We start from the raw sequence: 55,967 nt of genomic DNA, 5'->3' as shown, positions 1-55,967 counted from the left end.
TCAAAGCATGTCTAGAAAAGGTAATTGTCTAGATAATTCTCCAATGGAGAATTTCTTTGGAATATTGAAACAAGAAATGTTTTATGGTGAATCATTTGATTCGTATGATGAGTTAGAAGAGGAAATTAATGATTATATGGAATATTATAATTTCGTCAGAAAGAAGAGAAAATTAAAAAGCAAGACTCCTGTAGAATACAGAAATCTTGCTTTAATGAAAGTAGCTTAATAAAAAGTTCAACTTTTTGGGTTCACTACATTATCTAGTCTCACGATTTTTTTATTATTATTTTTATTATTTTTGATTGAAGAATTCTTTTAATCTTGCTACAACTGCTTGTGCATCTTCTTCTGTGACATCACGTACACCAGATTTTGTTAAATCAATTACGTAACTTTGTGCATCATAATGCACATCGATAGAAGTTCCATTCACATCATAGCTGCGTGGTTGAATCTCCTGCACTTTATCTTCTTCGTGATTTTCACGGTAATCTGAACCAAATTGACCTAATTTAAGTTCAGCATATGATTCGAGTTTATCGATATTTGCCATTGTTAATGTCCCCCTTTATATTGTCTCAGACATTTTAATTCTAATAAATTCCACAATTTCAGGCAAGTCTTTACTTTTAATCATTCGTAAAGTTACTGATTTTTCACTTAATTTCTTTCGTTTATATTTGAAGAATAACTCTCCATATTCCCCTTCAGTATCAGGCTCAAAATCAATGTTAACTATATCCGCATATTTAATTACTTCATAGTAAATACGCTTTGATTTCATTTTACTATGGACCATAGAAATACGATCATCTAATAAAATAAACAAACCATGTTGGTTCAAATTAATATGACTATAAGTTGCAAAATGAATCAGTTCCTTGTTTTTAATATCTTTGCAAATCACTTTTAATAATTTAATAAAGAAACGGCGCTCAGATTTTTTAATTCTTTTAAAGATTTTCGAAAAGCGTTTATATCTTACTGGATAGTTAATTTCTGCTAACACTTTACGTGTCGATGCTTTATCTTTCATTTCATCACCTTATGATTTCTATTTTGTATTATAATTCACAATTAACTTTAGAAGTATAATATTTGAATAACTTTATTATACATGCTTTCTACATTAAAAAATAGATAGTAAAGCAACTTTTATTTGTAGGTATATACGTAAAATAAACGTAGGTATTAAACGAAATAAAACTACTGATGATTTCATTAAAGAATCAACAGTAGTTTTATTATTTAACGGATCGTGAGAGATTCGAACTCTCGAAACGCTTGTGACGTTTACACACTTTCCAGGCGTGCTCCTTCGGCCAACTCGGACAACGATCCATAATAATTAAAAAAAATCAGAAGCGATATTTCACTTCTGATTATATGACCCCTACGGGATTCGAACCCGTGTTACCGCCGTGAAAGGGCGGTGTCTTAACCGCTTGACCAAGGGGCCAAAATGGCTCCACAGGTAGGACTCGAACCTACGACCGATCGGTTAACAGCCGATAGCTCTACCACTGAGCTACTGTGGAATAATAATGAAGCGGGTGATCGGAATCGAACCGACAACATCAGCTTGGAAGGCTGAGGTTTTACCACTAAACTACACCCGCGTTACAAATGGGGCGACTGATGGGAATCGAACCCACGAGTGTCGGAACCACAATCCGATGCGTTAACCACTTCGCCACAATCGCCAAATTTATTATAAAAAGATGGCTCAGGACGGAATCGAACCGCCGACACATGGATTTTCAATCCATTGCTCTACCGACTGAGCTACTGAGCCAAAATGGCGGTCCCGACGGGAATCGAACCCGCGATCTCCTGCGTGACAGGCAGGCATGTTAACCGCTACACCACGGGACCACTAATAATTGCGGGAGGCGGATTTGAACCACCGACCTTCGGGTTATGAGCCCGACGAGCTACCAGACTGCTCCATCCCGCGATAATAATATGTTGTCTCTCGTAAAAAGAGTACTTTTAAAATATATCATTTTAAGTTTGTGAACGCAACATTAAAAAAGTGTAAATTTTATCTTTAGAGGCATATTTCATACGAATGTTGTATAAAAGTATGTTCTTGTTGGTAATCTAGTGATATATTTGGTTTATTCTAACCATCAAAAAACCAGACACGTTGTTACATGTCTGGTAAAAAACCAAGATCTATTCTATTACTTTTCAATTTGATGTACTAAATGCGTTAAAATATCACAATATGGTGTTTCTATCCCTGCTTCATCACCAAATCGACTAACAGCACCTGTTAAGAAATCAACTTCTGTCTTACGTCCATTATGAATATCTTGAGTCATAGATGGATAATGCAGACCAACGACATCAGGTGAGTACATTTTATGGAATTTCTCCATTGTTGCATCTAAATCAAGCTTTGCACCTTTAGTAGCCCCTACTGCAATGATTTCCTTAACTAATGGGATTAACATTGCATCTGCTTGTTCATATGCACCAAACTCCCCGATACGCTTATCCGTTACCGAACAGTATGTGTTGAAGCAGCAGTTCACTAAAGCTTTATTCCAGATTGATGTCACAATATCATTACTGATAACACCATTAAGTTTCGCTTCATCTAAAATTACTTTCAATTGTTCAATGAAAGCATCCACATGGCCATCAGGATATCCAAATTCAATATTACCAGTGCCTTCTAAAATTAATTCACCAGGTCCTTTTAAACCTGCTGACCACATTGTTACAGCCAGTATAACTTGCTCAACCGACAATTTCTTCAGCAGCATATCACCATGACCTAAACCATTCATCAGTGACATCACTTTCGTTTCTTTTATAATAACACCCTGTTTAATTAAATTATCGATTGTTTCTTCAGCAGTCAACGCTTTTCTTAATAAAATTACCAAATCTGCCGGTTCATTATAGTCATCCATAAATACTGCCTTCACTTTATGGTTTGTTGTTTCACCATAAGAATGAACAGTAACACCATTATCATTCATCGCATCAACATGGTCCTGCCATTTATCAAGCATCACCACATCTTGTCCACTTTCAGTTAAATAAAGACCTACACGTCCACCCATTGCACCTGCGCCTGCCATAACTATTTTCATACTTTCTTCCTCCTCATTTGATTATCTAATATTATTTTATCTCAGGAATAAGTAAGTTTGTTAAATATTTCACATACTTTGTTATGTATTAATTTGTAGTCATATAGATAAAATTAATACATCTATGAAGGAGCATAATATTAAAAATATAATGAGTTTATAATAATTCAAAAGTTCAGATTATTCAATAATTTGTTTTAAATATAAAAAAACACTTAGCATACACTAAGTGTTTTGTAACGGAGATGGAGAGATTCGAACTCTCGCGCCGGTTACCCGACCTACACCCTTAGCAGGGGCGCCTCTTCAGCCAACTTGAGTACATCTCCATGGCTCCACAGGTAGGACTCGAACCTACGACCGATCGGTTAACAGCCGATAGCTCTACCACTGAGCTACTGTGGAATAATTTCAATCAACAAATACTATTATATCAATTGAAATGAATTGGTCAATACTTTTGGTAAATATTTTTATGGAACATTTACACCTTTTTCTCTAATAATGCATACATTGCTAACATTTCGAATAGATTTGCCCTACATTTGTCAAAATGCACTGTTTCCTGTGTATACATTTCCTGTTTTAACGCTTTTGCTCTTACACAATATTCCAGTTTAATCCCATGCAAATACTGTGTATTAAAAGTATACGTTGTCACCGGAAAAGATACTTGTGACTGATCATCAAATTCTACAACAGTATCATAATGTTCACCTGCGTGAAATCGATTTACATAGTGAACATTGATCCAGGCCATATCGTTACTTCGATCACTGTGCGTCGGAAAGAAATATGTTTGTGTACCAGGCTGTACGATGATTGGTGGTTTTGTATAAATTTCTGCAATCATCTTCGTAGATATTTTTCTCGCTTTATATGAAGCATGATAAAAGAATAATGAGTCTTCAATGATATGTAATGGCTTCTTTTTAAATATAAATGTTTCTCTTCCGTATTCACCAATTTCAGAAAGTACACTTCTACCATCTCTATACGCCTTAATATACATCGTCTTTTCATTAACAATATATTTCTCCATATCAACTTTCTCCTTTGTCAATATATTGATAATATTATACACAATTCCAATTAACATTTGTTAACTTTCTCAAATTTTTTACATAGTTTACATTAGAAAAAGATATGTTTACAAAGTTAAAAATATGGTTATATATTATTAATCAAAGCGAACAAATGTTAATTAATATAATTTTCTGAATACTATTGCAATTTAGAATATTATATAATATACTCGTTTTAATACATTTGAGGAGGTAACACTTATGAACTATAATCAGCAAACACAATTAAATGGTCTTGAAACTTTCGTATCTAATCTCAATAATTTATATATCGAGCTTATCATTGACGAAGCTGTTAAAAGTCATCAAAAGAAATTATTAAAAGAAAAGATTGATTTGTCTTTATTAAATCATAACCAGGAAGCATTTCTAGAGTATACGAGTGAATTGAAAGCTCTGGAGGAAATTTAAATTGAATACGATAAAATAAAGCGCCAATACCTCAAAAATTAATTTTAAGGATTGGCGCTAAAAATTTGTCTTTTTTTATTTTGCAACTAAACTTAAAAATTCTTCTTCCGTTACTCTACCGAAGTAATGTCCAAAGTCTACTGTATCTAACACTGCCTTCACAGCCTTTTGATTATGTGGTAATCCTTTAAGTTTCTGTTCGATCTCAGTAACTTCACCTACACCAAAGAAATCACCGAATATTTTAATATCATCAATCATACCTTTAATGACATTAATCTTAAGTTCCAACATACCTCCAGGGAATTTCTGTTTAACTTCATAATTATATTTCGGATTTTTCCCATAATTCCAGTCATAGTTACGATATTTCTGGTCACTGATTTCTTTGATCTTCTTCCAGTCTTCTTCCTGAAGTTGATATTCTTCAATCTCACCATCGAATATTGAATGCAGTAATGTCTGTTTAAAATCTTCCATTGACATTGGTGCTTCAAGAAATTCCTGAATGTTTGCTACACGTGAACGAATAGATTTTATGCCTTTTGTTATGAGTTTCTTTTCACTTACGGTTAAGCTCTTCACGACTTCTTCAATATCACTGTTTAACATCAGTGTGCCGTGCGAGAACATGCGATCTCCCGATTGAAACATCGCATTACCTGAGATTTTACGTTCGCCAACCTGAAGATCATTACGTCCTGTCATCTCAGCTTTGACACCTAATTTATTAAGTGCCTCTACGATTGGCATCGTAAATCTCTTAAAGTTATGGAAACTGTCTTCATCAGCTTTTGTTACGAAGCTAAAATTTAAATTGCCTAAATCATGATAAACTGCTCCACCACCAGAAATACGACGAACAACATGAATATTTTGTTCATCAACATATGATTGATTAATTTCAGCAAATGTATTTTGATTCTTTCCGATAATGATTGATGGTTCATTAACATAGAATAAGAAATAGGAATCATCTTTCGGTAAATGTTTCAATACGTATTCTTCCATTGCTAAATTCAATGAAGGATCCGTTATATTATTATTGTGAATAAATTTCATAACATCCTCCTAAAGTGTGTCTGTATTTCATTATAATGCTGCTGATTTATTATAGACAATGTTTTGTTTATTCATGTGCTATTTGTAATGCAGCGCGTTGTCCTTGTGCGACGCAGTCTGGCAGTCCTACCGCTTCAAAAGATGCACCGGTAATCACTAAACCAGGATACTGTGTCTTAATATAATGCTGAATCGCGCGAATGCGATCAATATGACCTACTTCATATTGTGGCATACTGTTAAATAATTTTGTCACAATGGTAAATTCAGGTTCACCTTTAATTTCCATCATTTTATCTAAATCATTTCGCGCAAGTTTCACAATCGCTGCATCGTCATTATCTTTAACCACATTGCTGCCAGGACGACCAACATATGCACGTAACAGTGTCTTACCTGGTGGTGTTGTATGAGACCATTTCTTGTCTGTCCACGTACACGCAGTGATGACGGTATCAGAGTTTTTCGCAATGACAAAACCTGTACCATTTTCATTATTATTCACCTGACTGTCATCAAAAGCCATCACAACGGTAGCCACACTTGTCGTCTCCATATAGTCGAAATAGTTTAATGGTCCATCATTGAGCCAGTTGCGAAATACTGTATGAGGAACCGTAATAATGACTTTATTGTAGTATACTTTCTCCCCATTTACAGTAATATGATAGCCGTTATCTAATTTCTCGATGCCATCAACTTTATGATTATATTTTATAGAGATACCTTTTTGCTCTAAGTCTTTTACAAGCGCCTCTATAAAACTCATTAAGCCATTTTTAAATTGTCTAAACTGTCCCTGAACTGGTCCTTTACTTTTAGGCGCTTTCTTCTTATTAGCACGCATTCCTTTTATAAGACCACCGTGCTTTTCTTCAGTCGCTTTAAAGTCCGGGAATGTAGATTTTAAACTTAACTTATCAATATCAGCACCATATATACCTGATAACAATGGTTCTATCAAGTTTTCTAAAGTTTCATTGCCTAAACGTCGTCTGAAAAAAGCACCGACTGAAACATCCGGTTCCATCGGTTTTGGTTGAATCAAGTAATCCATTCCTGCACGCAATTTTCCGATTGGTGAGATCAGACGTGTTGATAAAAATGGTTTCATCTCAGTCGGAATACCTAATATTGAACCACCAGGTATTGGATAAAGTTTATTTTTGGCATAAATATATGATTTTCCGGTATTATTTACTACAATTTCATCTTTTAAACCGATTGCTTCAGCAAGTTCTGTCATAATCTTTTTACGTCCAAGATATGATTCTGGACCTAATTCTATCGTATACCCGTCTTTTTGGTAAGTTTTTATCTTACCACCTGGTACGTCACTCGCCTCTAATATATCAATTTCAATCGATGAATCTTCTTTTTGCAGATAGTACGCTGCTGATAATCCGGTAATACCTGCGCCGATCACTGCACATTTCTTTGCCATGTTAAACACTCATTTCTATTGATTTAATACACTTTGAATTTCATCCACCATCGCACCAATAAAACGTTCATCCGTATTCGGCATCGCAGGGCGATAATATTTCACATTTAAATCGTCACACACGACTTTACATTCATAATCATTATCATATAATACTTCTAAATGTTCACAGACAAATCCTACTGGTGTATAGATAAAATGTTCATACTGTTCTTCTTCGTGTAATTTACGTGTTAAATCCTGTACATCAGGTCCTAACCATGGATCTGGTGTATTACCTTCTGACTGCCATCCAGTTTCAACGTTTAAAATTTTAGAATTGTCCATGATCATTGTTGCAGTATCTTCTAATTGATCTGGATAAGGATCGCCTGCTGCTTTAATTTTCTCCGGCAGACTATGCGCGCTGACAATCAACACTGTCTTTTCCCAATCAGTCTGTGGAATTGTATCTAGTGTGCTGTTCACTTGATCTGTCCAGAATGCAATAAATTTATCCTGATTATAGAATGATTCAACATGTTTAAGTTGAATACCATATTTACTTGCTTCTTCCGCGGCACGTTTATTGTAACTTCCTACTGAGAAGTTAGAATAATGTGGTGCTAAGACAATTGTTACCGCTTCAGTAATACCATCATTATGCATCGCTTCTACTGCATCTTCTATAAAAGGTGCGATATGCTTTAGACCGATATATAATTGATAGTCGTCACCTGTAGCTTCATTTAATGCTTTCACTAAAGCTTCTGCCTGGCGTTCTGTTGTCCCTGCTAGCGGTGAGATACCACCGATTGCTTTATAGCGATCTTTTAAATCCTGCAAACTTTCTTCAGATGGTTTTCTACCATGTCTAATGTGTGTATAGTATGGTTCAATATCCTCTTCTTTATATGGCGTACCGTATGCCATAACGAGTAATCCCTTTTTAGTCATTCATTCTTCCCCCAAATTTTAAGCTTTATATTTCGCTGAATAATCATGTACAAAAGCACTTACACGACGTAAAGTGTCCGGTTGAACTTCCGGAAATACACCATGTCCTAAATTAAAGATATAACTGTCTGACTGTAATCCCTGATCTAGAATACGTTTAAGATGAGATTCAATCACTTCCCATGGCGCAAGTAAGATTGCAGGGTCCAGGTTGCCCATTAAGGTCTTTGTAATCCCTTTTGCACGTGCTTCTTCGATTTGCAGTCGCCAGTCTAATCCTAATACATCAACAGGTAAAGCATTCCACTCTTCGATCAAGTGACTTGCACCGACACCAAATGTAATGACTGGTACTTGTTTTTCTTTTATACCAGCGAAAATTCTTGTCATATGTGGTGCTATAAACTGATGATAGTCTGCTTTATTTAATGCCCCAACCCATGAATCAAATACTTGAATCATCTTACAACCAGCATCGATTTGAGCGTGCGTATATGTAATACACATATCAGCTAGTTTCTCCATAAGCATATGCCATGCTTCAGGTTGCTCATACATCATCGCTTTTGTTTTGTTGTAGTTTTTAGATGGCCCACCTTCAATCATATAACTCGCTAAAGTAAACGGAGCACCAGTAAAGCCGATCAATGGTACATTTAACTGTTCTTGCGTTAATAACTTGATCGTATCTAAAATGTAAGGTACATCTTGTTCAGGATGAATCTCACCTAAACGAGATACATCCTGTATCGTACGGATTGGATTATCGATTACCGGTCCAATACCAGATTTAATCTCAACGTCAACACCAATTGCTCCAAGCGGAGACATAATATCTTTATAAAGAATTGCTGCATCCGTATTGTATTGATCAACCGGTAACTTTGTGACATATGCACAAAGTTCTGGATCATGTGTAATCTCAAATAAACTGTGTGTTTCTTTAATTTTACGGTATTCAGGTTGACTACGTCCTGCCTGTCTCATAAACCAGACCGGTGTATGTTCTGCTTTTTCCCCTCTTGCTGCTTTTAAAATCGTATCGTTAAATGAATTCAAACAAACTTCCCCCAATTTTTTCGTATATAGTCTGATTTTATCATAACAATTATTATAAAGTATCATAAAAAACTAATGTCATTAAACTGACATAAATCTTGTATTTTGGGTATACATAAATAAAGAGAGGATGATAACGATGTATACTTATATAACTTATGGCTCCAGCTTCTTCCTGGATAAAATAAAAAAGAAATATTCAAAACGACAAATATTATCTTTCTATAATGAAGATAACGCCTATTTATATGAAGAAACAGATGATAAATCAGTGTTTAGTGCACCTCAGTCATTCACGAACGTTATCAACGATGGTAAACTACTTGAGAAACCGACTTTATTACTCTATTTTATTGTGAAAGAAGCGCGTCAGGAAGTCTTTGATACGAAATTATTACCATTAGAAAAACTAAACGATTACGAAGGATATCAGGCTTTCCGTCTATTACGTCCTAAACGTGGCGAAACATATGTTGCGACTTTCCAGTTTGATAGAAAGAGTCAGATAGATGACTTTAGAAAGAGCAGCTTCTTCAGAGAAAACTTCAGTAAAGAAGCGTTGTCAATGTATCAATCAGAAGATATTATGGCAAATATCTATTATTCAAAATATTTATATGTTGAAAAACCTGAAGAGTTAACAGAAGCAGAAGATTAAAAAAGGATTGAGACACATGTCTCAATCCTTTAATAACTTCATACGTTTTTCAATTTTTTCTGTTACATTACGCATCGTCCAGAGCATTAGCAGAAAAAAGACAGCGGCATAATAAAAATGCGCCGGATATAATATCAAATAGATAACCGCAATAATAATTGTTGTAAGCCATACGAGTTTACGCATAAACTGTTTGAAACCAGTTAACACTAAACTTTCCGGCACCGGCCAAACTTGTGGCCACAACTGAAATGCCTGTTGTTTATAAAATTGCGATGTCTGTAAGACGATCGCATACACTAAAAATGCGCCGATAATCATTGCAATGATTTCCTGATTCACAATCCACATCACTACAGCTGCGATTAAGATTAATCGAATGATAATCCATAATGCATCACTACTACGTAGAAAATTTCTGATAAATAAAAACTCAAACATATGTTGCTGATTGTACTTTGATTTATGCTTAGGTAATAAGACATCAAGTACACGACGTCGTTTAACGGTATCTTTCATTCCTTTTACATCTGTAAACATATTAATGGTCTTATTTTGTTGATGTGTCAATCGTTCTTCGTAATCAATCATTGCATGCCAGTTTACTGTACGATACTGTGTGTTCTTATTAAGCAGATAAACAAGACCAATCCCAAAAATGATAATCGGAATGATAGTAATCGGCAAACCTTCAAGCGAAGTATAAATACCCGACAACGCCATCAAAAAGATCAGCAGACTGATTAAATGTTGCTCAATATCTAACTTCATCATTAAAAAACGAATCCAGATTCCTACTATAATCATTACGATCCCTAAAATAACAGCACAAATATATCCTATCATCGAGGAATCTGCTGCATTAAAATAAAGCGGCATAAATAAAGCTGCTACAATGACAAAAATAACACTTCGAATCAAAGCACTTCTTATCATCGCTGATTTAAAATAAGCATTCATATGCTGTTCAAAATTCAGTAAAAAAATCTGATCTGCCGGTCTGACAAATGTTCTGATATTTGTAATGGTCAATACAGCAAGTGCTACTGCAATAATAAGATGATAATTGATGTGCGGTGATAAGTGTTTCACCATTTGTGAATACTGTAACATCAATGCACCAAAAGCAATTGATAAGAACACGACAAAATGACCGTTAAAGATAAACTTACTATAATAAGCTACCTCTTTTTGGTTCTTCACGCGCCTTTGATTAAAAAGTTGAACTGCCTTATTCATGCGCATCACCTGTTGCATAAATATAAATTTCATCCAGTGTGGCATTTGGCATATTAAACTGCATCCTTAAATCATTAAGCGTACCTTTACCGATTAGTTTACCATGGTGCATCAGTAAAAATGAGTCACAATAACGTTCTGCCGTCGTTAAAATATGTGTACTCATCAATACAGTACGGCCCGCTTCTCTCGCTTTCACCATAAGGTCAAGCATCGATTGTATCCCTAAAGGATCTAGTCCTAAAAAGGGCTCATCAATTATATGAAGTGATGGTTCCGGGATAAATGCACAAATAATCATTACTTTCTGTTTCATTCCTTTCGAGAAATGAGCAGGAAATTGTTTCAATTTATCTTCTAAACGAAAGATCTTTAATATCGGCATCGCACGTTCCATCGCTACCTCTGCATCAATATTATAAGCCATCGCCGTCATATCGATATGTTCTTCTAATGTTAATTCATCATATAATACAGGTGATTCCGGAATATACGATAGTTCTGAGCGATATTTAAATGGGTCGCTAGAGAGTTTATAGCCATTGATTTCAATATCACCTTCTAACGGACGTAGCAACCCTAACATATTCTTAATCGTCGTACTTTTACCGGCACCATTTAATCCGATAAGTCCGATAATCTGACCTTGCGCTAATTCAAAATTAATATTATGAACAACAGGCTGATTACCATATCCACCTGTTAAATTACTCACTTTAACTGTCACATGCATTCTCCGTTCGTCTTAATTTAAATTTATTGTATCAAATAATAATTATTTCTCATAACGAATTGTGATTGAATGAATAATTTCAATAATTACATTATAATAAACAAAATAGCAAATTATATAAGGAGGCGTTTTCAATGTGTGAAACAGTTTTCGGAAAAATATTAAAAGGTGACATTCCTTCATATAAAGTTTATGAAGATGCGTATACATATGCTTTTTTGGATATTTCACAAGTATCAAAAGGTCATACACTTGTTATCCCTAAAAATGCAGCTGAAGATATCTTATCTGTAGACCCTGAAGATTTAGCAAAAGTCATTCAATCTGTACAAAAAGTTGCGAAAGCAGTTGATGCTGCTTTTAGTCCAGCAGGAATCAACATTATTCAAAATAACCGTGCTTTCGCTGATCAATCTGTCTTTCATATCCATTTCCATATCATTCCACGTTATGAAGATGATATCGATGGGTTCGGTTACAAGTGGGAAACACATGCAGATGCATTCGATGAAAGTGCAATGCATGAATTAAAAGATGCAATCAGCAATGCGATAAAATAAGCATGTTATTTTAAATTATGGGTATAGACTAGTACAAGCAAATTGAGGAGGATCAATTTATGAAATTTTCACGTATATTATTAGGATTTGGTGTAGGAATCGCAGCAGGTGCAGCAACATCAATATTAAATGCACCGAAGTCTGGTAAAGAATTACAACAAAACTTTAAATCAACAGCATATGATACTAAAGCTCAGGTGAATCAGCTAAAGATTGAAGCAAATGAAGTAAAAGATGCTGTCTTCAAAACAAAAGATGCCTCACAAGAAGTGATGAAAACGATGACAGATGAGATTAAAGACATGATTGCACATTATAAATCTGATATTCAGCCAAATGTTGAGAATTTAAAAGGCAATATCGAAAATTTAAACAATCGTAAAGATGAAATTATGGATACTTTATCTAAGAAATAAAAATATAAACTGAAATTATAATATCTTCTGTTTATATTTTTAAAAATTCAGAAAAATACCTTGTTTCACAAATGTATTATGGTAAAATATTATTATTCTATAGTAAAGTATGATGTAATCATCATACTTTTTTTAATTTAACTATAGCAATAATATAATTTTAATATACAAGTGAAAGGATGGCAGCGTTATGAAGCGTGAAAAAGATGTAATTGAAAAAATGCTTTTTACACATAAAGTATCTCAGTTGAGTAAAGCTTTATGGAAAACCGTGGAAAAAGACTGGCAAAATTGGATTAAACCATATGATTTAAATATTAATGAACATCATATATTGATTATTATTAGAAATCTTGAGAAAGCAACAATCTCACAAGTAAGCCAGTATGGTGTGATGCATGTTTCAACTGTGTTTAACTTTGCGAAAAACCTTGAAAAACGCGGCTATTTAACGATGCCTAAAAGTGAATTTGATAAACGTAACACGTATCTTGAATTGACTGAAAAAGGTAAAGAACTGCTGTATGAAACATATCATGGCTATAAAGAAACCGATGATCGTATTTATGATGCAGCAAATAAATATAATGATATAATGCATGACCTTCCTTCTTTCACTGAATTAAAATATATCGTCGCGCAAATCTACGGCGACGACTTTATTAAGCACCTTGATAAAAGTCATAATGACCTATTAAAAGTTTTACTTGACGAGAACGAAACTGATAATGCATAATTGCTAGGTAAATTGACCGATAGGAGAATTGCCATGTACTTATGTAATAAAAACTTTAACTTTCGAGCAACATATGGCTTACAGCGCATATTGCTTATTTCAGCACTTATTTCAATCTTAGTATTTATCGTAAGTTTTGAATTATTCTCAAGTGTATTTGGTAAATATTTCTCTGATCAGTACTTTTTTCTTTTTATAGCAGCATGCTTATTGCTATACCCCATTCATAAATTTTGTCATATGATACCTTTTATGAATGATATGAAATCAATGATCTTACAAAAAACGAATAAATCTAAATTTTTTCCGTTATTTAATATAAGAATCAATCATCCGATTCACAAAATTAAATTTGGTATTTCACTGATGCTACCGTTTTTCATAATAACTTTCATCACGTTATTTTGCGTAGTTGTATTGCCACAATTTGCTCACTATTTTCTATTTATATTTTCTATTAATGTCGGGATGTCATTTATTGATTTTATATACTTAAAATATATTATCAACACACCGAAAGGCTCTTATATCGAAGAACGTAAATATGGTTTTGAGATACTGACTAAACATGAACTTTCAACGAATAATCATGAGTGCAATATTAGATAAATTGTAATCTAATATTGCTTTGTGATATATTAGAACAGAAATTTGTAAGTAAAAAGGAGAATATGTATGACGAAACTTAAAAAAGTAATGCTACCTGCAGCATTATCTATATCCGTTTTAGGATTATCTGCATGTGGCAATAATGGTGAAACTTTAATATCTTCTAAAGCTGGCGATGTTACTACATCAAACGTGATTAAAGAGATGGGCAAAACTGAAGTCGCTAACACAGCGTTCCAAATTTTAATCGGAGATATTTTAAAAGATAAATATGGTAAAAAAGTAGACGCAGATAAGATTAAAAAATCTGTAGACGAAGAAATCAAAAAATACGGTGGCGAGAAACAGTTCCTTCAAATTCTGCAACAGCAACAACCAGGAATGACTGTTGAACAATATAAAGATACACGTGTGAATGATGAATACCGTAAAAAATTATTAGAAGATACAGTAAAAGTAACGGATGCAGATGTAAAAGAAAATGCGAAGAAAGCATCTCACATCTTAATTCAAGTGAAATCTGATTCGAATAAAGATGGTTTAAGTGATAAAGCTGCGAAAGCAAAAGCTGAAAAGATCTTAGCACAAGTTAAGAAAAACAAAGCTGACTTCGCTAAGATCGCTAAAAAAGAATCTGGTGATACAGGTTCTAAAGCAAACGGCGGCTCATTAGGCTATGTTGTTAAAGGACAAACAGTTGAACCATTTGAAAAAGCATTATTTAAATTAAAAGAAGGCGAACTTTCTGGCTTAGTAAAAACTGACTTTGGTTACCACATTATCTTAGCGGACAAACAAGATGATTTCGATAGCCAAAAAAATAGTCTAAAAGAAAAAGTACGTCAAACTAAAATTCAAAAAGATCCTAAATTAATGGTTGATGCATACAAAAAGCTGCTTAAAGACTACGATGTCGATTACAAAGATAAAGACATTAAGAAAATCGTTGATGAGCAAATTTTAACAGCACAAGCACCAGAAGTAAGTCAGTAATCTAAACAGAGGCTGGGACAGAAGTGTTCTGCCACAAGCAAAAACCGGACTAAACTAATAAATCGCACTTTGATTTATAGTTTTTGTCCGGTTTTGTCGTAGGGGCAACTTCTGTGCCGCCGTTTAAGCTGTTAAACAGAAGAGGGTTAAGACTTATGTCTCACCCTCTTTTAAGTTATTTCGTCAATCATTAGTCCAGATTGATTGGTTTATAAAATTGTCTGTTCTCAAGTGCAAAAATGCGTTCTGAGAAATTACCCTTCTCTACTTTTTTCATATGCTTATCAAACATCTGCATACGTGCATCAATATTATCAATAAAGTTTAATATCTCCGCTTCTTTTACCATCGGCAATTTCGGTGAACCATATTCATATTTACCATGATGACTTAAGATTAAGTGACGAAGCAGCATAATTTCTTCTCCATCAATATTATGTTCACGCGCAATACTCGCTACTTCATCACTCATTATTGAAATGTGGCCTAATAGATTTCCTTCTACCGTATAACTTGTTGCGACTGGGCCGGACAATTCTTTAACTTTACCCAAATCGTGCAGGATAATACCTGAATATAATAAACTCTTATTGAGTGATGGATAAATATCACATAATGCTTTAGCCTGCTTTAACATCGTCAGCACGTGATATAACAATCCTGAAACGAAGTTATGATGATTGCTACTCGCAGCTGGGAATGTCATAAATTCATTTTGATATTTCTTTAATAATAAACGCGTCACACGTTGTAACTTCGCATTCTCAATTTCAAGCAGACAGTCCATCAGGTCATTCATCATATCATCTTCACTAAGTGGTGCTGATTCTAAAAAGTGCTCAAGCTTCACACCATCTTCAGGTGTCGCTACTTTAAACTGATTGACCTTCATCTGAATTCTGCCACGATAATCTATAACATCACCTTTAATTCTCACTAAAGTTTCAGGTGTGAGTGCTTTTATATCGTCTTCAGTGACAGTCCATACTTTCGCTTCTAAATCTCCACTTTTATCTTTAAGATATAACGTTAAATAAGGTTTCCCTTGTCCTGTTACGCCCTGAATTGCTTTATGAATTAAAAAGTAGTTATCAACAGCAGCACCAGGTTTTAATGTTTCAATGGTTCTCATTTTTTAACCTCCTTATTTATTCTCTCTAGTGTAATGGTATTTTTGTTTGTAACCACAGTTGATCTATTACAAGTGTAATAAATAATTTGGTTAGATTTTAACTTCATCATATATTCTAATATACGCTCACGTCTTGTTCTATCAAAATGCACAAATGCATCATCAATAATAATTGGGAACGGATAATATTTATTAAGCGACTGGATTAAACTTAGTCGCAATGCAATATACAGTATTTCTTTCGTTGATTGCGATAATTCCGTCGGATGATAAACTTGACCATCGCTCGCTTTGACAACAAGGTGTTGATCTTTATACAGGACTTGTATATATCTATCTTCAGTCAAATACTTAAATATCTCAGTTGCATCACTGATAACATATGGTAGTCTTTTTTCTTTAACAGCTTCAATATGTGCGTCAATCAATGTTTCAATATAATTGACCGCCGTAAAATCATATATCAATGTATTTAATTGATTTTTCTTAATCTGTAATTCATATTTTAGACGGGACAAACTATCATCACTCGCGATTGTTTCCATTTGCTCGTGTATTACTGTTAATCTTTCTTTCACTTGCGCTAAGTCTTGCCTTAACTGTTCAATATGTGCTTCAATAGCATTTTGTTGCGCTACTAAGTCAATCGTTGTAACATAACTTAACGCCGTATTATCGTCATATGAGAAGCCTTGTTCAGTAAGTGAACGACTTAATTGATCAAATTGAGTTAAATCACGATGATAATTGTTAAATATTTTTTCCTGAGCATAATATTCTGATTCATTGCTTACCTTAGCTTCATCGAAAAGTGTCTGTAATTCATTATTGAACTGTAATAATTGTTCCTGCATAATTGCAATCTCTTTATTTAACAGTGCGATCTGATCATTATTCTTATTAAACTGAAACTTATTCTTCTCATCTTTCGTCTGCATCGTCTTTAAATCATGGAATAAGCTGTCGATATTTAAATCAACCGGTACTGTTTGTTTGAATCGATTAAAAGCTTCGTTAAATTGTAATATATGTTGCTCGGTAGCTTTATGTTTACCATTCAATGTTTCTAATTCTATTGCCAATGCATTTATCTTATTAATTTGTTTGATGGCGAGTGTAAGTCGAGTCACCAGATAATCTTCTGGTAAATTTAGTTTTGTTCTTATATTTTGTAATGTTGAAGTCGATTGTTCAATACGCTTATTAATATCTTGTAAACTGTGATTTAACTGATGATATCGATTTTTTTCGCGAGTTATTTCACGCTTACCTTCACTCATACGCTGTCTGATTAAGCGTTGTTCTTCCAGATCAAAGGATAAATCGAAGTTATCCTGCAAATCTTTTACTTTTAGATTAAGATCAGATACTTCCTGCGCTAAAGATTGATTGAAATGTAAATCTGGTTTTTTGTTCATCATCAACATGACGATTGTAATTACAGTTAACACACAAAATACACCCAGCACGATATATTGCGGTATTATAAATGAATAGATTGCTCCACCGATAAACAATAACATCATTAACAAAAGACTACCTTGCTGAAGTTTATATTGTTTTAACTGTTTTGCTTCAAACGCTGCTGCTTCTTCTTTCATCGTATCGTAAAGCTTTGTTTTATCTATTAAATCAGTCTTGCTCTTTTCAAGTTGTAAAGATTTTTCGAAACGCTCATCATGTACCTTTACATGTTCCAGATCATGTAGTGCCTGTTCTTTTTTAGCAATCGTATCTTTAACAAAATTAATCTCTCGATCGATCTGTGACTTTTCAAGTGAATCTTTTTCGAGTTGATTGATTGTTAAACTTGCTTGTTCATTTACTGATGGACCTGCATCTACGAGATGATACTCCTCCCAGCCAATATCTTTCATCAAAGTTGCCTGTTCGTTTGTCAGCTGATCGATCATCTTTGAATGGTGAGAAAGATCTGACTGATAGTTCCGATATGACTGTTCTTGTTTCAACAAGTCATTCGATTGTTCTATTACTGGATTCTCCAGCAATTGTATCGTGCTGTTTTCTACTGTGAGCTGATTGAGTCTTTCCTGACGTAGTTGTAGGTCGCGATTAACTTGATGCTGCTGTTTCTTAAGCGCTTCAAATCGGTCAATCCCCTGCTCGGGGAAAGTTGGCGGTGTGATATTCAATTTGTGTTCGAGTGCTTTCCATTCTTTCGCTTGATCGTGAAATGCGATTTCACGTTGTTTACGTTGTAATACTTGATTAAGTTCTTTAAGATGTGTCTTATATTCATCAGACTCGCGACTTAATTTATCTTGTTCAGACAGTAATGTATCATACGTTTCAAACAGAAGATCTTTTTGACGAATTTGAGATTCTAGAACTTGTAATGCTTCCGTTGCTTTATTTATTTCACCCGAAACGTCATCATTTAATAATCGTGATTTTTCCTGTTTAATATGTTCTGTCATCTGCGTAAACTCAGTACTGCCAAAAGCTCCAGCTTGCAAAAGATACGCCTGTAATTTATCTTCAGTCAGTTTGCGATGCACTTCCTGTAATCCTAATACATCAAATGAAAAAATATTTTTAAACGTTTCTTTTGAAATGTGGTTTAATAACTGATTTAACCATTGCACATCTTTTTGTTTACCATCAAGCAATATTGTCGCTTCTTCTTTTTGATGTACGTAGTTGCGTTCAATCGTTACTATCTCGCCTGTTTGTAATTCAAGCGTCATCTTACCTCCGTATTGCGGTGAAAATCTCGGCTCAAGTCTCGGTTCATATTCCCCATCTTTAGGGAATCCAAATAATAAAGCATGGATAAACGCCTGCATCGTTGATTTTCCAGTTTCGTTCTCACCATAAATCTGAACAAAGTCTGAATGAATATCAAATTTTCGATGTTCTAATCTGCCGTATCCATATATTTCAAGTGATCTTATCTTCATGATTCATCCCTCATCATTAACTTTAATCTTGATTCGCCGTGATTAAGTAACGTTTGATGCACATCAAAACTTATATCATCTGCGTATCGTTCAACACTTGATTGCTGTATCGGTACACGTGCCTGATTAAATAACGCTTCGTTCTCTAAATGCTCTGTATTGAATTCACTGGCTAGCGTATGTACTTCAAATGTCTGCTCAAGCTCGATGTCATCGATCCAGACAAATTGTGATTCATTTGATTCATACATTTGTACTTGCTTGAGAATACTTTGTATTAAATGGCTGTCAATTAATGTTTCAAATGGATTAACGAGCTTTAACTGATACATACTTTTCCCTGAACTTCTTATACTATGCTTAAAATCAGTAATATCCTGATAGATGGCATGTTTGCCGGTTTCATTTAATGTTAACGTTACATGTTCAAAACGGATATGTTCTGTCGGAATAAATTTAACGTCAAGTGTTGTATGATCACCTTCAACGTAAAGATACCCTTTTCGACCAGTATCAGAGAAACATGTGCCTTGCATCTTGCCAGGATAATGGATTTCAGGCAGATCATTAAGACGTTTCTTATATGGTAAATGTCCTAATGCCCAGTAATGATATAATTTTTCGTTTAAATCCTCTATTCTAAACTCTGTAGCATTGAAGCCTTTAATCTTATGATGAATTCCATGCAGCATTCCGATATGAATGGATTGATCCACTTCATTCACTGGATAACTGTCTAATTTATTTTCATAAGTTGTATGTTCTTTATAGCTAAATCCATGAATAAACACTCTTTGTCCGTTATGCGTAATCAGCTCGTATGACTGTACATCTTCAGAGAATACAACGACATTTTCCGGATACTTTGTATAAGACTTTTGAGATAACCTATCTTCAGTACCAGCAATGTAATACACAAAAATATGTGCTTGATTTAATCGCTCAAATTGCTGTTCAATAAATTTATCGGCTCTAATATTTCTATTTTTACTCGAATATAAGTTCCCACTAATAAGTATAAAATCAATTTTCAACTCTATTGCATCATCAACTAAATTTTTAAAACTTTCAAAGCTTGCTCGATATACATCCTGCATAATATGTTCCGGCAAGTTACTTTTTAAATCAAATGGCTCGTCTAGTAATAAGTCTGAACAGTGGATAAATTTTACCATAAGCAGTACCTCACTTTTCTTGTTACATCATATTTTACATTAAATCATATAAAATTGTTAGACAAGTCGAAAAAAAGCATCTAAAGTGATATCACTTTAGATGCTTGTGTAACATTGCGTTAATTTTTCAATCTTTTTGTCTGTATAACTTTCATAACTATTGTTATATGATTTCGGGTCTTTTGGATTTAAAAAGTTTTCAATCTTACCAGTAACAGGATCGATAAGCTTGCTTGATGCACCACAACCCAGTCCAATAATAGTTTGGACTTCTTCCATGATCAAAATATTATATAACGAAGCTTCGTCCTGTTTAGAATAACCAATGTTCTCAAGATTTCCAAGTATGTTTTTCTGACGATATAAATAATACGGAATATAATCATTTTCTATAGCAAATTGCCTTGTCATGTTCATCATATGAATGATTTCATCTCTTGGCGCCACTGGATACTTTGCTTTATTACGTGTCATCTCACTCGCTGTTTTAAAGCTCAACGTATGTACCGTTAATGACTCTGGATTTAATTTTTTCGTCTCCTGTAAAGAGTTTTCCACTTCAACGCGTGTTTCATTTGGTAATCCGATAATTAAGTCCATATTAATATTATTCATATGGTGTGCGCGTGATAGTTGAAACTTATCAATCGTTTCCTGAACACTATGATGGCGTCCAATCGCTTTTAAAGTAGCGTCTGTAAAGCTTTGTGGATTAATACTGATGCGGTCGATATCATAATGATTAAGTACATTCAGCGTTTCCGTATCAATCGTATCGGGACGTCCTGCTTCCACTGTAACTTCACGTACATGCGTCATGTCAAATGATGTGTATACTGTTTCAAGCAGCAACGATAGATCGTTCGGTTCAATCGACGTCGGTGTACCACCACCAAAGTAGATAGAAGTCACTTTAATATCATTATCTTTTAACCATGCTGCAGTATGCTTTATTTCGTGAATTAATCCTACTAAAAATTCTGGTACCTGATCTTTAAATACACGTATTGCATATGCTGGGAATGTACAGTATGCACATTTAGTCGGACAGAAAGGAATTCCGATATAAATACTTACTTCACGTTCAAGCTGATAAAGATCAGGCATAGCAGTTAATTGTGTGTGTACGATATCTCTCATCAAGTCAATTTTCTCAATGGAAATTAAATAATCACGTACCAATATTTTCGTAATTTCTTCATGGGTTAGTCCTTGTCTATAATATTTATGGTATAGTTTCGTCGGTCTTATGCCAGTCAGTGTTCCCCAGCTTTGAACAATGCCTGTATGATCAGTTAATATCGTAATTAAAGTCTCACCAAGCGCCTGTTTCATATCGCGCTTTGTAACACCATTTCTTTTTGCAGATTGCGTATATGTTTTACCATTTATGGTCATTGTTGTCGTAACAGTTGTTTCATCTTTTTGCTCGATATTAAGATTGATCTGATTATCTCCAACACCTTCAAATAAGTAGCTTTCTTCAAAATACAGATTGATGATATTTTTAATATAGAGTTGAATTGAATCGAACTGTTCATGTTTTAAATAAAACTTCATTGTATCCCTCACAAAAAAATAAACAAAAAGCATATCACTTTTTGTTTATTTGATAATTTATTTAATTATTGTACTTGAAAGCTTAAATTTTAGCAATTAAGCTTCAGGCGTATCTTCAGTTTGTACGCCATATAATTCTTCTAAAGGTTTCATGATAACACGATTAATTTCCTGAATCATGAAGCTCATTTTTTGTTCTGCTTCCATTAATTTAGAAATGTTTTCATCTTTTTCGATTAATTCAGCAGTTGACTGTGCTGCATTTAAATCGTCTTCTGTAATTTCCTGACCAGACATTTGTTTTTCCTGTAAATTTAACTGAATCTTTCTGAAATCATCAAAGATTTTCTTTGATTCAGGGTTATTGTTTACTGCAGAGTAATGTTCTTTAATCGCATTGTATTCGTCGCTTTGACGTAATGCGCTTTCTAAACGGTTTGCTTCATCATAAATATTAACTGACATAATCATTCTCCTTTGAATTTACACATAATTTAATTGTTCGTAATAAATATACCATAAACGGCGCTCATTATACAAAGAGAGCGATTACACCTTGTACTAAACCGATAATGCCTCCGAGCAGGAAGCCTAAAAATGTAATCATCTTTAATTCCTTGTTTGATATTTCAATAACGAGTCGCTCTAAAAACGATAATTCGAAGTTATCAATCTGCTGTTTGACGATTTCCGCGATATGTACTTTCTCTAAAATTTCAGCAATATTATCTGATGTTTTAGAGATTGCATAATGCACAAATCTGTCGCTGCCTTCATCTTCCATATATTCAAAAGCTTTTGGTGCAAGTGTGACAAGTGGTGTAGACGTATAGCGTTTTAAGTCGACTTGCGTGATGATTTGCTCGATTAAATTTTCTTTAATCGTGTCTATTTCCTGGTTACTGATAAAGTTAGACGGTTGTTTAGTTAACAACAGATGATATTCACGATTTACTTCAGTAGCGATGATATTGTTTAACTTTTCTTCTCTACTTAATGCATTAAATTCTTTAATAACACGATCTGCAATCATCTCTTTCGTCATAAACATTTGAATCATGCTGACAACGCGACCTTTTTCCAAAAAGAAACGATCGATCATTTGCATCATATCATCATACCCTTTTGCTGAATTAACATAGTCACGTAATTTTTGCATGATCATTGGCGGCAAACTTTCAACTTGTGTATCAATCTTCCCACGTAAATCAGCGGGTAATAAATTTGCTATTGGTTCATTTTTGTGCGTTAAAATTGCGTGATCAATGACTTGCGAAAGTTGAAGACGTAGTTTCTCATTGCCGAGCGCACTTACATCTATATTAAAGCGTCGTGCAAAATCGTCGACTGAATATTGTCCTGTCTTTAACGTCTGAATCTGACGTACGATAAAGTCTTTAATAAACCTTTCTGTTTGCGGGGTCATCAACTTTTCTTTAAAGATTTCTGGCGTGAGTAAATGTTCTGTTACCATTTCTCCCATCTTAACTGACAATTCGTTACGACGTTTTGGAATGAGTCCTGGTGTAAACGGTAATTGTTTACCAAATAAAAATTTTGGTTCAAATGGTCTAAATAACATCTTTATTGCGATATAATTTGTAAATCCACCGATAAGTGCACCGATGAGTCCCATAAATAATACGATTAATACTGCGTTCAATATGCCACCTCTTTATTTTTTAATACTTATTAGTTTAATACCTCTATATAAAAAAAACAAACGCTGGATAAGCGTTTGTTTAGTATATTATAAGCTTACTAAATTTTCATTTTTCTTCTTATTAAAGAACATTTCCGCTTCACGTGCTTTATTTGATCCATATAATGGTTGCGTTGAACCATCTAATACACGGTAAAGGTTAGAAATTTTGTTTTGTTGTAAGACGATGTCACGATCTGATTCAATCGTAGTCCACCATAATTCATTTTTGTTATCCTGATCCGGATATGAACATGCCCCACGTGAAATCACTTGAATCACTTCAAGTGGATCTCCACCTAAAGTATTTTGTAATACTTCTGAATCTCTGAATAATGCACATAATGAAACGCATGTTGTCCAGTTCGGTAATACACGTTCTTTCTCAATTTGAACTAACGTTTTCTTTGATAAGCCGATTGTCTGAGCCATAGTATCTTGTGTATATCCCGCTTCGATACGCACCATTTTGAATTTTGTTTGAAGTAAATCTGTGAATTGCTGTTTATCCATTTTCTATACGACCTTTCTCTCTAAATATAAATTTATGTCAGTAAATGCTCTTAAAATATAAGTTGAAAAAATACACATTCATCTAAAGTGACTTTACCATCTTAATATAATTTACAAAAAATTAAAAGAGGAAACCCTTAAAAGTTTCCTCTTTTTTTAAAATTATTTTTTTAATGTCACAATTATGCAACTTTCATACCTTTTTTTGCTAAATAACGCTTTTCCTGTTCAGAAATTACAACTGCACAAGCAGCATCTCCAGAAATGTTAACAGCTGTGCGCGTCATATCGAGCAGTCTGTCTATTCCTAAAATAATTCCGATTGCGGCAGGATTTAAACCGACTGATGTCAGAACCATTGCAAGCATTACAAGTCCAGCACCTGGCACCCCTGCAGTACCGATAGATGCTACGACTGCTACGACAACAACTGTCACCATCTGTCCAAGCGTTAAATCTACACCTGAAATTTGAGCGATAAAGATTGTTGCAACACCTTGCATAATCGCTGTACCATCCATATTAATCGTCGCACCTAAAGGTTGTACAAAAGATGATATTTCTTTACGTACTTCTAAATTATCTTGTGCACATTCTAAAGAAATCGGTAATGTCGCATTTGAACTTGATGAACTGAATCCAACCGTCATTGCCGGTGCGAAACCTTTAAAGAACCAGATAGGATTTCTGCGTGCTAAGAAACTGACTGCACCACCATATACTAGAATCATATGTAAAAATAGACCTAATAACACAACGAAGAAATACATTGCCAGCTGTTTAATAGCACCAAACCCTGCATTCGTAAATGCTGTTGCAACTAAACCGAATGTTCCTAGTGGTGCGAAATACTGCATAATTGCTGTTACGATAAACATCAGTATTTCATTTGTCTGCTCAAACAGTAATTTTACTGCTGAAACTTTTTCGCGTAATGCAATCATTCCGATACCAATAAATATCGCAAACGTAATCACTTGCAGCATGTTTGTTTCACTCATCGCAAGTACAGGGTTTTTCGGAATTAAATTGATCAATGTCTGATCAAAAGTCTGGGTGGCAGGTGTGCCTTCTTCTTCTGCTGCAGCAGCTTTTTTCTTCTGTTCTTCAGCATACGTTTTTACTTCTTCACTATTTAACAGCTCACTTTTACCGTCACCTGGTTTAAATACTAAAGCAAGTGACATTGCAAGGGTGATAGCTAATGCAGTCGTTACTAAAAAGAATGAAATCGTCTTTAAACCGATAGAACCTAAATGTTTAGGATCACCTACACCAAGCACACCTAAAACAATAGACACAAATACTACTGGTACAACAAGCATAAAGATTAGATTTAAGAATATTTGACCGATTACATTAAAGACATATTGATTGATCCACTTAACCCAGCTTGCATCCTGATATATATTAAAGAATGAACCTATAGCAATACCAGCAATTAATGCAATAATAATCCTGACTGTCATGTTCCCTTTTATTTTCATAATATCCTCCTCAACAACCGAATTTTCTGACTATTACAAATAATTATAAATTATTTCTATTTCAATGTAAATTGTAATTTTTATAATTATGAATTTTTATGAATAAAAATCTTATTTGTATTTACTATTACAAGCATAATAATTTTTATATGATTCACTGCAATTCACTAGATATTTCTTCCCATTTGTTTGATAATAATAAGACATGATTTGAGAGGATGAAAAAAGTGCAGGTAAAAGATCAACTCGCAAAAGCTCAGCAAGGTGCAAAAGTCAGTATCATAATGTATGTATTGCTTACTACGATAAAATTGTTATTCGGTTATATGAATGGCTCACAAGCGCTTGTTGCCGATGGATTAAATAACGCGACTGACGTTGTATCATCAGTTGCTCTGCTTATCGGACTTGCAATTAGTATGAAGCCAGCAGATGATAATCACAACTATGGTCACTATCGCTCTGAATATATCGGTTCACTCATTGCTGCATTCATTATGTTTGCAGTCAGCGTTCAGGTAATCCTTCAGGGCATTCGACACTATATCAATCAGGACTTTTCAACGCCATCCATTGAAACAGCAGTAGTAGCGATATTATCAGCGTTAGCGATGCTACTCGTCTATTTCTACAATCGGAATTTAGCGAAGAAAGTAGATTCCAGTGCATTAAAAGCAGCAGCTGCTGATAACCTGTCCGATGCGCTTGTATCACTTGGAACATTTGTAGGTATTGTCGGCGTATTTATGGGACTGCCCTTCTTAGATACAGTCGCAGCAATCGTAGTTGGCTTGCTAATCATGAAAACAGCAATTGAAATATTCTTTGAAACAGCTATTACATTAACAGACGGCTTCGATGCAGAAACACTTGATGAGATGAAGAAAATCGTCTTAAATGTTGAGGATGTATTATCCGTTGTAGATATTAAAGGAAGAAATCACGGTGTCATGACATTTATCGATGTTACCGTAACAGTAGATGCAAATCTTACAGTGGCGGAAAGCCATGATATTACTGAAAATATAGAACACGATATTAAAGAAGCATATGGTGCAATTGAAACAATCGTTCACTTAGAACCACATGAATAGGAAATGAATACAATATGTATAAAAGACGAGCATTCCTATTTAGGTTGTCTCGTCTTTTCCAAACAAAAGCTCTCTTAAGTTAGTGCGCTTTTCAAATTTTTTCTCTAAATTGTAAAAGATTATGAATATTAAAATAAAAATTATAAAATAAACCCATAGATAGTGTTTAACAAAATACAATATAATCATAAGTGTAACCATAAAAATAAAAATCATTGTTCTTGAAAAATAAATAAATCGTCCATCTTTCTTCAAATCATATGGATAGTTTAAATGTGGATCTGATTGTAACCGATTCATATTGCGATTAAATTCTTTATGAAAATCTATGAAATGATAAATACTTACGATTATAATAACTGCTAATAATACGCCTCTATAAAATCTATCTTCAATAGTCACAAAAAGTATAATCCAAGTATATTTAAAAATATTATTAAAGTTCTTTTTAAACCAGGATAATATATTATTTACCACGGTTAAACACCTCTCTTACCTCACTATGTCGTTCGAAGTATTCATCAAATATAACAAGAACCAGAACAATGCCGCCGAAGACCATAATATAATTCCACAGATTACCCCATTCAATCATCATCACGACATAAACTAAGTAGTATGTAGCGAGTTTAAATAACACAGGTATTAACCAGACGATGAAATAATCAGTTTCTTTATTGATGAAATAATTAATATGCGTAATTTTTGTATGACGATACTCATTTATAATATAGACAGTAAGTTTAACAACGAAATAGAGCATAACGAAAGCAAGTACAATGAGAAGAATACGTTCTGCCCACATTTTTGGTAACCAGTCCTTCATAGCCATATAACTAATCATAAAAATCAATGTTAACCATTCATCCTTCGCCCACCATTTATCTATCATCAGGTAACCTCCTATTTTAAGTATTATTGTATACTTTTACCATTATCAATTCAATTACTATCTGCTTAATTGCTTTATTAAACCGGCTAATACATTTATACTTAATCTAAACAGAATTCACTACGAGGAGTGTTATTATTATGATGGCTGTAAATCATAAAGAAAATTTATTTTATATCGGTGATGTATCAAGCCCTAAAGCGCAAATGACTTATGTGCCGACTGGAGAAGATAAAATTATTATCGATCATACCGAAGTTAACGATGAATTACGTGGTCAAGGTGCAGGTAAGATGATGGTAGAAGCTGCGGTTAAATACGCACGTCAAAACAACAAAAAGATTATCCCATTATGTCCATTCGCTAAAAGTGTATTTGATAAAACACCTGAATTTCAGGACGTATTATAAAAGAAAACCAGCCCTATGAAGATTATCATAGGGCTGGATTTTTGATGATGTTAAACGTGTCCGATATATCACTTTTATCGGACAAGACGTCCTTGATTTACGCTATTTTGCTCTCAACATGTCCGATATATCACTTTTATCGGACAAGACGTCTTCGATTTACGCTATTCTGCTCCCAACATGTCCGATATATCAGTTTTATCGGACAAGACGTCCTTGATTTACGCTATTTTGCTCTTAACATGTCCGATATATCACTTTTATCGGACAAGACGCACTTGATTTCAGCTGTTTCTCTCATTACGTGTCCAATATTGCCTCGTTATTGGACACATTAACTTCGGTATTCTCCAAAGCATACCTATTTATACAAATTATACTTCGCACCATACATCGAAGCCTGCGTGCGATCTTTCACTTCAAGCTTTGCAAAGATATGACTAACGTGGGTCTTGACTGTCTTCTCTGATACAAATAACTGCTCTGCTATCTCTTTATTGGTTAAGCCTTTTGACATTTCAGCTAATACTTCCAGTTCTCGCTTTGATAATGGATTCTTTATATGCGGCAAATTCAGCCCGGATTCTTTATATGCTTCTACACTCGGATGGAACGCCTGGGCGCCAGATAGTACCTGTTTGATTGTGTGAATCAACACATCAGGTTCACTGTCCTTCATTTCATAGCCATCTGCTCCTGCATCTATCACACCCATTACATGTTCTTCATCAACAAAACTTGATAATACAAGCACTTTCACTTCGGGATAGCTGCTTTTAATGGCTTTAGTTGTTTCTATGCCGTCCATGTTAGGCATTACAAGATCCATAATAATTAACTCCGGCTTATCATGTTCTTTAAGATATGACACAACTTCACTGCCATCACTGAAATCAGCAACAACATCAAAGTCTGCTTCTGTTGATAGTAAAAATTGTAATCCTTGTCTCACAATATGATGATCATCTACGATTATTATTTTCATGTTGTTGTCCTTTCGGATAAAAAAGTTCTATTATTGTTCCGACATTTTCTTCGCTTTTCATATTAACTTCTGCGCCTATCTCATTGCTGCGTTGCAGTATATTCTTTAGACCATGCGTCGGTAAAGTTTTTGCTGAAGTTACTTTAAATCCTTTACCTTTGTCTTCTATCTTCATTATAAACTGTTCACTTTTCTGCGATAAATGAATGGATACTGCATCTGTTTGAGCATGTTTCTTAACATTATTCATTGCTTCCTGAATAATTCTGAAGATTGTATGTTCTACTTTACTTTCCAGATTGAGTAGACCAGTTACTTTGATCGTTACATTTAATCCTAACACTTCTGCGTAGTTCTTTACAGCTTCAACCAAGCCTTGTTCTAATCCTACCGGTTTCAACTGCCAGATTAATGCACGCATTTCGTTGACTGCATCCTGACTGGTAGATTCTATCATCTGAAACGCCTGAATAGATTGCTCGTCCTTACTCATCGTCCCTGCTGCATGCGCAGTGAGCTTTAATGAAAATAGCATCTGATTAACTGAGTCATGCAAATCACGAGCGAGTCTATTTCGTTCTTCCTGTAATGCGGTCTCTCGTGCTTTCTCAGTAAGATAGATACGTTTGATTGCACTACCGATTTGAAAGGCCACAGACTCTAATAAGGCGAGATCTTCTTCTGAATAAATTTTAGTGTTCGGTGTCGCTACATTTAATAACCCAAATCTTTCATCGCCTGATTGAAGTGGCACTGTTGCATGATGTGTAATACCACCGGTCTTATCACTATATTGTTTATTCGCTTTTACAATTCGTGAACATGTAATAATATTACTCGCTTTCGTTAACTTCTTCTGATGATATCGCGATACACACCAGCACGGTCCTTCTGTCATATAACGACAATCATCCATAAGCAAAGCATCCGGCAATCCATATTCAGATGCCAACGCATGGGTCCCGTCTTCATCGATAAAGAATATCCATCCAGTAGAAAAATTGGTCCCCTTAACCAATCGGTCAAGGGCACCATTCATCATAGAATATACTTCTGTCTCTTCATTTAAAAATTCAGCAATTTCTTTTAAAAGTAACGTACTATTCTTCATAAGCACACCATTCTTTTATATTAGTCACGTCTGTATTCAACGCGGTATAAATCATGTCTTCTATCACGTAACTGACGGACAGTTCCGTCTTCTCGACCACGACGTAATACTTCTAAGTCAACATCACCGATCATAACCATCTCATCATTTTCACCCGTTTCACCGACGATACCGTCACGTGCAAATCCAAAGTCACTTGGTGTATAGATACCAGAAGCAGAATACTGGATATCCATATTTTCTGTTTGCGGTAAGTTACCACATGTCCCACTCGTAACAGTATAGATTTGATTTTCTATCGCACGTGCCATTGAGCAATATTTCACGCGCAGATAACTTTGTCTGTCTTCAGTTGAGAATGGTGTGAATATTATTTTAGCACCCTTCTCAGTTGCAATACGTGCCATCTCTGGGAACTCACTATCGTAACAGATTTGAATGGCAATCTTGCCACAATCTGTATCAAACACTTCCACCTTTTTACCAGGTGAAATACCCCACCATCTGCGTTCATTTGGCGTAACATGAATTTTATATTGCTTTTCAATTGATCCGTCGCGTCTAAATAAGTATGAAATATTATAAATATCATCATTTTCTTCAACGAAGTGACTGCCACCAATAATATTAATATTATATCGCATCGCAAAGTCATTGAACATTTCAATATATTGTTCCGTATATTTTGTCAACTGACGGATAGATTCTGCTGGATTTCTCTTCTCATCAAAACTCATCAGCTGTGTTGTTAATAATTCAGGGAAGACAACAAAGTCACTACCTGCATCATATGCTACATCAACGAAATATTCGATTTGGTTCGCAAACTCCTCAAAAGAATCAATTTTACGCATCATGTAGTTAACTGTACAAATTCGTACGGGATAACTTGTTCTGAAATGTAGGTTAGATTTAGCAACGAAATCAGGGTTGTTCCACTCCATTAATGTTGCATACTTACTACTTTTCACATCGTCTTTTAAATAGTTCGGATTAATACGCATCAAAGTAAATCCGTTCATAAACTGGAATGTAAGTACCGGATCCTTAATCTTACGTTTCATCACGTCATTGACATATTCACGCGGTGTCAACTCATCCTGATATTGATGATAATTCGGAATACGTCCTCCGATAATGATTGATTTTAAGTTAAGTTCATAAGCGATTTCACGACGTGCTTCATATAAACGTTGTCCAACACGCATACCACGATAATCTGGATGAACCATCACTTCAATACCATATAAGTTATGTCCATTATCATTATGGTTAGTAATATATCCTGAATCCGTAATATCATTCCAGGTATGTTTATCATCATATTCATCAAAGTTAATGATCAAACTTGAACATGATCCAATAATTTTCTCTTCATATTCAATAACCATCTGTCCACGGGGAAACAAGTTAAGATGTGATTCTAAATGTGCTCTTTCCCACGGTTCCATACCAGGAAAACAAATTTTTTGTAGTGCTATAATTTCATCGATATCATCAAATGTCATTTGTCTTGCTTCAATCGATTTATTAAATTTCTCTAAATTAATTTCTTCAGTCATGTAAATTCTCCTTTAATTCATCTATAATAGTATATAAGCGAATGATGATTTATATAAATTTTAATATGATATTAAATATTACCCTATTATTATACGACTTAAATACGATTTAGGAGAAAAATTATGATTATAAATATTACAAAAGAATGGGATGCTTTAACGATTGAAGAAATGTTAAAAGCTTTACACATTCCTAAAAAGCCGATGCATGAATTCAGAATGTCAAAGGATATCATGATCAATGGTGAGACTGCTACATTAAGAAACAAACTTTCTGAAGGTGATCAGTTATACTTACCGATTACAGAAGAAAAAAGTGCATACAAATCAAGTTACCGTCTTTGTGAAGTAAAATATGAAGATGAACATTTAGCAATCCTGGTAAAACCTAAAGGTGTGAAAACACATCCTAATGATATGGCTGAATCTAATACACTACTCAACCATGCCATCTACACGTTAGACTCAGCATATGTAGAACCGGTACACCGTCTTGATCAGGAAACAGTAGGATTGCTACTTGTCGCAAAAAATCCTTTCATCAAAAAGATACTCGACCGTATGCTTGAAGAACGAGAAATCACACGCACATATCGTGCCAAAGTTAAAAGTCATCTTCCACTTAAGAAACAAACAATCGATCTACCAATCGGTAAAGATAAGTTTCATCCCAATAAACGTCGTGTTTCACAAACAGGTGATCGCGCAGTAACGCATATTGTTGATTCAAAAGCTTTAGGCGATGGTATCGCAGAAGTTGAATTGACATTAGAAACTGGACGTACACATCAAATCCGTGTGCATCTTGCAGCAATCGGTTATCCTGTTCTTGGCGATCCGCTGTACAGTGATTCTAACTTACGACAGCTTGCGCTTGAAAGTTACAAGCTGGAATTTATCCATCCACTTACTCAGAAAAAGATTACTGCAATACTTGATTAAGCAGTTCAATTGCATAATATTTTAAAGATTTATATGATAATAATCGTATAAATCTTTATTAATTTTTAGGAGGCGCATCATGGAAAATGCAATACAGCATAAGTTATTAACACGTAAAGCGGTCAAAGTTTATGACCCTGAATATAAAATGTCAGAAGCAGCATTGCTTGAAATATTAGAAGCTGCTAATCAGGCCCCTTCAGCATGGAATCTGCAACACTGGGAATTTCTTGTTGTTCATAGCGATGAAGCAAAAGCAAAGTTATTACCACTAGCATACAATCAGGCACAAGTGAAAGATTCAAGTGCAACGATTATAATATTAGGTGATAAAGAAGCGAATAAAAATATCGATACAGTATTCGACCCTGCCATCGAAGCAGGTACGATGACTCAGGATATTAAAGATATGATTGCCGGTCAAGTAAACGGTGTCTATCAAAATGAAGCATATGCATATGAAGCGGCAATTATGAACTCTGCATTTCCGGCAATGCAAGTGATGAATTTTGCTACACTTAACGATTTAGGTACATGTGCAATTGGCGGATTTAATCGTACCGGTATACAAGAAGCCTTTAATATCGATGAAAGATATGTACCTGCACTGATCATTACGATCGGTAAAACGTTGAAAGAACCTAGAACAAGTGAGCGTCGTGATATTAAAACGGTTACTACATTTGTATAAAACAATTAATTTCAAATCAAAAATAAAAAGCGAGCCATTTCGTATGCAATATACGAAATGGCTCGCTTTTTTACTTCTTATTTCTTCAGACGATCTCTGACAAATCCTAATAATTTGGCACGTTTACTCATTACTGGTTGAGGCTCAGTAACTTTAGGCTTCATCAATGTACGTTTATAATTTTCTGCCTGATTCACAAGTTCTTCCTGTGAATTTACAGCATTCTGATCATTACGTACATAATGGTATACACCGCTTGCATCCTGCTCACGTGCTTTTTGGTTATCATTAAGCTGAAGCTCTAAAATTTCTTTTAGTTCGTTCACAATCTTTGGATCTAAGATTGGGAATAAAATCTCTACACGTTTAATCATGTTACGTGTCATCATATCTGCAGAAGATAGATACATCTTTTCTTCACCGTTATGATAGAAGTAATAAATTCTAGAATGCTCAAGGAATCTACCAACAATACTGATTACACGAATGTTTTCACTAATGCCTGGGATACCAGGACGTAAACAACAAATTCCACGAATGATTAACTTAACTTTCACGCCAGCCTGACTTGCCTCATATAATTTCTTAATAACCGTCTTATCAGTTAATGAATTCATCTTAGCGATAATTAAGCCATTACCAAATTCTTTATGACAATCAATTTCCTGATTGATATGTTCAACAAATTCATCGCGAATTTCAAATGGTGCCACATGTAATTTCTTATATGTTGGTTTTTCTGAATAACCACTTAAATAGTTAAAGAAATTCATCGCGTCCTGACCAATTTCTTTATTCGTTGTGATAATACCCATATCAGTGTAGATTTTAGCAGTCTTATCGTTGTAGTTACCTGTACCTAAATGGACATAAGGTACTACTTCGTCACCTTCTTTTTTCACGACTAAAGTAATTTTAGAGTGCGTTTTTAAGTGTGTCATACCATAAATTACATGACATCCCGCTTCTTCAAGCATACGCGCCCAGTGCACATTATTCTCTTCATCGAATCGCGCTTTCAACTCTACAAGTACTGTTACTTGTTTACCAGCTTCAGCTGCATTCTTCAATGCATCAATAATAGGTGAGTCACTTGATACACGATATAACGTCTGTTTAATCGCTAATGTATTAGGATCTTCAGAAGCCTGTTTAATAAAATCTACAATCGGTTGGAATGACTCATATGGATGGTGGAAGAAAATATCATGTTTCTGCGCTTCTTCATAAACGTTACCACCATTTAAATATTTCGGTGGTGCCGCTTCAAATGGTTTAAACGCAAGCTGTGGATATTGCTTCTCTATCATCCCTGCTAACTGGAATAACATCGTTAAATCAAGTGGTCCATCTAACTTATAGATATCACGTGCTTCAATCTCTAATTCATTCATTAAGAAAGAACCGTTAATTGACGTGTCATGACGTGTATCGATTTCTAAACGAACAGCAGCACCACTCTTACGTTTCTTTAAGAATTTTTCAATTTCAATTAATAAATCTTCCGCACCATCTTCATGAATCGTTAAATCTGCGTTTCTTGTAATTCTGAAGGTAAACGTACGCACGACTTTATAACCAAAGAATAACTTATCGATGAAATGATTAATCACATCTTCTAATAATACGAAGATTGTACGTTCACCATTTTTAAGCTGAATAATACGGTTTAATAACGCTGGAATCTGAACAATCGCAGATTTCTTTTCACCAGCATCAGTTTCTACATCTACGAATATATTTAATGACTTGTTTGATAATTTAGGAAAAGGTCTGTAAGCGTCGATACCAAGTGGAGTCAACGTCGGTAAAATTTCAAAGTTAAACTTTTGTTCAATGATTTGATAGTTCTCAGGAGACAATTCATCAATTGCTTTAAAGAAAACCTGATATCCTTCTAACTCCTGAATCAAAGCTTTGTATTGTTCATATTGTAATTTAACGTTTTCACGATTTGCTGCATCAATTGCTATTAATTGTTCCGTTGGTGTTAACTGTGTTTTATTTTCGGGTTCATTAAAGTTCATTGCGACTTGATCTTTAAGTCCACCTACACGCACCATAAAAAATTCATCAGCATTTGAACTTGCAATTGCTAAAAATTTAAGACGTTCTAGTAATGGATTTTTCTTATCAAAAGCTTCCTCAATTACACGACGGTTAAAACCTACCCAACTTACTTCTCTGTTGTTATAAAATGCCTTGTTGTTTAAATCTAATTTTTCCATTATCGTCACATCCACTTTTATTGTATATTAATTTACAGTCTATATTAGTTATACCTAACTATTGTAAAGATTCTGTAAAAATGAGATTAAGTTTTGACTTTATTATTTTCTCGATATGTTTCTTCTGTCTTTCTGCTTGATATTCTTCAGCGATAGCATCGCCAGAGTACTCAATCACTAAATCAAAGTGTTCTTCTTTTTTCTCAAAATACAAAGCTTTAACGATATTTGTATTACTAATATTTAATGCGTAAGCGAATTTCAGTATACTGCCAAGCATTTGAATTGTTTCTCGCTCTTCGCTATTAAACCATTTCGTTTCATCTTCATAAAACTTTAGTAACGATTTATTTTTAAAGCTGGCAAGCAAGGCAAGCTTCACCCTATTTTTATGACTAATACCATTTAAGCTAGAGTTAGAAAGAATATAGTACGTATGTTGACTTGAGGCGTCTGAATCGATGTAACTTCCTAAATAATACAGATAAGCTGCATTTCTTAAGAATGCTTTGTCACGCTTATTACCTTTAATCAGTTCAAACTTATCTAATTCATAATAGAGCGTCTCGGCAATCATTACACGTTGGTTCGCTTCTTCCTGGTTAATGTTATAGTCCGTTGCTAAGTTCTTTAACGAGTCTTTAAAGACATTGTCTTTATCGAACGGTAATACATATTCCTCTTCAAGAATGCTCATAATAACACCTTCACGTAATCCTTTACGTGAGAAGATAAATTTAGTGGCTTCTACTTCATCAAATAATGTATTAAATAATACACAGGAAGGAATAATAATATCCTGTCGGTCTCTGCTTAATCCATCCAGATCTTCTAATTCATCTTCAGATGCTGCAGTAAGGTTAGCAAATACCAAATCAAGATCCGATTCTTTCATCGCATAGCCATGTACCCCTGCAATCGGATATTCTGTTAATGATTGATGGATTCTCGCAATATTACGTGCTGATCCCCCAATCGCTATTATTGGAACACGACGTTTCTCAAGCCAGCGCAGACTTCTCAGCTGTTCCTGAATATACTTTGCCGCCGCTTCTATCGCATCTTTATCGTTATGTGCCTTACCTTCAAAAAACATATTTTGAAGCGTTACGACACCGAAAGGAAAACTATGTGAAAATTTTAATTCTTTGTCCTCAAAGAAAGTAACTTCTGTACTTCCTCCACCGATATCTACTGTAACACCATCTGAGTAATCTAATGTATTGATGACCGCATAGAATCCAAAGAATGCTTCTTCTTTTTCAGAAATAATTCGCATCTCTATGCCTGTGTTTTCTTTTACTTTATCGATGACTTCTTCGATGTTTGTTGCTTGTCGTACGGCAGCAGTTGCTACTGGATATAACGCATGAACATCAAACTTTTGTGCAACTTTCTGAAAACTATTTAACGTGTCACATAATACTTCGATACCACGTTCTGACATAACTTTTTCGTTGTTTAAAAACTGATATAATCGTGCAGGTGTTTTTATATTTTGTAATTCCTGTAATCCTGTTTCTTTTGAGTATTCAAAAATAACTAAACGGATTGTATTTGATCCGATATCTACTAAACCTAATCTTTTCATAACTGACCTGCCCTTTCAGATTAAAACATTTTATTTTGGATGGATCATTTCTTCAGGTTTAATCCATTCATCAAATTGCTCTTCTGTTAAGAATCCTGAATTTATTGCTGATGCTTTTAAAGTTAAACCTTCTTTATGTGCAGTTTTTGCGATATGCGCTGCTTTTTCATAACCGATATGAGGGTTTAAAGCTGTTACTAACATTAATGATTGATTTAAATAGTTGTGAATATTTTCTTCAATCGGCTCGATACCAACCGCACAGTTATCATTAAATGAATTCATACCGTCTGCTAAAAGATAGATTGATTGTAATGTGTTATACATAATAACCGGTTTAAATACATTCAGTTCAAAGTTCCCTTGACTTGCTGCAATACCAACCGCAGCGTCATTCCCCATTACCTGAACAGCGACCATCGTCAGCATTTCAGATTGTGTAGGGTTTACTTTTCCTGGCATGATTGAAGAACCCGGTTCATTTTCAGGAATTGATAATTCTGCAAGACCTGCACGTGGACCAGATGATAACCAGCGTACATCGTTAGCAATCTTCATTAAATCTGCTGCAAGTGCTTTTAATGCACCATGAACAAAGGTTACTTCATCATGTGCAGTTAACGCATGGAATTTATTTGGCGATGATACGAAATCATAACCTGTTTGAACGCCAATCTGTTTAGCAACGCGATCACCAAACTCAGGATGTGCGTTAATGCCAGTACCAACTGCAGTACCCCCGATTGCTAAATTCAATAATTCTTTTTTAGATAGGTTTAATAATGCTTCACATTTATCAAGCATATAACGCCAGCCAGAAATCTCTTGTCCTAAAGTTAATGGCGTTGCATCCTGTAAATGTGTACGACCAATCTTAATGATATCAGCAAACTTTTCTTCTTTTTCTTTTAACGTATTGCGAAGTGTATTTAATGCCGGCATTAATTTCGCTTCGATTTCATGGAAAAGTGCCACGTGCATTGCTGTTGGATAAGTATCGTTCGATGATTGAGATTTATTCACATCATCATTTGGATGAACTGATTCTGTGCTACCTGATTCTTTCAAGTACATATTTGCAACATATGCTACCACTTCATTCACGTTCATGTTACTTTGCGTACCTGAACCAGTTTGCCATACAACTAACGGAAAATGTTCATCTAATTGGCCAGATAATACATCATCACATGCTTTTACGATGGCTTCTGACTTCTCAGCTGATAATTTACCTAAATCTTTGTTGACAATTGCTGCCGCTTTTTTAAGATGAGCAAATCCGTAAACAACTTCGATTGGCATCTTTTCTTTTCCTACTGGAAAGTTTTGTTTACTACGTTCTGTTTGTGCACCCCAATATTTATCTGATGGTACTTCGATTTCTCCAAATGTATCATGTTCAATTCTAAATGACATTAACTATCTCCCCTTATCTATTGATACTTATATTTTACATTAAATAACGCTTACATTCATTAATTAATCATAAAAATACAGTACATAAATCATTATGTACTGTTCAATAGTTATTGAGGATCATCCTCTTGTTCCTGACCTTCTTCTCGTGCTTCAGCGTTTTGTTCAGAAATTTGTTCCATCTCTTTACCTAACTCTACAACGTCGTCGAAATCAGTAACCATTTCATTTTTATTATCATGTGATGTTGACATATAAATCATTCCTTTACGCAAATTTTTGGAAGTAGTATTCACGTATATCTTGAGGCAATCCAGCTGCTGCAGCATCATCTAAGATTACATTGACCATACGGTGTGTTTTTAAATTCGCTGCTTCAAAGTTGCCGCCCGCTTCAGCATTGTATAGCTTTTCAACGATTGAAGCTTTGTCTGCGCCTGTTAATACGATAATAATTTCACGTGCTGAACGTAATCCTTTATCGTTATCCTGATTAATCTCTTTATAACCGACAGAGCCATCTTGTGTAATCGTAGCAAATAACGTTGTCAACTTCCCTTTGTTCTCTTTAGTCTTCGCTTCGTCTTTAATCAATTCCATAATATCTTTACCTGTTGCTTCATGGTATTGTTTATCAACGATACCAACAGTACCATAGTCGCCACGTATTTTATCATAATCAAAGATATGAATTTGACTCGTCTCAACAGGATTACGTGCCGTATCAGCCTTTAATTCTGCAATGACGTGACCAGCTTCATCACCTAACGCAGTCGCGATAATTGATGTCGGATTGTTACTCATCTGCTTTCTAAATAAATCAGCAACGTAGTTCGATACTGTTAATTTATCTTCAAAAATTTTAAAATTCATTGCCATGTTCATTCCTCCTCGTATCTTTACTCATTCTTTATTATATATGCTATACCCTATTTTGACAGCCCATAACACTATAAATATGAATATTATGAATTATTAAGGCAAACATCTATTTGTGGTTTTAAAAGTGTATTGAATAGGTTATAATAGTTTTATTAATGAAATCTAGGGGGATTACCAATGAATACATTATTAATCGGTATGGTATGTATCGCTTTCCTAACAGCTATCTTAACTGCTGGTCGTGAATCTAGCTACGGTGTTAAGGAAGAAGATTTAAACAAATAATCACAAAATAAGCCGAAGACAAATTGTCTTCGGCTTATTTTTATTGTTTCAGAAATCCTTGTTGCTTTACGACACCATCTACATCAAGACGTGCTTTACCACCAAGCATCTGTATTACCTGTTCACTCCATTTATCATCACGTTTACCTGCTGTACGCGCTTTATAATAGGCACTCGTGCGCACATCATAATCTTTATAATCATCATAGCTAAAAGGCTGATATGTATTCTCATGATAAACAACGTCCAGTGGTAATCTTTCTTTCTGACTTCCCACGTCATCTGGTACACCGACAACCATACCAAACAATGGATATGTGTATGCCGGTAAATTAAGCAAATCTATCACACGCTGCATATTATTGCGTAGTGATCCGATATAACAAATACCAAGTCCCATACTTTCAGCTGCGACTGCCATATTCTGACTAGCTAAAGCAGCGTCTACCGTACCGACTAATAGCGATTCTGTCGTCCCGAAATAATCATCTACATTTGATTTTAAGTGGTTACCTAATCCATGATGACGATGATAATCAACTACAAATACAAAGAGATGACCATTATGTTCCACGTAAGATTGACCACTGATTGCTCTAAGTTGATGCTTAATTTGCTGGTCAGTAATACCGATAATTGAATATGCCTGGACATAACTTGATGTCGATGCACTTTGTGCTGCACGCACTAAAGTCTTAATCGTCTCCTGATTGAGCGCTTCATCTTTAAATTTACGAATTGAGCGATGGTTCTGTAATAACTGGATTATATCGTTCATCACCTGACCTCCTTAATTTAAGCCTGGATAGTTTTGTTGACGTAAAGCTTCATAAATTAATATTGCTGCTGTATTTGATAAATTAAGCGAACGAACATTGTCGTTCATTGGAATGCGCAGTGCTGTGTCCATATATTTTTCTTTAACCCAGTCCGGTAAACCAGTTGTTTCACGACCAAAGATAAAGAAATGTTTCTCGTCAGGGTTACTATAATCGAATGTCGTATGAGGTTTCGTACCAAACTTCGTCAGTAAATAATAGTGACCTTCATTCTTTTCAAAGAATTCTTCGATACTATCGTAATAAGTGATATTTACAAATTTCCAGTAATCCAAGCCCGCACGACGTAACATTTTATCGTCAGTAGAGAATCCTAGCGGACGAATTAAATGAAGATGCGTATCTGTTGCTGCACAACTTCTAGCGATATTTCCTGTGTTAGCAGGTATTTCCGGTTGATATAATACTACGTTAATTGATGACATTTATTTTTCCACACTTTCTATACTTTTTAATATTTCTAGTTTAACATCATTATCTGTTTCTTTTTCATATCTTGCCTTTAAATAATCAATTTCATCATGACTCATTTGACCAATAGCCCAATAAGCTGTTCCCTTAATTTCTGGTCGAGGATCACTTTCTGCGACTTCCTTTAAATCTGGTACTGCATCGATTTCTTTGAAATGAGCAAGTGCTAAAATAGCATTACGTTGAATCGGTTTCTTGCCGCGCCAGGCACCAGCTAGATGACCAAATTCTGCTTTGAAAGTTTTATTCGTCATCTTGAGTAGAGGAACGAGGAGGGGCTTTAACTTTTCAGGTTCCAGTTCAATATCCTCATGGGTTGTATTGATACCTCGATTCTTCGGACACACTTGCTGACACGTGTCGCACCCATATAGACGATTACCAATCTTACTGCGATATTCGTCCGGCATAAATCCTTTTGTCTGTGTGAGGAAACTGATGCATTTATTCGAATCAAGCTGCCCATTACCTAGGAGAGCACCTGTCGGACAACGATCAATGCAAATTGTACAATCTAAACATGATTCTATTACTGGGTGATCGGGTTCAAATGGAATCGATACAAGTATTTCGCCAAGATAAGTCCATGTGCCTAAATCTTTATTTAAGATAAAACCATTTTTAGCTGCATAGCCGAGACCCGCACGTTCAGCAACTGCCCTGTCACTGAGCACACCTGTATCTACCATATTCATCGTTTGTGCTTCAGGGACTCTCTCTTTAATAAATGCGACAAGCAGTTCGAGTCGTTTATTTAATAGCGTGTGATAATCAATTCCCCATGATGCACGTGCGAAAATACCTCGTCTTGCGCCACGAATACTCTTCGGTGCATTAGGTAGCTTATTCGGATAACCGACGGCAATCGCAATAATAGACTGCGCTTCAGGGAGAGAAAGCTTAGGGTTGATACGTTCTTCAATCGTGCCTTTCTCAAAACCAGAATCATAGTTATTTGCATAATATGCTTCCAGTTTTGGACGCAGTGACTCAAAAGGTTCTGCTGTAGTGAAACCGATGGCATCTATGCCAATCGTCTTACTATATTCAATAATTTCCTGCTTTAACTTTTGATACACCCATCTCTCCCCCTTTTCACTTTATAAGACTATTATTTTACCATAAAATCGATTCTTTTAAGAGATAATAATTACATCATCCAAAACAAAGAAGCTACAATCAAATTTGATTGTAGCAGTTTTCTCACTTTGCTTAACAATATTTACGAAGCATTATAAAACTTTCGATAAAAATGCTTTCGCACGTTCATTTTGAGGGTTATTAAATAATTGTTCTGGTGGTGCATCTTCCTGAACGACGCCATTATCCATAAATACAACTCTGTCAGCAACTTCTCTGGCAAAACCCATCTCATGGGTTACGACGACCATCGTCATTCCTTCTTCAGCCAGCTTCTTCATAACCGCTAATACATCGCCTACTACTTCAGGATCAAGCGCTGAAGTTGGCTCGTCGAATAAGATAACATCCGGATCCATAGCAAGCGCTCTGGCAATCGCTACACGCTGTTTTTGACCACCAGATAATTGCGAAGGATAATTATCTGCTCTATCAGATAATCCGACTTTTTCTAATAAATCTAATGCTTTTGTTTCCAACTCACTTTTCTTACCCTTACCTAGTAATGATGGCGCAAGCATTAAGTTCTCTTTAGCTGTCTTATGCGGAAAGAGATTAAAACTTTGGAATACCATCCCCATCTTCTGACGGAGTTTATTTATATCAGTTCCTTTAGCAGTGAGAGCGTTACCCTCAAATATAATTTCACCGCTCGTCGGTGTTTCTAGCAGATTTAAACAACGTAACAACGTTGATTTACCACTACCAGATGGACCGATAATTGCAACAACCTCTCCTTCTGAAATTTCAAGATCAATGCCTTTTAACACTTCAACCTTACCAAAATATTTATGCAAATTATTTACTTTAATCACTAACCCTCATTCTCCTTTCAAATACATTCATCACTCGACTTAGTGCGAATGTAAGGATGAAGTATACAACTGCGGCAATCAATAATGGTGTAAATGGATCGAATGATGCACCTTGAACAACTTGTGCATTAAACATCAATTCAGAAACACCGATAACAGAAACAATTGATGATTCTTTAATTACAGTGACGAATTCATTACCTAAAGCAGGTAAGATATTTTTAATTGCTTGAGGCATCACAACTTTATTCATCGTCTGTGCATGGCTTAAACCTAAAGAACGTGCTGCTTCAGTTTGACCTTTATCTACCGCATTAATACCGGCACGAATAATTTCAGCAATATATGCAGCGCAGTTAATGACAAGCGCAATTGCACCACAAATAAATGCTGATAAGTCGATACCTAGTACTGCTGTTGTTCCAAAATAAACTAAAAATACTTGAACAAGTAATGGTGTACCACGAATAAACTCAATGTAAATCCATGATAAAGTTTTTAAAATTATATTCTTGCTTAATTTCATAAAGGCGAGAATACCACCGAAGATTGAGCCTAAAACTACACCGATTAATGAAATTAAGATTGTAGCACCAATACCCTGAATAAAGAATGAACCATATTTACTGAAAAATGACCCTTCATCAAACATCGCTTCATTCGCTTTATCTTTATAACCTTTCATTAATCCTTTATCTTCTACTTCTTTAATCGTTTTATTAAGTGCATCAAGTAACTTCGGAGAATCTTTCGGCAGAGCAATTGCCGTTCCTTTATTCTCATCAGCAAACTGCATATCAGAGAAAGCTAAGTTTGTATTTTGTGATAAATATGCTTCACCAACGGGACCTTCTAATACAACGCCATCAATCTTACCTGTATTTAAAGACATAATAATTTCAGGCACACGTGTCAGTGACGTGACGTTCGCATCAGGAATTTCAGTCTTGGCAAGCTCTTCTTGTGTTGTTTGTTTTTGAACGCCAATGTTTTTTCCTTTGAAATCTTCAATTGATTTTAACTTTTTTGCATCTTTCTTCTGTATAATCATACGCTGCTGAACATGCATATAATAGTCAGAGAAGTCCACTTCTTTTTTACGTTCAGGTGTTGGTGACATACCGGAAATAATTACGTCAATCTTCCCAGTCTTTAGAGCACCAAGTAAACTATCGAACTGCATATTTACTATCTTTAATTCAACACCAAGATCTTTCGCTAATTTTTTTGAAAGTTCGATATCAATACCTGCATATTCTCGCTTTCCGTTAACCGTTTTCTCAAATTCATATGGTGCATAATCGGCAGATAATCCGACACGCAGCACACCGTTTTTCTTAATCGTATCGTATTGATCGGTTTTTGCATGAGCCGTAAATGGTGTAATCGTTGCAATCATAACAATCAATATAAGATAACTTAATAACTTTTTAAAAGACAATGACTTCCCCTCCTTTGGATAAGATTTATTATACACTTATATGTATAAGTATACAAGTCTGAATTTTTATTTTTTCTGTTTATTTCGCTTATCCTTTTGCTTATTAAAGGGAGTTAGCGTATAATCATTAACAAAAATAGTTGAAAGAGAAGTGTATAAAATGCCGCAATTAAATGAATTCATCAATGAAGTAACAATACCTAGAACGCGAGAGTTTGCAAATAAAGCAGCAGGTCTAGAAGATTGTATCGATTTAACGTTAGGACAGTCAGATTTCGCTCCTCCTGCATCAGTCAAACATGCGATGATTGAGGCGATTGAAAATGATAAACTACGCTATACACATAATAGAGGTTTAATAGAGCTGAGAAATGAGATTGCAAAGTCAATTCAGAAAAAATTTAATGTCAATTATGATCCTGAAACAGAGATTGTAGTTACAAACGGAGGATCAGAAGCGATTGATGATGTATTTAGAACAACCATCAATCCTGGAGATGAAGTTATCTTACCATCACCATGTTATTTAGGATATGAACCTATCATAAAGCTGCTCGGTGCTAAAGTCGTACTCGTTGATACTTCTAAGACACACCTCGTACCTACACCAGAAGCGATTAAAGCAGCAATAACACCTAAAACAAAAGCAGTACTATTCAACTATCCGACGAATCCAACAGGTAAGACATTAACGTACGAACAAATTCAAGGATTAGCAAATATGTTAAAAGACGAAGATATCTTTATCGTAACAGATGAAATATACAGTGAAAATGTATATGACGCACCACATCATTCATTTTTAGAGTTTCCTGAACTGAGAGATAAATTATTTGTTATCAATGGTCTATCTAAATCTCACGCAGTGACAGGTGCCCGTATTGGTTACGTTGTGTCTAATGCAGAACTTATTACTCACGTCACATCAGTACATCTATATAATTCAATCTGTGTAGCAACACCGAGTCAATATGGTGCGATAGAAGCATTCAAAGATACAGAAACAGTAAAAATTATGAATAAAGCATACATCGAACGCAGAGATTTTTTATATGAAAAATTAACCGGATTAGGATTACCAGTTGAAAAACCACAAGGTGCCTTTTATATCTTCCCGGATATATCAGCTTACAATAGCGATTCGTATCAATTTGCTTTAGACCTATTGGATCAAGAAAGATTGGCAGTTGTACCAGGAAGTGCATTCTCAGAATACGGTGAAGGACATATCAGATTATCATTTGCATCAAGTATGGAAGAAATTAAAGAGGCTATGGTAAGATTAGAACGATTTTTAAAAAATTATAATAAATAGCGTTAAAAAGTGGCCCGATTCTTTTATGGAATCGGGCCAAACATGGTGATATGGCACGGTTCTGCTCTGGAATCGRGCCAAAYATGGTGATATGGCACGGTTCTGCTCTGGAATCGGGCCAAACATGGTGATGTGGCACGGTTCTGCTCTGAAATCGGGCCAAATAAGGTGATATGGCCCGATTCTCTTAAGGAACCGGGCCATTTTACTTTATATTAATGTTCAGCTTTATAAAGATATATTTCATCATTATAACGCGGTAATACTTTTTTCAGTAATTGATGAGACATAAATGCAATCGGTAACGGAATGATGACATAAGCTAGCAATAAACTCATTACATTCTGCATTACAGTGCCGTCCATAAATTTAAAGGCATTGATCGGACCGACTAGTCCTGTGTATCCAAATCCAGCCGACATCGGCGTACCTTGAACGTTAAAGAAGTAAGCACACAATCCACCAATGATACCATTGATAAGTAGCGGCACCATAATAATAGGATGTTTGAAATATACCGGCATCATCATTTTCGCTGCACCAATAATTAATGTGATGATTGTGCCTTTATCATTCACACGCAGTGCTCCGAATAAGAATGTGTAACAACATGCAACGATACCTAGGTTTGCTGCGCCGCTCCCTAGCCCCGATAAACTAATAACAGTTGCAATTGCAACAAGAGAAATTGGTGTTGCCATCAAAAGACTATAACTAATCGCAATCAAAATACACATTAAGAGTGGGTTTAAAGTCGTAAAATGCTGAATGACCTGACCAATCGCACCCGTAAATTGTTTTACGTATGGTAGTGTAAGAGAACCGATAAATCCAGGTAAAATTCCTGCAAACAAAGGTAAAAAGACGATATTCAAACTGCCCATCTTATTTCCTAGTAAAATTAAAACAAAAGCACTAAGCGCGACGGTTAACATCATGTTTATAATGTCACCGATTCCTGCAAACATAAAACCTTTACCATTAAATTGAACGGCACCTGAACCAAGTACAGAAGCACCAGAAAGTATCGCTGTCTGTAAACCGTTAAATTTAAATTGCTGACTGATCGTAATACCAGCTAACGCACTTAAACAAAACTGAAAGATGACCAATAATTGTCCAAGACTTGTAAACACAGGATGATATCCTGCTAAATATTTAAAAAGCTCCCCAAGCATTGCATTCGGCACTAAAGCAACGACAATACCAGCTGCCATTCCATTTAATATATTTGAGAAAAACTGTTTACCGTTAATATTCATTTAAACACCTACCCTAAAAAATTATATAGTATTATTTCTATCATACTTTAGCGCTTAAAAGCAATGAATTAATAAAATTTTTAAAATTTCCTACTACTTTGTATTTTGTTCCAGCTTATTTAACACTTCCGGTAATACTTTTGCGATATCAATATCACTACGTTCTGCAATATTAATTAACCACCAAATTGATTCTGCAATTTTATAACCAAGCTCTCCTTCACTATTAGGTTTTGGCCAACGTTTTTCTTTATCCATTACTAACCGACCGACAAGTGCTGCATCTGTTAAAAATGCTAAAGCATCTTCTTCTAAAGACCATTCAGATTGATGGTGTGATACTTCTAATGCATGATACTGTTTTCTAATCTTGATTGATTGTTCAATAATTGCTTCAAATGAATTATTCATATTATTACCTCGATTGTTTTTATACATCATAGCAGATTATCTCTTAATAAAAATAATTATTTTGCATATACAAGTTATTTTTTTGTTGAGTTCTAATAATCCATATTCTTTGACTTAAATTGACCAAACAAATAAAATATAATTAATAAGCTTATAGGAGGCACATTATGACAAACGAAAATAAAGATCTTATGTTAGAAAAAATGATAGAATCACGTACAATCTTAATCTCAGGTGGTATTGATGATAAATCAGCGAAAGAAGTTGTTAATCAATTATTATTATTAGATTCAATCAATCATGAGCCGATTAAATTAATCATCTCTTCTCCAGGTGGACATGTAGATTCAGGTTATTTAATACATGATATGATTAATTTCATCGAATCAGAAGTTAAAATTATTGGTGCAGGATGGGTAGTTAGTGCAGGCGTATTAATTTACTTATCAGGTAAGAAAGAAAATCGCTACGCATTACCTAATACACGCTTCATGATTCACCAACCAAGTGGTGGTACACAAGGACAAGCGTCCAACATGGAAATTACTGCAAAAGAAATTATCCGTACACGTCAAAAATTAAACGAATTAATCGCACGTGAAACTGGCAAATCTGTAGAAGAAGTTGAACAACATACAGGTCGTGATTACTGGTTAAGCACACAAGAAGCTTTAGAGTACGGTATCGTCAATAAAATTATCGAAAACCAAAAAGAAATCTAGATCATAAATCCCAATGCGCATTTTGATGCATTGGGATTTTTTTCGGCAGTTTTAGCGGTATCTTCTCTCTTTACCACTCGATTCCGCTATTGCGCTCCAGTTTTAGCGGTATCTTCTCTCTTTATCACTCGATTCCGCTATTGCTTCAAATAATCATTAATATAACCATTCACTGCTTCACGTGACTGGAAAATTACCTGCTTTTTATCGGGATATTTCTCTAATAGCTCAATTACTTTTGGTCTGCTCACAATATTATATTGTTTAATGAACGCAATAAATTCTGAATCCGTTTCACTAGTCTCTATCCAAGGCATATCTGGCCTCTCTTTTCCTTTTCTTTGCTCGATACTCTCCAGACAAACTTCAACCGGTAAGTCTAAGAAATAAATCGTGTCACATGCAGCGATGCGCATCTCAATTGTTGATCCATAATTCCCGTCAATAATCCACGTCTCACCTTTTAACGCTTCCCTTTGTCGATTCAAAAATACTTCTCTTTCTACTACAGTTCGATCTGAATTCCAGTTCAAAAGATCAAGATGAATAACTGGTATATCTAAACATTTACTGAGAATACGAGAAAACGTACTTTTTCCGCTTCCAGGACAACCGATTACTATTATCTTTTTCATAGGTAACCCCCAAAATCTTCATTATCTAAAATAATTCATTTAGCAACGCCACATACTGTGCTGTATCTTCCGGATGATGTCTAGTACTCGTTGAAAGCCGTAAAGCCATAATAATTCTTGCATATATTAAAAATTCTTTATACTCAATCCAGCTAAACTTTAAATAATAGTCATAATATGCACGCAGTGTTTCTTCATTGATGTCATAAGGACTTGAACAATATAAAAACAATAGTTCATATAATATCAAATTCTGCATCGGAGTTGGATCGATTACAGATAGCACTTCTTTTTGCATAATAAAATTATGATAACCGAAATCGCCATGAACATATTTCGGTGCTTCTTCTGGTAATGCTACAGTGTCCAAGGCATCAAACAATGCTTCACTATCATAATAATCATCGATGACCAGTCGTTCTAATGCCAGTTCATCTTTTAAGAATATTTTAAAATCATGTTTTAAATCATTGATATAACCGACTCTGCTATCACAATATTCATATTGATTCATAAAATTTATCTTATCTAGTATCTTTAATTTACTGTAATGCCCATTCAGCATCGAACCTTTCATATGTTCCATTAATATATATGTTGTATCATCTGTCGTAATACACTCAGGAAAAACCTCTATTTGCTGATATCTTTTCAGAAACTGACTTTCAGACTGAATTGATAATGGTGGATTGAGTTTAAGAATATATTTCTTATCAAAATCATCGATAAAGAATACTTTGCTCGTTGTTCCCGTTGTAATTTCAGTTAGCACACATCGTCCACTGACATAATGCATATCCTGTAATGCAAATAACACCCCTCTTACTGAAGCCAAGCTATCACGTCCTATCTATATTTGCATCTTTTTATTATATTCGATATTATGACTAAAAACTATCGAGGTTAAAAGATGAACTTAAAGCAACGCGCTAAACAATTAAAAATAGATGTTCCAGCTATATTTATCGCTTTACATAAAAAAGAAACACCAATACTTGCTAAAGTATTGGCGCTTATCACCATCATTTATGCACTGTCACCTATAGACCTAATACCTGATTTTATTCCAGTACTAGGATTTTTAGATGACATTATCTTGTTACCATTATTCATTAGTTTAACCATTAAACTGATTCCTGATGACATCTTTACTCAATGCCAGCATGAAGCTCAAAGTTTGACGCGTAAAGATTTAAAACGCTGGTATTTTGCATTGCCAATTCTACTCATATGGCTATTTACTTTCTATGCACTCTTTCAATTATTCCATTCATTATTTAACCAATAAATTTGATTTGTTTCACTCTTAATTCACAAACCAATATTACGCCATTTTACCATACTGATTAGTAGTTTTCTAACTTTCATCCATCTTGAAAATATAATTTTGTCTTTTCTAAGCAAACAATGTACATATGATATTGACATTATGATATTGACATCTTTATAATCTATATATTGCTTGAAAGGAGTGACGTGATGAATAATAAATTAAAAGGGATTATGTTTGTCACATTAGGATCAATATTCTGGGGTGTCGGAGGCACCGTATCCCAGCAAATCTTTCAAGGCTATAGCGTACCACTCGATTGGTTTATAACCATTAGATTAATCTTAAGCGGTATCTTTTTGCTTTGCCTGGCCATGATAAGGAAGCAAAATATACTGAATGTATTTAGCGATAAGCATACATTTTTCCAGCTTGTGATTTATTCAATATTTGGAATGCTTGCGGTACAATATACATTTCTAGCATCAATAGAAGCGGGTAATGCAGCAGTAGCGACGCTCTTACAATATTTAGCGCCGATTGTCATTCTGACTTTCCTGCTTATTACACGTAAGACAGAGTTTAGAGCGATAGATCTGATCATTATACTCGTCTCATCATTCGGAACATTTCTATTGCTCACGAGCGGTAATATTAACAATGTTGTCGTACCGCCAGCAGCAATTATCTGGGGATTATTATCAGCAATCGCAGCAGCGTTCTATACAATGTACGCCGGAAGACTCTTTGTCCGTAATACCCCACTCGTTATTATTGGATGGGCGATGCTTATAGCTGGATTGTTTATCAGTCTATTCAATAGACACTGGCAGATCAATCCACTGTCATACGGTGCAATGTTTAACATTTATCTCATATTCGTTATCATCGTTGGAACCGCGCTAGCTTTCTTCCTATATCTACTCAGCGTAAAATATATCGACCCACAACTTACTGCGCTACTCGGATGTATTGAACCATTAACAGCAGTTATTCTCAGTATTGTCTGGTTGAAACAGCCTTTTGATATCATCCAATGTGCTGGAATGATGATTATACTCGGTGTCGTGCTATTCATATCTATATTAAATACAAAAGAAAAAAACCAAGCATCTTGTTAATGAGATGTTTGGTTTAAAAATTTATTAGATCGTATTGAAAACTTCTGATTCATAACACTTAATACAAGTACAATGCAACTCACGCCACAAATTAGAAACGTTATACCATAGTATCCTTGATCAAATATGATTCCAAATATAATATAAGAAATTGGCATCAGTAACTGTGCTGTTAAATTGATTACAGAGAATACCCTTCCCTGAACACGTGCTTCGATATGCTCCTGAAAGAATACAAACAATGGTGTATTAACAAACTGTGCTGTAACACCTAATAGTAGACCACAAATAAAGAAAGTAATATAAACCGGCCATAAGCTATTCATTAACAGCAATGGCAAACTTATCACTATTAAAAATACACCCTCTAATAATAATCCCTTTTTAAGCATAGGAAACGGATTATCAAACTTTTTCTTATTGCCAATAATTATGCCACCAATCAATACACCCACACTAAAAGATGCTTCTAATATCCCCATCATTTCTGAGCTTGCTTCAAAATGACCGATGATGATTTTGCTCATGCCTATATTAATACCAGATACAAAGAAGTTTAACGACATAAATAATATAAGGAGCGTTCTTAAAATTTCATGATGCCAAATATATTGTAACCCATACTTAAAACTTTTAAAGACACCTTCTTCTTCAATTATTGCATCATTTGAATCAACAGCATCATCCTTTTGAAATAATTTGAAATTAATCATAAGAATGACCAAACTTGCACAAATATATGCAATAACGAAAATGAATAAAAATAATTCTTTAGACACAAATCCATATAATAATCCACCTAACACTGGACCTAAAAGCATCGACAAACTACTTGCTGTGGAATTATATCCCATTGTCTTTTGTAAATGTTCACGATGAACAATATGCGGAATTGCTGCCATAAAACTTGGATTGCTCGCACTTGAAATAAATGCAGCAAAAAAAGTTACGATGTATAGGGCAATGATATTAAAACCTAGAAAATGAATATAGAGCAATAAAAGAAATACTAAAATAGCTTCTATAAATATACTCCAGAATATAACCTTTTTACGATCAAAGTTATCTGCTAAGTATCCAGATAACGGTGTTACCACAATTCTACCCAGAACACTCATCGCTAAATTAATTGAAAACAGTTTGGCAGAACCTGTAGCAGAAAGGATATAAAAACTGATACCGAAACTATAGATGGATACACCTAACATCGAAATCATCGTACTTAATATTAATAGATACATTTGACGTTTTGATTGTTTCATTTCTAAATCCATAATATCTACCTCCATAAGTTTAATTTAATTAAACTTATTATATAAAATAAAAATTTGAAAAGCAAATAAAAGTTTAATATAATTAAACTAGTTAATGGAGGTTATTATGAATACATTAGGTTCTAAAATTAGAAGTCTTCGCAAAAGTAAAAAAATGACGCTCGTAGATCTCGCTGGGGATTATATGACAAAGGGTATGCTCAGTCTTATAGAAAATGATAAAAACAATCCATCAATGGAAAGTTTAGAATACATCGCTAAAAAGTTAGACACTACAGTAAGTGTCCTGTTGGAAGATGGGGATGAGGAAATTACAAATCAAATTTATAATAAGGTTAAAGAAATTATTAATGTACCAAGTCTTTTTCATAATGAAGTAATAAAACAAACGGTTTCTCCTTATATAGATCAAATTAAGCAAAACAGAAAAGGAGCTTTTATATTTCAGTGGTATGCATTTACTAAAGGAATAGAAAAAGATGATAAAACAGCCATGCATTATCTAACAATGGCTAAAGAAATATATATAAAAAATGATGACAAAAATGCTCTCCTTGATGTTGAAAATGATTTAATTTCTGTATATTTTATACTTGGTAAATACGATAGTGCTTTTACTAAAGGAGTAGAATTATATGAAAAATATAAAGAAGATAACGATATTACTGATCCAAATTTAATTCCAAGATTACTGTTATCAATAGCAGCTTATGGCTATTCTTCATATGATACGAGTAATTTAATTAAATATTTAGAGTTAGCTGAAGAAGTATCTATACAAAATAAGACATTTAAACTTCTTTCACCAATTTACAAATCACAATGCTTTAAGTATTTACTGGATGAAGATATGGATAAATATCAATCTACATATAAAAAGTTTGATATCTTAAAACAATTTAATCCTGAAGATTTCCAAACAAAATTTGATATGTACACAGCCGATTTAATCTATCACTTCTATCGAAGGGAATATAAAGAATTAAAGAATCTATTAGAAGTACAGCAACAAATATTAGTACATGATAAATATCAGACTGAAGTAGATGATAATTTTAATAATATCTGGCAACTATATGAGGCAATTGCATTATATAATTTAGGTGATTTTGATAATGCTATTAAAAAATTAAATGACTATCCAAATGACATACCATATTTAGCTCCAGCTGATATAAGTATACACGCTCAAAAATATACTTATCTCGCTATTAATGCTGAACGTAAAAATGAAAATGATAATGCAAAAGAATATATCATGAAAGCAATGGATATCATTAAAAATATCCCTCCAAACCATTTTACAAAAATTACAGAAGACACATACAAAAGAATTATGAACCAAAACAAGCCCACAGATTATCTTTCATAATCTGCGGGCTTTCATTAATTAAGTAATCTTTGTGCTATTAATTTTTGCAACTTCACAATATCAGTGTCCTTATTAAATAATTTAACGATTGGCATTTGAATACCTGCCACAAAAAGTTTTAATTCTGCATCAATATCAAATCGACCTGCATTTTCTACACTGAATGCTCTAATATTCTTATAAGGAATTGTAATAAACTCAATCTTCTTACCTGAGAACCCTTGTTTATCAACGATTAAGATACGTTTATTCGTGAACACAAACAAATCACGAATAAGAATAAAACTCGCCTCAACTACTTCATCTTCAAGCAAATAATCTTGAAATTCATTTTGAACTTCCTCTGTATTTTTTTCACTAGAGTTGCCCATCAATTCATCAAATAATCCCATTCTAATGCCTCCTTATTTTGTATAATATTAATATAACAAAATAAATTTGGAATTAATAGGAATAAGAGTATGTATTTAAAATATTACATTTCCCTTAATGCGCTCAATTGGTTCTGATTTTTATCAAAGTTACTGTCATCTAACCACGACTCTAATCTCAATTTATTGGCTGGCCATTCTTTATCAATTATTGAAAACCAATTTGTATCACGGTTACGTCCTTTATAAACAGTTGCTTGTCTAAATGTGCCTTCAAACGTAAAGCCTAATCGTGTTGCTGATTTATTCGATGCCTCATTTAAGCTATCACATTTCCATTCGTAGCGTCGATACTTTAATTCTTCAAATACATACTTCATAACTAAATACTGCGCTACTGTTGCCTGTCTGCTGCGTTTTAATAATGGAGAATAAACAATCCATCCCATTTCAATGACCCTATTCAGATTGTCTATACGCATGAGAGAGAATGTTCCTACTGCTTTTTGTGTATGATTGTCGATAATCGTTAAATAGTAAGGATCAACAGAAGCTATTAACTGTATTAAATAATCTTTAAATTCTAATTTACTCTCAAATCTTTGAATCGGCATATATGTAAGATTTTCTGGTTCTGATGATGCACCATATATTTCATATAGATTATCACAGTGTTTAATATTAATTTTTTCTATAGTAACAGTCTTTCCTACAATTGTTTGTATGTTAGGAAGTATTCCAGGTGAGTAATTTTCGATGATGTCCCCAACAGGTTGATTGTATTCGTTATATCCCATATTTATCCTACTTTCATAAGTATGTCTGTTGCTATTATATTAAACAATTCCGGATACTCCAAGTATCCGGAATTGTTCAAGTATCTAAAATAAAAAAAAAGTCCCTCTAACTAAAAGTTAAAGGGACATTAGTACCACCGGTCGGGGTCGAACCGACACTCCGTGAGGAACCGGATTTTGAGTCCGGCGCGTCTGCCAATTCCGCCACGGTGGCTTAGTAAAATTTATTATTTAATAAGTATAATACTTAAAAAAATTATGGTCAAGAATTTCATCCTATTTTCAATCTATGTTCACAAATAGCAAATGACCTGTTATAATGAACGTGTAATAAAGTCTCGTCAACTTTATTATCACCAAATTTCATTTTCGTTTAATTACTTTTAACTACAGAATCCTTTCTGTAGTTCTTTTTTTATCTTTAAATATAACACAAATTTTACGAAAAAAATAAGCATGCTTCATGCTGCTTAACAAAAAATGGAGCGGAAGGTAGGACTTACACCTACATCTCGAACCAGGAAGGTCCGTATTCTAAGAGTTGAAATACTCCCGCATATATAAAATTAATGGAGGCGCCAACCGGATTTGAACCGGTGATAAAGGTTTTGCAGACCTCTGCCTTACCACTTGGCTATGGCGCCTAAAGCTGGGCTAGCTGGATTCGAACCAACGAGTGACGGAGTCAAAGTCCGTTGCCTTACCGCTTGGCTATAGCCCAATATTAAAAAATTAAGGGCGACTGATGGGAATCGAACCCACGAGTGTCGGAACCACAATCCGATGCGTTAACCACTTCGCCACAATCGCCATGGCAGGGGCAGTAGGAATCGAACCCACACCAAAGGTTTTGGAGACCTCTATTCTACCGTTGAACTATGCCCCTAAAAATAAACAAATAAAAAATGGTGGAGGGGGGCAGATTCGAACTGCCGAACCCGAAGGAGCGGATTTACAGTCCGCCGCGTTTAGCCACTTCGCTACCCCTCCAAGATGGTGCCGGAAAAAGGACTTGAACCCTCAACCTACTGATTACAAGTCAGTTGCTCTACCAGTTGAGCTATTCCGGCATAATAATAAA

General features: G+C 34.6%; 56 protein-coding genes and 17 tRNA genes. 17 read left to right on the top strand and 56 right to left on the bottom strand.

Annotated elements, in window-relative coordinates; genetic code table 11:
- Positions 1–229: IS3 family transposase (locus JJJ02_RS04720; RefSeq protein ID WP_240837646.1), on the top strand; the 229-nt coding region annotated here is incomplete at its 5' end.
- A 66-nt stretch (positions 230–295) separates the two neighbouring features.
- Here JJJ02_RS04720 and JJJ02_RS04715 read toward each other — a convergent pair.
- The 14 genes from JJJ02_RS04715 to JJJ02_RS04650 all read right to left on the bottom strand — a co-directional run bounded on the left by JJJ02_RS04715 (position 296) and on the right by JJJ02_RS04650 (position 4,152).
- Entirely contained in the window at positions 296–556 is a 261-nt protein-coding gene (locus JJJ02_RS04715; RefSeq protein WP_240837644.1) for a hypothetical protein, read from the bottom strand.
- A 15-nt stretch (positions 557–571) separates the two neighbouring features.
- The gene (locus tag JJJ02_RS04710; RefSeq protein WP_111716337.1) at positions 572–1,039 is read right to left on the bottom strand and encodes a PH domain-containing protein; all 468 of its coding nucleotides are present in this window, start codon (positions 1,037–1,039) and stop codon (positions 572–574) included.
- Positions 1,040–1,255: 216 nt separating this feature from the next.
- Positions 1,256–1,344, bottom strand: a tRNA-Ser gene (locus JJJ02_RS04705).
- A 46-nt stretch (positions 1,345–1,390) separates the two neighbouring features.
- Positions 1,391–1,462 (bottom strand) — tRNA-Glu (locus JJJ02_RS04700).
- A gap of 4 nt (positions 1,463–1,466) precedes the next feature.
- Positions 1,467–1,541: transfer RNA gene (locus tag JJJ02_RS04695), tRNA-Asn, on the bottom strand.
- 10 nt (positions 1,542–1,551) lie between these two features.
- Positions 1,552–1,622 (bottom strand) — tRNA-Gly (locus JJJ02_RS04690).
- Between the two features lie 8 nt (positions 1,623–1,630).
- Positions 1,631–1,706 (bottom strand) — tRNA-His (locus JJJ02_RS04685).
- 19 nt (positions 1,707–1,725) lie between these two features.
- Positions 1,726–1,798 (bottom strand) — tRNA-Phe (locus JJJ02_RS04680).
- 4 nt (positions 1,799–1,802) lie between these two features.
- Positions 1,803–1,878 (bottom strand) — tRNA-Asp (locus JJJ02_RS04675).
- An 8-nt stretch (positions 1,879–1,886) separates the two neighbouring features.
- Positions 1,887–1,960 (bottom strand) — tRNA-Met (locus JJJ02_RS04670).
- Between the two features lie 229 nt (positions 1,961–2,189).
- The gene (locus JJJ02_RS04665; protein WP_239243211.1) at positions 2,190–3,110 is read right to left on the bottom strand and encodes a ketopantoate reductase family protein; all 921 of its coding nucleotides are present in this window, start codon (positions 3,108–3,110) and stop codon (positions 2,190–2,192) included.
- 240 nt (positions 3,111–3,350) lie between these two features.
- Positions 3,351–3,439: transfer RNA gene (locus JJJ02_RS04660), tRNA-Ser, on the bottom strand.
- 1 nt (position 3,440) lies between these two features.
- Positions 3,441–3,515 (bottom strand) — tRNA-Asn (locus JJJ02_RS04655).
- A 79-nt stretch (positions 3,516–3,594) separates the two neighbouring features.
- Complete coding sequence (locus JJJ02_RS04650) at positions 3,595–4,152, bottom strand: competence protein ComK (RefSeq protein ID WP_170122521.1); 558 nt, start codon at positions 4,150–4,152, stop codon at positions 3,595–3,597.
- Between the two features lie 244 nt (positions 4,153–4,396).
- On the opposite strand from JJJ02_RS04650, the gene JJJ02_RS04645 reads away from it, so the two are divergent.
- Positions 4,397–4,606 (top strand): IDEAL domain-containing protein, encoded by a 210-nt coding sequence (locus JJJ02_RS04645; RefSeq protein ID WP_099576706.1) that lies wholly within the window; start codon positions 4,397–4,399, stop codon positions 4,604–4,606.
- 75 nt (positions 4,607–4,681) lie between these two features.
- Here the strand turns inward: JJJ02_RS04645 and lplA are convergent, their stop codons facing one another.
- The 4 genes from lplA to hemE all read right to left on the bottom strand — a co-directional run bounded on the left by lplA (position 4,682) and on the right by hemE (position 9,107).
- Positions 4,682–5,668 carry a lipoate--protein ligase gene (gene lplA / locus JJJ02_RS04640; RefSeq protein WP_239243210.1) on the bottom strand — a complete coding sequence of 329 codons (987 nt, stop codon included), beginning with the start codon at positions 5,666–5,668 and terminating at the stop codon, positions 4,682–4,684.
- A 67-nt stretch (positions 5,669–5,735) separates the two neighbouring features.
- Positions 5,736–7,112: a protoporphyrinogen oxidase gene (hemY, locus tag JJJ02_RS04635; protein WP_239243209.1), complete on the bottom strand. Its 1,377-nt coding sequence runs from the start codon at positions 7,110–7,112 to the stop codon at positions 5,736–5,738.
- Between the two features lie 15 nt (positions 7,113–7,127).
- On the bottom strand, positions 7,128–8,048 hold the full coding sequence (gene hemH, locus JJJ02_RS04630) for a ferrochelatase (RefSeq protein WP_239243208.1): 921 nt from the start codon (positions 8,046–8,048) through the stop codon (positions 7,128–7,130).
- An 18-nt stretch (positions 8,049–8,066) separates the two neighbouring features.
- Positions 8,067–9,107, bottom strand: a complete 1,041-nt coding sequence (gene hemE / locus JJJ02_RS04625; RefSeq protein ID WP_111716315.1) for a uroporphyrinogen decarboxylase — start codon at positions 9,105–9,107, stop codon at positions 8,067–8,069.
- Between the two features lie 139 nt (positions 9,108–9,246).
- On the opposite strand from hemE, the gene JJJ02_RS04620 reads away from it, so the two are divergent.
- Positions 9,247–9,765 (top strand): hypothetical protein, encoded by a 519-nt coding sequence (locus tag JJJ02_RS04620; protein WP_240837642.1) that lies wholly within the window; start codon positions 9,247–9,249, stop codon positions 9,763–9,765.
- 21 nt (positions 9,766–9,786) lie between these two features.
- On the opposite strand, the gene JJJ02_RS04615 is transcribed toward JJJ02_RS04620, so the two are convergent.
- Both JJJ02_RS04615 and JJJ02_RS04610 read right to left on the bottom strand, forming a co-directional pair.
- Positions 9,787–11,004, bottom strand: coding sequence for an ABC transporter permease (locus JJJ02_RS04615; protein WP_170122520.1), 1,218 nt, complete (start codon positions 11,002–11,004; stop codon positions 9,787–9,789).
- Positions 10,997–11,731 (bottom strand): ABC transporter ATP-binding protein, encoded by a 735-nt coding sequence (locus JJJ02_RS04610; protein ID WP_111716309.1) that lies wholly within the window; start codon positions 11,729–11,731, stop codon positions 10,997–10,999. Before JJJ02_RS04610 ends, JJJ02_RS04615 begins: the two co-directional genes overlap by 8 nt.
- Positions 11,732–11,871: 140 nt before the next feature.
- Between JJJ02_RS04610 and JJJ02_RS04605 the strand changes: the two genes are divergently transcribed.
- From JJJ02_RS04605 to JJJ02_RS04585, 5 genes are all read left to right on the top strand, one after another.
- Positions 11,872–12,297: an HIT family protein gene (locus tag JJJ02_RS04605; protein WP_111716308.1), complete on the top strand. Its 426-nt coding sequence runs from the start codon at positions 11,872–11,874 to the stop codon at positions 12,295–12,297.
- A 59-nt stretch (positions 12,298–12,356) separates the two neighbouring features.
- Positions 12,357–12,713, top strand: coding sequence for a YtxH domain-containing protein (locus JJJ02_RS04600; RefSeq protein ID WP_111716306.1), 357 nt, complete (start codon positions 12,357–12,359; stop codon positions 12,711–12,713).
- Positions 12,714–12,903: 190 nt separating this feature from the next.
- Positions 12,904–13,449, top strand: coding sequence for an HTH-type transcriptional regulator Hpr (locus JJJ02_RS04595; RefSeq protein ID WP_099576687.1), 546 nt, complete (start codon positions 12,904–12,906; stop codon positions 13,447–13,449).
- Positions 13,450–13,482: 33 nt separating this feature from the next.
- Complete coding sequence (locus tag JJJ02_RS04590; protein ID WP_111716304.1) at positions 13,483–14,058, top strand: DUF3267 domain-containing protein; 576 nt, start codon at positions 13,483–13,485, stop codon at positions 14,056–14,058.
- A 66-nt stretch (positions 14,059–14,124) separates the two neighbouring features.
- Positions 14,125–15,051 (top strand): peptidylprolyl isomerase, encoded by a 927-nt coding sequence (locus JJJ02_RS04585; protein ID WP_111716302.1) that lies wholly within the window; start codon positions 14,125–14,127, stop codon positions 15,049–15,051.
- A 190-nt stretch (positions 15,052–15,241) separates the two neighbouring features.
- Here JJJ02_RS04585 and yhaM read toward each other — a convergent pair whose 3' ends face one another.
- The 8 genes from yhaM to JJJ02_RS04545 form a co-directional block, all read right to left on the bottom strand.
- The gene (yhaM, locus tag JJJ02_RS04580; RefSeq protein WP_240837640.1) at positions 15,242–16,183 is read right to left on the bottom strand and encodes a 3'-5' exoribonuclease YhaM; all 942 of its coding nucleotides are present in this window, start codon (positions 16,181–16,183) and stop codon (positions 15,242–15,244) included.
- Positions 16,180–19,104, bottom strand: a complete 2,925-nt coding sequence (locus JJJ02_RS04575) for an ATP-binding protein (RefSeq protein ID WP_240837638.1) — start codon at positions 19,102–19,104, stop codon at positions 16,180–16,182. The genes yhaM and JJJ02_RS04575 overlap by 4 nt, the downstream gene beginning before the upstream one ends.
- Positions 19,101–20,279 (bottom strand): metallophosphoesterase family protein, encoded by a 1,179-nt coding sequence (locus JJJ02_RS04570; protein WP_239243205.1) that lies wholly within the window; start codon positions 20,277–20,279, stop codon positions 19,101–19,103. The genes JJJ02_RS04575 and JJJ02_RS04570 overlap by 4 nt, the downstream gene beginning before the upstream one ends.
- 96 nt (positions 20,280–20,375) lie before the next feature.
- Positions 20,376–21,839 carry a coproporphyrinogen III oxidase gene (locus tag JJJ02_RS04565; RefSeq protein ID WP_239243204.1) on the bottom strand — a complete coding sequence of 488 codons (1,464 nt, stop codon included), beginning with the start codon at positions 21,837–21,839 and terminating at the stop codon, positions 20,376–20,378.
- 96 nt (positions 21,840–21,935) lie between these two features.
- Positions 21,936–22,304, bottom strand: a complete 369-nt coding sequence (locus JJJ02_RS04560; protein WP_099576673.1) for a YlbF/YmcA family competence regulator — start codon at positions 22,302–22,304, stop codon at positions 21,936–21,938.
- A gap of 67 nt (positions 22,305–22,371) precedes the next feature.
- On the bottom strand, positions 22,372–23,502 hold the full coding sequence (locus JJJ02_RS04555) for a DUF445 domain-containing protein (protein ID WP_240837636.1): 1,131 nt from the start codon (positions 23,500–23,502) through the stop codon (positions 22,372–22,374).
- Positions 23,503–23,589: 87 nt separating this feature from the next.
- The gene (xdrA, locus tag JJJ02_RS04550) at positions 23,590–24,054 is read right to left on the bottom strand and encodes an XRE family transcriptional regulator XdrA (protein ID WP_111716291.1); all 465 of its coding nucleotides are present in this window, start codon (positions 24,052–24,054) and stop codon (positions 23,590–23,592) included.
- Between the two features lie 182 nt (positions 24,055–24,236).
- Positions 24,237–25,541, bottom strand: coding sequence for a dicarboxylate/amino acid:cation symporter (locus tag JJJ02_RS04545; protein ID WP_111716289.1), 1,305 nt, complete (start codon positions 25,539–25,541; stop codon positions 24,237–24,239).
- A gap of 218 nt (positions 25,542–25,759) precedes the next feature.
- On the opposite strand from JJJ02_RS04545, the gene JJJ02_RS04540 reads away from it, so the two are divergent.
- A complete protein-coding gene (locus JJJ02_RS04540; protein WP_111716287.1) occupies positions 25,760–26,635 on the top strand; it encodes a cation diffusion facilitator family transporter in 876 nt (291 codons plus the stop codon).
- Positions 26,636–27,101: 466 nt separating this feature from the next.
- Here JJJ02_RS04540 and JJJ02_RS04535 read toward each other — a convergent pair whose 3' ends face one another.
- Entirely contained in the window at positions 27,102–27,527 is a 426-nt protein-coding gene (locus JJJ02_RS04535; protein WP_240837634.1) for a hypothetical protein, read from the bottom strand.
- 140 nt (positions 27,528–27,667) lie between these two features.
- On the opposite strand from JJJ02_RS04535, the gene JJJ02_RS04530 reads away from it, so the two are divergent.
- A complete protein-coding gene (locus JJJ02_RS04530; protein WP_096075987.1) occupies positions 27,668–27,937 on the top strand; it encodes a GNAT family N-acetyltransferase in 270 nt (89 codons plus the stop codon).
- Between the two features lie 361 nt (positions 27,938–28,298).
- On the opposite strand, the gene JJJ02_RS04525 is transcribed toward JJJ02_RS04530, so the two are convergent.
- The 3 genes from JJJ02_RS04525 to JJJ02_RS04515 are packed head-to-tail and all read right to left on the bottom strand — an operon-like array spanning position 28,299 to position 31,595.
- Positions 28,299–28,922, bottom strand: a complete 624-nt coding sequence (locus JJJ02_RS04525) for a response regulator transcription factor (protein WP_239243200.1) — start codon at positions 28,920–28,922, stop codon at positions 28,299–28,301.
- Positions 28,900–30,033: a GAF domain-containing sensor histidine kinase gene (locus tag JJJ02_RS04520; protein WP_239243199.1), complete on the bottom strand. Its 1,134-nt coding sequence runs from the start codon at positions 30,031–30,033 to the stop codon at positions 28,900–28,902. Before JJJ02_RS04520 ends, JJJ02_RS04525 begins: the two co-directional genes overlap by 23 nt.
- A gap of 20 nt (positions 30,034–30,053) precedes the next feature.
- Complete coding sequence (locus JJJ02_RS04515) at positions 30,054–31,595, bottom strand: bifunctional GNAT family N-acetyltransferase/carbon-nitrogen hydrolase family protein (protein ID WP_111716279.1); 1,542 nt, start codon at positions 31,593–31,595, stop codon at positions 30,054–30,056.
- A gap of 123 nt (positions 31,596–31,718) precedes the next feature.
- Between JJJ02_RS04515 and JJJ02_RS04510 the strand changes: the two genes are divergently transcribed.
- Positions 31,719–32,537: an RluA family pseudouridine synthase gene (locus tag JJJ02_RS04510; protein ID WP_239243198.1), complete on the top strand. Its 819-nt coding sequence runs from the start codon at positions 31,719–31,721 to the stop codon at positions 32,535–32,537.
- Positions 32,538–32,616: 79 nt separating this feature from the next.
- The gene (locus JJJ02_RS04505; protein WP_239243197.1) at positions 32,617–33,228 is read left to right on the top strand and encodes a nitroreductase family protein; all 612 of its coding nucleotides are present in this window, start codon (positions 32,617–32,619) and stop codon (positions 33,226–33,228) included.
- A gap of 77 nt (positions 33,229–33,305) precedes the next feature.
- Here the strand turns inward: JJJ02_RS04505 and JJJ02_RS04500 are convergent, their stop codons facing one another.
- The 10 genes from JJJ02_RS04500 to JJJ02_RS04455 all read right to left on the bottom strand — a co-directional run bounded on the left by JJJ02_RS04500 (position 33,306) and on the right by JJJ02_RS04455 (position 44,294).
- Positions 33,306–35,456, bottom strand: coding sequence for an RNA degradosome polyphosphate kinase (locus JJJ02_RS04500; protein WP_111716274.1), 2,151 nt, complete (start codon positions 35,454–35,456; stop codon positions 33,306–33,308).
- A gap of 58 nt (positions 35,457–35,514) precedes the next feature.
- Complete coding sequence (gene ppx, locus JJJ02_RS04495) at positions 35,515–37,047, bottom strand: exopolyphosphatase (RefSeq protein ID WP_240837632.1); 1,533 nt, start codon at positions 37,045–37,047, stop codon at positions 35,515–35,517.
- A 30-nt stretch (positions 37,048–37,077) separates the two neighbouring features.
- The gene (gene fumC / locus JJJ02_RS04490; protein ID WP_111716271.1) at positions 37,078–38,463 is read right to left on the bottom strand and encodes a class II fumarate hydratase; all 1,386 of its coding nucleotides are present in this window, start codon (positions 38,461–38,463) and stop codon (positions 37,078–37,080) included.
- 110 nt (positions 38,464–38,573) lie between these two features.
- The gene (locus JJJ02_RS04485; RefSeq protein WP_165958672.1) at positions 38,574–38,717 is read right to left on the bottom strand and encodes an SAS053 family DNA gyrase inhibitor; all 144 of its coding nucleotides are present in this window, start codon (positions 38,715–38,717) and stop codon (positions 38,574–38,576) included.
- A gap of 13 nt (positions 38,718–38,730) precedes the next feature.
- Positions 38,731–39,342: a glucosamine-6-phosphate isomerase gene (locus JJJ02_RS04480; protein WP_240837630.1), complete on the bottom strand. Its 612-nt coding sequence runs from the start codon at positions 39,340–39,342 to the stop codon at positions 38,731–38,733.
- A 328-nt stretch (positions 39,343–39,670) separates the two neighbouring features.
- Complete coding sequence (gene nfsA / locus JJJ02_RS04475; RefSeq protein WP_111716268.1) at positions 39,671–40,408, bottom strand: oxygen-insensitive NADPH nitroreductase; 738 nt, start codon at positions 40,406–40,408, stop codon at positions 39,671–39,673.
- Positions 40,409–40,420: 12 nt separating this feature from the next.
- Entirely contained in the window at positions 40,421–40,894 is a 474-nt protein-coding gene (trmL, locus tag JJJ02_RS04470; RefSeq protein WP_096075976.1) for a tRNA (uridine(34)/cytosine(34)/5-carboxymethylaminomethyluridine(34)-2'-O)-methyltransferase TrmL, read from the bottom strand.
- A complete protein-coding gene (gene queG, locus JJJ02_RS04465) occupies positions 40,895–42,019 on the bottom strand; it encodes a tRNA epoxyqueuosine(34) reductase QueG (protein ID WP_239243194.1) in 1,125 nt (374 codons plus the stop codon).
- 153 nt (positions 42,020–42,172) lie between these two features.
- The gene (locus JJJ02_RS04460) at positions 42,173–42,895 is read right to left on the bottom strand and encodes an amino acid ABC transporter ATP-binding protein (protein WP_111716265.1); all 723 of its coding nucleotides are present in this window, start codon (positions 42,893–42,895) and stop codon (positions 42,173–42,175) included.
- Positions 42,888–44,294: an ABC transporter substrate-binding protein/permease gene (locus JJJ02_RS04455; protein ID WP_111716570.1), complete on the bottom strand. Its 1,407-nt coding sequence runs from the start codon at positions 44,292–44,294 to the stop codon at positions 42,888–42,890. Before JJJ02_RS04455 ends, JJJ02_RS04460 begins: the two co-directional genes overlap by 8 nt.
- 202 nt (positions 44,295–44,496) lie before the next feature.
- Between JJJ02_RS04455 and JJJ02_RS04450 the strand changes: the two genes are divergently transcribed.
- Positions 44,497–45,651, top strand: a complete 1,155-nt coding sequence (locus JJJ02_RS04450) for an aminotransferase class I/II-fold pyridoxal phosphate-dependent enzyme (protein ID WP_239243193.1) — start codon at positions 44,497–44,499, stop codon at positions 45,649–45,651.
- A gap of 215 nt (positions 45,652–45,866) precedes the next feature.
- On the opposite strand, the gene JJJ02_RS04445 is transcribed toward JJJ02_RS04450, so the two are convergent.
- Both JJJ02_RS04445 and JJJ02_RS04440 read right to left on the bottom strand, forming a co-directional pair.
- Positions 45,867–46,913, bottom strand: coding sequence for a PTS sugar transporter subunit IIC (locus JJJ02_RS04445; protein ID WP_111716262.1), 1,047 nt, complete (start codon positions 46,911–46,913; stop codon positions 45,867–45,869).
- 93 nt (positions 46,914–47,006) lie between these two features.
- Positions 47,007–47,324 carry a nucleoside triphosphate pyrophosphohydrolase family protein gene (locus JJJ02_RS04440; protein WP_111716568.1) on the bottom strand — a complete coding sequence of 106 codons (318 nt, stop codon included), beginning with the start codon at positions 47,322–47,324 and terminating at the stop codon, positions 47,007–47,009.
- A 167-nt stretch (positions 47,325–47,491) separates the two neighbouring features.
- On the opposite strand from JJJ02_RS04440, the gene JJJ02_RS04435 reads away from it, so the two are divergent.
- Positions 47,492–48,046 carry an ATP-dependent Clp protease proteolytic subunit gene (locus JJJ02_RS04435; RefSeq protein WP_096075971.1) on the top strand — a complete coding sequence of 185 codons (555 nt, stop codon included), beginning with the start codon at positions 47,492–47,494 and terminating at the stop codon, positions 48,044–48,046.
- Positions 48,047–48,183: 137 nt separating this feature from the next.
- Here the strand turns inward: JJJ02_RS04435 and JJJ02_RS04430 are convergent, their stop codons facing one another.
- Both JJJ02_RS04430 and JJJ02_RS04425 read right to left on the bottom strand, forming a co-directional pair.
- A complete protein-coding gene (locus JJJ02_RS04430; protein WP_240837628.1) occupies positions 48,184–48,681 on the bottom strand; it encodes a P-loop NTPase family protein in 498 nt (165 codons plus the stop codon).
- A gap of 25 nt (positions 48,682–48,706) precedes the next feature.
- Complete coding sequence (locus tag JJJ02_RS04425) at positions 48,707–49,516, bottom strand: aminoglycoside phosphotransferase family protein (protein WP_240837626.1); 810 nt, start codon at positions 49,514–49,516, stop codon at positions 48,707–48,709.
- A gap of 75 nt (positions 49,517–49,591) precedes the next feature.
- Between JJJ02_RS04425 and JJJ02_RS04420 the strand changes: the two genes are divergently transcribed.
- Positions 49,592–49,969, top strand: a complete 378-nt coding sequence (locus tag JJJ02_RS04420) for a YkvA family protein (protein ID WP_239243190.1) — start codon at positions 49,592–49,594, stop codon at positions 49,967–49,969.
- Positions 49,970–50,160: 191 nt separating this feature from the next.
- Positions 50,161–51,072: a DMT family transporter gene (locus tag JJJ02_RS04415; RefSeq protein ID WP_239243189.1), complete on the top strand. Its 912-nt coding sequence runs from the start codon at positions 50,161–50,163 to the stop codon at positions 51,070–51,072.
- Here the strand turns inward: JJJ02_RS04415 and JJJ02_RS04410 are convergent.
- On the bottom strand, positions 51,069–52,346 hold the full coding sequence (locus tag JJJ02_RS04410; protein WP_239243188.1) for an MFS transporter: 1,278 nt from the start codon (positions 52,344–52,346) through the stop codon (positions 51,069–51,071). The two genes, JJJ02_RS04415 and JJJ02_RS04410, sit on opposite strands and share 4 nt — an antisense overlap.
- 106 nt (positions 52,347–52,452) lie before the next feature.
- Between JJJ02_RS04410 and JJJ02_RS04405 the strand changes: the two genes are divergently transcribed.
- On the top strand, positions 52,453–53,718 hold the full coding sequence (locus tag JJJ02_RS04405) for a helix-turn-helix domain-containing protein (protein ID WP_170122517.1): 1,266 nt from the start codon (positions 52,453–52,455) through the stop codon (positions 53,716–53,718).
- A 14-nt stretch (positions 53,719–53,732) separates the two neighbouring features.
- Here the strand turns inward: JJJ02_RS04405 and JJJ02_RS04400 are convergent, their stop codons facing one another.
- The 9 genes from JJJ02_RS04400 to JJJ02_RS04360 all read right to left on the bottom strand — a co-directional run bounded on the left by JJJ02_RS04400 (position 53,733) and on the right by JJJ02_RS04360 (position 55,956).
- Positions 53,733–54,110 (bottom strand): PH domain-containing protein, encoded by a 378-nt coding sequence (locus tag JJJ02_RS04400; RefSeq protein ID WP_111716250.1) that lies wholly within the window; start codon positions 54,108–54,110, stop codon positions 53,733–53,735.
- Positions 54,111–54,193: 83 nt separating this feature from the next.
- The gene (locus JJJ02_RS04395) at positions 54,194–54,886 is read right to left on the bottom strand and encodes a GNAT family N-acetyltransferase (RefSeq protein WP_240837624.1); all 693 of its coding nucleotides are present in this window, start codon (positions 54,884–54,886) and stop codon (positions 54,194–54,196) included.
- A gap of 132 nt (positions 54,887–55,018) precedes the next feature.
- A tRNA-Leu gene (locus JJJ02_RS04390) sits at positions 55,019–55,100 on the bottom strand.
- Positions 55,101–55,456: 356 nt separating this feature from the next.
- Positions 55,457–55,530: transfer RNA gene (locus JJJ02_RS04385), tRNA-Cys, on the bottom strand.
- A 5-nt stretch (positions 55,531–55,535) separates the two neighbouring features.
- Positions 55,536–55,607: transfer RNA gene (locus JJJ02_RS04380), tRNA-Gln, on the bottom strand.
- A 16-nt stretch (positions 55,608–55,623) separates the two neighbouring features.
- Positions 55,624–55,696: transfer RNA gene (locus tag JJJ02_RS04375), tRNA-His, on the bottom strand.
- 2 nt (positions 55,697–55,698) lie between these two features.
- Positions 55,699–55,772, bottom strand: a tRNA-Trp gene (locus JJJ02_RS04370).
- A gap of 20 nt (positions 55,773–55,792) precedes the next feature.
- Positions 55,793–55,876, bottom strand: a tRNA-Tyr gene (locus JJJ02_RS04365).
- Between the two features lie 4 nt (positions 55,877–55,880).
- A tRNA-Thr gene (locus JJJ02_RS04360) sits at positions 55,881–55,956 on the bottom strand.
- Between the last annotated feature and the right edge of the window lie 11 nt (positions 55,957–55,967).

The organism is Macrococcus sp. PK (genome assembly GCF_022501545.1).
GTDB lineage: Bacteria > Bacillota > Bacilli > Staphylococcales > Staphylococcaceae > Macrococcoides > Macrococcoides epidermidis.
The sequence above is the reverse complement of the archived record's forward strand: the minus strand, read 5'-3'. Positions and strand labels throughout refer to the sequence as shown.

What these genes read in the sequence shown, in the direction of transcription:
- JJJ02_RS04415 (WP_239243189.1), top strand. Translation starts at nt 50,161, where the DNA reads ATGAATAATAAATTAAAAGGGATTATGTTTGTCACATTAGGATCAATA.
- JJJ02_RS04665 (WP_239243211.1), bottom strand. Translation starts at nt 3,110, where the DNA reads ATGAAAATAGTTATGGCAGGCGCAGGTGCAATGGGTGGACGTGTAGGT.
- xdrA (WP_111716291.1), bottom strand. Translation starts at nt 24,054, where the DNA reads ATGGATAAACAGCAATTCACAGATTTACTTCAAACAAAATTCAAAATG.
- JJJ02_RS04715 (WP_240837644.1), bottom strand. Translation starts at nt 556, where the DNA reads ATGGCAAATATCGATAAACTCGAATCATATGCTGAACTTAAATTAGGT.
- JJJ02_RS04530 (WP_096075987.1), top strand. Translation starts at nt 27,668, where the DNA reads ATGATGGCTGTAAATCATAAAGAAAATTTATTTTATATCGGTGATGTA.
- JJJ02_RS04435 (WP_096075971.1), top strand. Translation starts at nt 47,492, where the DNA reads ATGACAAACGAAAATAAAGATCTTATGTTAGAAAAAATGATAGAATCA.
- hemH (WP_239243208.1), bottom strand. Translation starts at nt 8,048, where the DNA reads ATGACTAAAAAGGGATTACTCGTTATGGCATACGGTACGCCATATAAA.
- JJJ02_RS04515 (WP_111716279.1), bottom strand. Translation starts at nt 31,595, where the DNA reads ATGACTGAAGAAATTAATTTAGAGAAATTTAATAAATCGATTGAAGCA.
- JJJ02_RS04535 (WP_240837634.1), bottom strand. Translation starts at nt 27,527, where the DNA reads ATGATAGATAAATGGTGGGCGAAGGATGAATGGTTAACATTGATTTTT.
- JJJ02_RS04485 (WP_165958672.1), bottom strand. Translation starts at nt 38,717, where the DNA reads ATGTCAACATCACATGATAATAAAAATGAAATGGTTACTGATTTCGAC.
- JJJ02_RS04430 (WP_240837628.1), bottom strand. Translation starts at nt 48,681, where the DNA reads ATGAAAAAGATAATAGTAATCGGTTGTCCTGGAAGCGGAAAAAGTACG.
- fumC (WP_111716271.1), bottom strand. Translation starts at nt 38,463, where the DNA reads ATGTCATTTAGAATTGAACATGATACATTTGGAGAAATCGAAGTACCA.
- JJJ02_RS04710 (WP_111716337.1), bottom strand. Translation starts at nt 1,039, where the DNA reads ATGAAAGATAAAGCATCGACACGTAAAGTGTTAGCAGAAATTAACTAT.
- JJJ02_RS04405 (WP_170122517.1), top strand. Translation starts at nt 52,453, where the DNA reads ATGAATACATTAGGTTCTAAAATTAGAAGTCTTCGCAAAAGTAAAAAA.
- JJJ02_RS04620 (WP_240837642.1), top strand. Translation starts at nt 9,247, where the DNA reads ATGTATACTTATATAACTTATGGCTCCAGCTTCTTCCTGGATAAAATA.
- hemY (WP_239243209.1), bottom strand. Translation starts at nt 7,112, where the DNA reads ATGGCAAAGAAATGTGCAGTGATCGGCGCAGGTATTACCGGATTATCA.
- lplA (WP_239243210.1), bottom strand. Translation starts at nt 5,668, where the DNA reads ATGAAATTTATTCACAATAATAATATAACGGATCCTTCATTGAATTTA.
- JJJ02_RS04445 (WP_111716262.1), bottom strand. Translation starts at nt 46,913, where the DNA reads ATGAATATTAACGGTAAACAGTTTTTCTCAAATATATTAAATGGAATG.
- JJJ02_RS04395 (WP_240837624.1), bottom strand. Translation starts at nt 54,886, where the DNA reads ATGGGATATAACGAATACAATCAACCTGTTGGGGACATCATCGAAAAT.
- JJJ02_RS04570 (WP_239243205.1), bottom strand. Translation starts at nt 20,279, where the DNA reads ATGGTAAAATTTATCCACTGTTCAGACTTATTACTAGACGAGCCATTT.
- JJJ02_RS04565 (WP_239243204.1), bottom strand. Translation starts at nt 21,839, where the DNA reads ATGAAGTTTTATTTAAAACATGAACAGTTCGATTCAATTCAACTCTAT.
- JJJ02_RS04540 (WP_111716287.1), top strand. Translation starts at nt 25,760, where the DNA reads ATGAAAAAAGTGCAGGTAAAAGATCAACTCGCAAAAGCTCAGCAAGGT.
- ppx (WP_240837632.1), bottom strand. Translation starts at nt 37,047, where the DNA reads ATGAAAAGATTAGGTTTAGTAGATATCGGATCAAATACAATCCGTTTA.
- JJJ02_RS04480 (WP_240837630.1), bottom strand. Translation starts at nt 39,342, where the DNA reads ATGGCAATGAATTTTAAAATTTTTGAAGATAAATTAACAGTATCGAAC.
- JJJ02_RS04520 (WP_239243199.1), bottom strand. Translation starts at nt 30,033, where the DNA reads ATGAAGAATAGTACGTTACTTTTAAAAGAAATTGCTGAATTTTTAAAT.
- JJJ02_RS04455 (WP_111716570.1), bottom strand. Translation starts at nt 44,294, where the DNA reads ATGATTGCAACGATTACACCATTTACGGCTCATGCAAAAACCGATCAA.
- JJJ02_RS04410 (WP_239243188.1), bottom strand. Translation starts at nt 52,346, where the DNA reads ATGGATTTAGAAATGAAACAATCAAAACGTCAAATGTATCTATTAATA.
- JJJ02_RS04585 (WP_111716302.1), top strand. Translation starts at nt 14,125, where the DNA reads ATGACGAAACTTAAAAAAGTAATGCTACCTGCAGCATTATCTATATCC.
- JJJ02_RS04420 (WP_239243190.1), top strand. Translation starts at nt 49,592, where the DNA reads ATGAACTTAAAGCAACGCGCTAAACAATTAAAAATAGATGTTCCAGCT.
- JJJ02_RS04450 (WP_239243193.1), top strand. Translation starts at nt 44,497, where the DNA reads ATGCCGCAATTAAATGAATTCATCAATGAAGTAACAATACCTAGAACG.
- JJJ02_RS04595 (WP_099576687.1), top strand. Translation starts at nt 12,904, where the DNA reads ATGAAGCGTGAAAAAGATGTAATTGAAAAAATGCTTTTTACACATAAA.
- JJJ02_RS04605 (WP_111716308.1), top strand. Translation starts at nt 11,872, where the DNA reads ATGTGTGAAACAGTTTTCGGAAAAATATTAAAAGGTGACATTCCTTCA.
- JJJ02_RS04545 (WP_111716289.1), bottom strand. Translation starts at nt 25,541, where the DNA reads ATGAAAATAAAAGGGAACATGACAGTCAGGATTATTATTGCATTAATT.
- JJJ02_RS04525 (WP_239243200.1), bottom strand. Translation starts at nt 28,922, where the DNA reads ATGAAAATAATAATCGTAGATGATCATCATATTGTGAGACAAGGATTA.
- JJJ02_RS04560 (WP_099576673.1), bottom strand. Translation starts at nt 22,304, where the DNA reads ATGTCAGTTAATATTTATGATGAAGCAAACCGTTTAGAAAGCGCATTA.
- JJJ02_RS04600 (WP_111716306.1), top strand. Translation starts at nt 12,357, where the DNA reads ATGAAATTTTCACGTATATTATTAGGATTTGGTGTAGGAATCGCAGCA.
- JJJ02_RS04590 (WP_111716304.1), top strand. Translation starts at nt 13,483, where the DNA reads ATGTACTTATGTAATAAAAACTTTAACTTTCGAGCAACATATGGCTTA.
- JJJ02_RS04505 (WP_239243197.1), top strand. Translation starts at nt 32,617, where the DNA reads ATGGAAAATGCAATACAGCATAAGTTATTAACACGTAAAGCGGTCAAA.
- JJJ02_RS04500 (WP_111716274.1), bottom strand. Translation starts at nt 35,456, where the DNA reads ATGGAAAAATTAGATTTAAACAACAAGGCATTTTATAACAACAGAGAA.
- JJJ02_RS04440 (WP_111716568.1), bottom strand. Translation starts at nt 47,324, where the DNA reads ATGAATAATTCATTTGAAGCAATTATTGAACAATCAATCAAGATTAGA.
- JJJ02_RS04575 (WP_240837638.1), bottom strand. Translation starts at nt 19,104, where the DNA reads ATGAAGATAAGATCACTTGAAATATATGGATACGGCAGATTAGAACAT.
- yhaM (WP_240837640.1), bottom strand. Translation starts at nt 16,183, where the DNA reads ATGAGAACCATTGAAACATTAAAACCTGGTGCTGCTGTTGATAACTAC.
- JJJ02_RS04400 (WP_111716250.1), bottom strand. Translation starts at nt 54,110, where the DNA reads ATGGGATTATTTGATGAATTGATGGGCAACTCTAGTGAAAAAAATACA.
- trmL (WP_096075976.1), bottom strand. Translation starts at nt 40,894, where the DNA reads ATGTCATCAATTAACGTAGTATTATATCAACCGGAAATACCTGCTAAC.
- JJJ02_RS04615 (WP_170122520.1), bottom strand. Translation starts at nt 11,004, where the DNA reads ATGAATAAGGCAGTTCAACTTTTTAATCAAAGGCGCGTGAAGAACCAA.
- JJJ02_RS04650 (WP_170122521.1), bottom strand. Translation starts at nt 4,152, where the DNA reads ATGGAGAAATATATTGTTAATGAAAAGACGATGTATATTAAGGCGTAT.
- JJJ02_RS04645 (WP_099576706.1), top strand. Translation starts at nt 4,397, where the DNA reads ATGAACTATAATCAGCAAACACAATTAAATGGTCTTGAAACTTTCGTA.
- nfsA (WP_111716268.1), bottom strand. Translation starts at nt 40,408, where the DNA reads ATGAACGATATAATCCAGTTATTACAGAACCATCGCTCAATTCGTAAA.
- JJJ02_RS04510 (WP_239243198.1), top strand. Translation starts at nt 31,719, where the DNA reads ATGATTATAAATATTACAAAAGAATGGGATGCTTTAACGATTGAAGAA.